Origin of the sequence: Acidovorax sp. 22279 (assembly GCF_052045435.1) — a bacterium.
Lineage (GTDB): Bacteria > Pseudomonadota > Gammaproteobacteria > Burkholderiales > Burkholderiaceae_C > Acidovorax > Acidovorax delafieldii.
In genome coordinates, this window is record NZ_JBQEOV010000004.1 from 1 (window position 1) to 55,113 (window position 55,113).

General features: G+C 67.0%; 52 protein-coding genes and 3 pseudogenes (1 of these 55 only partly in view). 29 read left to right on the top strand and 26 right to left on the bottom strand.

Features of this window, described 5'->3' with window-relative positions:
• The 4 genes and pseudogenes from ACTJKQ_RS06240 to ACTJKQ_RS06255 all read right to left on the bottom strand — a co-directional run.
• Window positions 1-251 (bottom strand): annotated as a pseudogene (locus tag ACTJKQ_RS06240) (6-aminohexanoate hydrolase); the annotation flags it as partial.
• 71 nt (window positions 252-322) lie between these two features.
• Window positions 323-895: a thioredoxin family protein gene (locus ACTJKQ_RS06245; RefSeq protein ID WP_440596339.1), complete on the bottom strand. Its 573-nt coding sequence runs from the start codon at window positions 893-895 to the stop codon at window positions 323-325.
• 36 nt (window positions 896-931) lie between these two features.
• A complete protein-coding gene (locus tag ACTJKQ_RS06250) occupies window positions 932-1,654 on the bottom strand; it encodes a cytochrome c biogenesis CcdA family protein (RefSeq protein WP_440596340.1) in 723 nt (240 codons plus the stop codon).
• A complete protein-coding gene (locus ACTJKQ_RS06255) occupies window positions 1,651-2,163 on the bottom strand; it encodes a DUF2147 domain-containing protein (RefSeq protein WP_440596341.1) in 513 nt (170 codons plus the stop codon). Before ACTJKQ_RS06255 ends, ACTJKQ_RS06250 begins: the two co-directional genes overlap by 4 nt.
• A 179-nt stretch (window positions 2,164-2,342) precedes the next feature.
• Between ACTJKQ_RS06255 and ACTJKQ_RS06260 the strand changes: the two genes are divergently transcribed.
• The 3 genes from ACTJKQ_RS06260 to ACTJKQ_RS06270 all read left to right on the top strand — a co-directional run bounded on the left by ACTJKQ_RS06260 (window position 2,343) and on the right by ACTJKQ_RS06270 (window position 5,294).
• The gene (locus ACTJKQ_RS06260; RefSeq protein WP_099732290.1) at window positions 2,343-3,104 is read left to right on the top strand and encodes a response regulator; all 762 of its coding nucleotides are present in this window, start codon (window positions 2,343-2,345) and stop codon (window positions 3,102-3,104) included.
• Window positions 3,101-4,420 carry an ATP-binding protein gene (locus ACTJKQ_RS06265; RefSeq protein ID WP_440596342.1) on the top strand — a complete coding sequence of 440 codons (1,320 nt, stop codon included), beginning with the start codon at window positions 3,101-3,103 and terminating at the stop codon, window positions 4,418-4,420. The genes ACTJKQ_RS06260 and ACTJKQ_RS06265 overlap by 4 nt, the downstream gene beginning before the upstream one ends.
• Before the next feature lie 61 nt (window positions 4,421-4,481).
• Window positions 4,482-5,294: a DUF72 domain-containing protein gene (locus ACTJKQ_RS06270; protein WP_440596343.1), complete on the top strand. Its 813-nt coding sequence runs from the start codon at window positions 4,482-4,484 to the stop codon at window positions 5,292-5,294.
• Here the strand turns inward: ACTJKQ_RS06270 and ACTJKQ_RS06275 are convergent.
• Entirely contained in the window at window positions 5,272-5,574 is a 303-nt protein-coding gene (locus tag ACTJKQ_RS06275; protein WP_015011840.1) for an acylphosphatase, read from the bottom strand. The genes ACTJKQ_RS06270 and ACTJKQ_RS06275 overlap by 23 nt on opposite strands.
• Before the next feature lie 70 nt (window positions 5,575-5,644).
• On the opposite strand from ACTJKQ_RS06275, the gene ACTJKQ_RS06280 reads away from it, so the two are divergent.
• The 3 genes from ACTJKQ_RS06280 to ACTJKQ_RS06290 all read left to right on the top strand — a co-directional run bounded on the left by ACTJKQ_RS06280 (window position 5,645) and on the right by ACTJKQ_RS06290 (window position 7,656).
• Window positions 5,645-5,890 carry an ATP-binding protein gene (locus ACTJKQ_RS06280; RefSeq protein WP_056056843.1) on the top strand — a complete coding sequence of 82 codons (246 nt, stop codon included), beginning with the start codon at window positions 5,645-5,647 and terminating at the stop codon, window positions 5,888-5,890.
• A 90-nt stretch (window positions 5,891-5,980) separates the two neighbouring features.
• On the top strand, window positions 5,981-6,130 hold the full coding sequence (locus tag ACTJKQ_RS06285; protein ID WP_158641480.1) for a hypothetical protein: 150 nt from the start codon (window positions 5,981-5,983) through the stop codon (window positions 6,128-6,130).
• 122 nt (window positions 6,131-6,252) lie between these two features.
• Window positions 6,253-7,656, top strand: coding sequence for a homoserine dehydrogenase (locus tag ACTJKQ_RS06290; RefSeq protein WP_440596344.1), 1,404 nt, complete (start codon window positions 6,253-6,255; stop codon window positions 7,654-7,656).
• Window positions 7,657-7,768: 112 nt separating this feature from the next.
• Here ACTJKQ_RS06290 and ACTJKQ_RS06295 read toward each other — a convergent pair whose 3' ends face one another.
• On the bottom strand, window positions 7,769-8,404 hold the full coding sequence (locus ACTJKQ_RS06295) for an FMN-binding negative transcriptional regulator (RefSeq protein ID WP_440596345.1): 636 nt from the start codon (window positions 8,402-8,404) through the stop codon (window positions 7,769-7,771).
• A gap of 1 nt (window position 8,405) precedes the next feature.
• A complete protein-coding gene (locus ACTJKQ_RS06300; protein ID WP_108498470.1) occupies window positions 8,406-8,885 on the bottom strand; it encodes an OsmC family protein in 480 nt (159 codons plus the stop codon).
• Window positions 8,886-8,982: 97 nt separating this feature from the next.
• Here ACTJKQ_RS06300 and pdxR point away from each other — a divergent pair, with 97 nt between their 5' ends.
• The gene (gene pdxR / locus ACTJKQ_RS06305) at window positions 8,983-10,434 is read left to right on the top strand and encodes a MocR-like pyridoxine biosynthesis transcription factor PdxR (protein WP_108498471.1); all 1,452 of its coding nucleotides are present in this window, start codon (window positions 8,983-8,985) and stop codon (window positions 10,432-10,434) included.
• A 16-nt stretch (window positions 10,435-10,450) separates the two neighbouring features.
• Here pdxR and ACTJKQ_RS06310 read toward each other — a convergent pair whose 3' ends face one another.
• Complete coding sequence (locus ACTJKQ_RS06310) at window positions 10,451-11,560, bottom strand: MBL fold metallo-hydrolase (RefSeq protein WP_108498472.1); 1,110 nt, start codon at window positions 11,558-11,560, stop codon at window positions 10,451-10,453.
• A gap of 152 nt (window positions 11,561-11,712) precedes the next feature.
• Between ACTJKQ_RS06310 and ACTJKQ_RS06315 the strand changes: the two are divergent.
• The 3 genes and pseudogenes from ACTJKQ_RS06315 to ACTJKQ_RS06325 all read left to right on the top strand — a co-directional run.
• Window positions 11,713-12,327, top strand: a pseudogene (locus tag ACTJKQ_RS06315) (TetR/AcrR family transcriptional regulator); the annotation flags it as partial.
• A gap of 210 nt (window positions 12,328-12,537) precedes the next feature.
• The gene (locus ACTJKQ_RS06320; RefSeq protein WP_108498474.1) at window positions 12,538-13,065 is read left to right on the top strand and encodes a gamma carbonic anhydrase family protein; all 528 of its coding nucleotides are present in this window, start codon (window positions 12,538-12,540) and stop codon (window positions 13,063-13,065) included.
• Window positions 13,066-13,409: 344 nt separating this feature from the next.
• Window positions 13,410-15,278 carry a B12-binding domain-containing radical SAM protein gene (locus ACTJKQ_RS06325; protein ID WP_440596522.1) on the top strand — a complete coding sequence of 623 codons (1,869 nt, stop codon included), beginning with the start codon at window positions 13,410-13,412 and terminating at the stop codon, window positions 15,276-15,278.
• A 15-nt stretch (window positions 15,279-15,293) separates the two neighbouring features.
• Here ACTJKQ_RS06325 and ACTJKQ_RS06330 read toward each other — a convergent pair whose 3' ends face one another.
• Complete coding sequence (locus ACTJKQ_RS06330) at window positions 15,294-16,373, bottom strand: ankyrin repeat domain-containing protein (protein WP_440596346.1); 1,080 nt, start codon at window positions 16,371-16,373, stop codon at window positions 15,294-15,296.
• Window positions 16,374-16,422: 49 nt separating this feature from the next.
• Here ACTJKQ_RS06330 and ACTJKQ_RS06335 point away from each other — a divergent pair, with 49 nt between their 5' ends.
• Window positions 16,423-17,112 carry an HAD family hydrolase gene (locus ACTJKQ_RS06335; protein ID WP_440596347.1) on the top strand — a complete coding sequence of 230 codons (690 nt, stop codon included), beginning with the start codon at window positions 16,423-16,425 and terminating at the stop codon, window positions 17,110-17,112.
• A gap of 64 nt (window positions 17,113-17,176) precedes the next feature.
• Here ACTJKQ_RS06335 and ACTJKQ_RS06340 read toward each other — a convergent pair whose 3' ends face one another.
• Window positions 17,177-17,476, bottom strand: coding sequence for a hypothetical protein (locus ACTJKQ_RS06340; RefSeq protein ID WP_440596348.1), 300 nt, complete (start codon window positions 17,474-17,476; stop codon window positions 17,177-17,179).
• Between the two features lie 104 nt (window positions 17,477-17,580).
• Window positions 17,581-18,939: a hypothetical protein gene (locus tag ACTJKQ_RS06345; protein ID WP_440596349.1), complete on the bottom strand. Its 1,359-nt coding sequence runs from the start codon at window positions 18,937-18,939 to the stop codon at window positions 17,581-17,583.
• A gap of 190 nt (window positions 18,940-19,129) precedes the next feature.
• On the opposite strand from ACTJKQ_RS06345, the gene dinG reads away from it, so the two are divergent.
• The 5 genes from dinG (at window position 19,130) to ACTJKQ_RS06370 (ending at window position 24,413) form a co-directional block, all read left to right on the top strand.
• On the top strand, window positions 19,130-21,292 hold the full coding sequence (gene dinG, locus ACTJKQ_RS06350; protein ID WP_440596350.1) for an ATP-dependent DNA helicase DinG: 2,163 nt from the start codon (window positions 19,130-19,132) through the stop codon (window positions 21,290-21,292).
• A gap of 62 nt (window positions 21,293-21,354) precedes the next feature.
• Entirely contained in the window at window positions 21,355-21,711 is a 357-nt protein-coding gene (locus ACTJKQ_RS06355; protein ID WP_056057649.1) for a zinc ribbon domain-containing protein YjdM, read from the top strand.
• A gap of 148 nt (window positions 21,712-21,859) precedes the next feature.
• Window positions 21,860-22,363 carry a pyridoxamine 5'-phosphate oxidase family protein gene (locus ACTJKQ_RS06360; RefSeq protein WP_440596351.1) on the top strand — a complete coding sequence of 168 codons (504 nt, stop codon included), beginning with the start codon at window positions 21,860-21,862 and terminating at the stop codon, window positions 22,361-22,363.
• Window positions 22,364-22,660: 297 nt separating this feature from the next.
• A complete protein-coding gene (locus ACTJKQ_RS06365; RefSeq protein ID WP_056057652.1) occupies window positions 22,661-23,086 on the top strand; it encodes a hypothetical protein in 426 nt (141 codons plus the stop codon).
• 58 nt (window positions 23,087-23,144) lie between these two features.
• A complete protein-coding gene (locus ACTJKQ_RS06370; RefSeq protein ID WP_440596352.1) occupies window positions 23,145-24,413 on the top strand; it encodes an extracellular catalytic domain type 1 short-chain-length polyhydroxyalkanoate depolymerase in 1,269 nt (422 codons plus the stop codon).
• A gap of 17 nt (window positions 24,414-24,430) precedes the next feature.
• Here ACTJKQ_RS06370 and ACTJKQ_RS06375 read toward each other — a convergent pair whose 3' ends face one another.
• Window positions 24,431-25,840 (bottom strand): serine hydrolase domain-containing protein, encoded by a 1,410-nt coding sequence (locus ACTJKQ_RS06375; RefSeq protein WP_440596353.1) that lies wholly within the window; start codon window positions 25,838-25,840, stop codon window positions 24,431-24,433.
• A gap of 146 nt (window positions 25,841-25,986) precedes the next feature.
• On the opposite strand from ACTJKQ_RS06375, the gene ACTJKQ_RS06380 reads away from it, so the two are divergent.
• From ACTJKQ_RS06380 to ACTJKQ_RS06395, 4 genes are all read left to right on the top strand, one after another.
• Entirely contained in the window at window positions 25,987-26,598 is a 612-nt protein-coding gene (locus ACTJKQ_RS06380; protein WP_440596354.1) for a 3'-5' exonuclease, read from the top strand.
• A gap of 281 nt (window positions 26,599-26,879) precedes the next feature.
• On the top strand, window positions 26,880-27,461 hold the full coding sequence (locus ACTJKQ_RS06385) for an NnrU family protein (RefSeq protein ID WP_440596523.1): 582 nt from the start codon (window positions 26,880-26,882) through the stop codon (window positions 27,459-27,461).
• A 78-nt stretch (window positions 27,462-27,539) separates the two neighbouring features.
• Window positions 27,540-27,803 carry a DUF3297 family protein gene (locus ACTJKQ_RS06390; protein WP_440596355.1) on the top strand — a complete coding sequence of 88 codons (264 nt, stop codon included), beginning with the start codon at window positions 27,540-27,542 and terminating at the stop codon, window positions 27,801-27,803.
• Window positions 27,800-28,297, top strand: coding sequence for a ribonuclease HI family protein (locus tag ACTJKQ_RS06395; protein ID WP_440596356.1), 498 nt, complete (start codon window positions 27,800-27,802; stop codon window positions 28,295-28,297). The genes ACTJKQ_RS06390 and ACTJKQ_RS06395 overlap by 4 nt, the downstream gene beginning before the upstream one ends.
• A 22-nt stretch (window positions 28,298-28,319) precedes the next feature.
• Here ACTJKQ_RS06395 and ACTJKQ_RS06400 read toward each other — a convergent pair whose 3' ends face one another.
• The 5 genes from ACTJKQ_RS06400 to ACTJKQ_RS06420 form a co-directional block, all read right to left on the bottom strand.
• Window positions 28,320-28,847: a GFA family protein gene (locus tag ACTJKQ_RS06400; RefSeq protein WP_440596357.1), complete on the bottom strand. Its 528-nt coding sequence runs from the start codon at window positions 28,845-28,847 to the stop codon at window positions 28,320-28,322.
• Between the two features lie 48 nt (window positions 28,848-28,895).
• Window positions 28,896-30,188 (bottom strand): RNA polymerase sigma factor, encoded by a 1,293-nt coding sequence (locus ACTJKQ_RS06405; RefSeq protein ID WP_440596358.1) that lies wholly within the window; start codon window positions 30,186-30,188, stop codon window positions 28,896-28,898.
• Window positions 30,189-30,234: 46 nt separating this feature from the next.
• Window positions 30,235-30,642, bottom strand: coding sequence for a VOC family protein (locus ACTJKQ_RS06410; RefSeq protein WP_440596359.1), 408 nt, complete (start codon window positions 30,640-30,642; stop codon window positions 30,235-30,237).
• A gap of 75 nt (window positions 30,643-30,717) precedes the next feature.
• Complete coding sequence (locus tag ACTJKQ_RS06415) at window positions 30,718-31,254, bottom strand: SRPBCC family protein (protein ID WP_440596360.1); 537 nt, start codon at window positions 31,252-31,254, stop codon at window positions 30,718-30,720.
• A gap of 26 nt (window positions 31,255-31,280) precedes the next feature.
• Entirely contained in the window at window positions 31,281-31,697 is a 417-nt protein-coding gene (locus ACTJKQ_RS06420; protein ID WP_056742540.1) for a YciI family protein, read from the bottom strand.
• A 339-nt stretch (window positions 31,698-32,036) separates the two neighbouring features.
• Between ACTJKQ_RS06420 and ACTJKQ_RS06425 the strand changes: the two genes are divergently transcribed.
• From ACTJKQ_RS06425 to ACTJKQ_RS06435, 3 genes are read left to right on the top strand one after another with little or no spacing between them, the layout of a single operon-like run.
• Window positions 32,037-34,058 (top strand): TonB-dependent receptor plug domain-containing protein, encoded by a 2,022-nt coding sequence (locus tag ACTJKQ_RS06425; RefSeq protein WP_440596361.1) that lies wholly within the window; start codon window positions 32,037-32,039, stop codon window positions 34,056-34,058.
• Window positions 34,059-34,061: 3 nt separating this feature from the next.
• Entirely contained in the window at window positions 34,062-34,610 is a 549-nt protein-coding gene (locus tag ACTJKQ_RS06430; protein WP_440596362.1) for a YfiR family protein, read from the top strand.
• On the top strand, window positions 34,607-36,520 hold the full coding sequence (locus ACTJKQ_RS06435) for a putative bifunctional diguanylate cyclase/phosphodiesterase (RefSeq protein ID WP_440596363.1): 1,914 nt from the start codon (window positions 34,607-34,609) through the stop codon (window positions 36,518-36,520). The genes ACTJKQ_RS06430 and ACTJKQ_RS06435 overlap by 4 nt, the downstream gene beginning before the upstream one ends.
• A 1-nt stretch (window position 36,521) precedes the next feature.
• Here ACTJKQ_RS06435 and ACTJKQ_RS06440 read toward each other — a convergent pair whose 3' ends face one another.
• Window positions 36,522-36,887: a YciI family protein gene (locus ACTJKQ_RS06440; RefSeq protein WP_056056900.1), complete on the bottom strand. Its 366-nt coding sequence runs from the start codon at window positions 36,885-36,887 to the stop codon at window positions 36,522-36,524.
• A gap of 441 nt (window positions 36,888-37,328) precedes the next feature.
• On the opposite strand from ACTJKQ_RS06440, the gene leuA reads away from it, so the two are divergent.
• The 4 genes from leuA (at window position 37,329) to ACTJKQ_RS06460 (ending at window position 41,463) form a co-directional block, all read left to right on the top strand.
• Window positions 37,329-39,029 (top strand): 2-isopropylmalate synthase, encoded by a 1,701-nt coding sequence (gene leuA / locus ACTJKQ_RS06445; RefSeq protein WP_440596364.1) that lies wholly within the window; start codon window positions 37,329-37,331, stop codon window positions 39,027-39,029.
• Window positions 39,030-39,040: 11 nt separating this feature from the next.
• Complete coding sequence (locus tag ACTJKQ_RS06450) at window positions 39,041-39,544, top strand: GNAT family N-acetyltransferase (protein WP_440596365.1); 504 nt, start codon at window positions 39,041-39,043, stop codon at window positions 39,542-39,544.
• 122 nt (window positions 39,545-39,666) lie between these two features.
• Window positions 39,667-40,173 carry a C40 family peptidase gene (locus tag ACTJKQ_RS06455; RefSeq protein WP_056056907.1) on the top strand — a complete coding sequence of 169 codons (507 nt, stop codon included), beginning with the start codon at window positions 39,667-39,669 and terminating at the stop codon, window positions 40,171-40,173.
• Between the two features lie 189 nt (window positions 40,174-40,362).
• On the top strand, window positions 40,363-41,463 hold the full coding sequence (locus tag ACTJKQ_RS06460; protein WP_440596366.1) for a 3-deoxy-7-phosphoheptulonate synthase: 1,101 nt from the start codon (window positions 40,363-40,365) through the stop codon (window positions 41,461-41,463).
• A gap of 53 nt (window positions 41,464-41,516) precedes the next feature.
• Here the strand turns inward: ACTJKQ_RS06460 and ACTJKQ_RS06465 are convergent, their stop codons facing one another.
• Both ACTJKQ_RS06465 and ACTJKQ_RS06470 read right to left on the bottom strand, forming a co-directional pair.
• The gene (locus ACTJKQ_RS06465; RefSeq protein WP_440596524.1) at window positions 41,517-41,918 is read right to left on the bottom strand and encodes a PaaI family thioesterase; all 402 of its coding nucleotides are present in this window, start codon (window positions 41,916-41,918) and stop codon (window positions 41,517-41,519) included.
• A gap of 131 nt (window positions 41,919-42,049) precedes the next feature.
• A complete protein-coding gene (locus ACTJKQ_RS06470; protein ID WP_440596367.1) occupies window positions 42,050-42,505 on the bottom strand; it encodes a MerR family DNA-binding transcriptional regulator in 456 nt (151 codons plus the stop codon).
• 309 nt (window positions 42,506-42,814) lie between these two features.
• Here ACTJKQ_RS06470 and ACTJKQ_RS06475 point away from each other — a divergent pair, with 309 nt between their 5' ends.
• Complete coding sequence (locus tag ACTJKQ_RS06475; protein ID WP_440596368.1) at window positions 42,815-47,707, top strand: EAL domain-containing protein; 4,893 nt, start codon at window positions 42,815-42,817, stop codon at window positions 47,705-47,707.
• Window positions 47,708-48,942: 1,235 nt separating this feature from the next.
• Here the strand turns inward: ACTJKQ_RS06475 and ACTJKQ_RS06480 are convergent.
• Window positions 48,943-49,515, bottom strand: a complete 573-nt coding sequence (locus ACTJKQ_RS06480) for a Spy/CpxP family protein refolding chaperone (RefSeq protein ID WP_060987148.1) — start codon at window positions 49,513-49,515, stop codon at window positions 48,943-48,945.
• A gap of 334 nt (window positions 49,516-49,849) precedes the next feature.
• On the opposite strand from ACTJKQ_RS06480, the gene ACTJKQ_RS06485 reads away from it, so the two are divergent.
• Window positions 49,850-50,920, top strand: coding sequence for a recombination-associated protein RdgC (locus tag ACTJKQ_RS06485; protein ID WP_440596369.1), 1,071 nt, complete (start codon window positions 49,850-49,852; stop codon window positions 50,918-50,920).
• 30 nt (window positions 50,921-50,950) lie between these two features.
• Here the strand turns inward: ACTJKQ_RS06485 and ACTJKQ_RS06490 are convergent.
• From ACTJKQ_RS06490 to ACTJKQ_RS06510, 5 genes and pseudogenes are all read right to left on the bottom strand, one after another.
• Window positions 50,951-51,708, bottom strand: a pseudogene (locus tag ACTJKQ_RS06490) (gamma-glutamylcyclotransferase).
• Between the two features lie 39 nt (window positions 51,709-51,747).
• Window positions 51,748-52,521, bottom strand: a complete 774-nt coding sequence (locus ACTJKQ_RS06495) for a pirin family protein (protein WP_436074192.1) — start codon at window positions 52,519-52,521, stop codon at window positions 51,748-51,750.
• Window positions 52,522-52,753: 232 nt separating this feature from the next.
• Window positions 52,754-53,161: a hypothetical protein gene (locus ACTJKQ_RS06500; RefSeq protein ID WP_395457320.1), complete on the bottom strand. Its 408-nt coding sequence runs from the start codon at window positions 53,159-53,161 to the stop codon at window positions 52,754-52,756.
• An 86-nt stretch (window positions 53,162-53,247) separates the two neighbouring features.
• Window positions 53,248-54,081 (bottom strand): enoyl-CoA hydratase/isomerase family protein, encoded by an 834-nt coding sequence (locus ACTJKQ_RS06505; protein WP_440596370.1) that lies wholly within the window; start codon window positions 54,079-54,081, stop codon window positions 53,248-53,250.
• An 86-nt stretch (window positions 54,082-54,167) separates the two neighbouring features.
• A protein-coding gene (locus ACTJKQ_RS06510) for an AMP-dependent synthetase/ligase (protein WP_440596371.1) crosses the window boundary here: on the bottom strand, window positions 54,168-55,113 show its 3' portion. The gene runs 857 nt beyond the window's last position; the window shows 946 of its 1,803 coding nt (coding positions 858-1,803); its start codon lies beyond the right edge, outside the window — the gene reads right to left on this strand; its stop codon occupies window positions 54,168-54,170.

The window sequence follows — 55,113 nt, forward strand, 5'->3', positions numbered from 1 at the left end:
GTGGGCCCCAGTTCGCGCAGGTGCTGCGCAGCCCAGCGCACGTTAGGGTACTTGAGGATGTTGGCCAGGCGCACGACCTTGTCAGGCGCCGGAGGGAAGCCCTGCATCAACTGCAGGGTCACAGGGTTGGTGGCGTCCGGCGGCGGCAGCTGCGGAGCCTGGGCCTGGCTGGCAGGCGCGGCCCCCAGCAGGGTGCAGGCCAAGGCGACGGCGGTGAAGGAAGGGGTGAGGTGGCGATGAAAAGAGCGCATGGTGAGAAGGCCTCGGTCAAGAAACGTGGGATGGGGAAGAACAAAAAAGAAAACGGAATCGGTCGGGCCGATCAGCCCCGCGCGGCCAGCAAGGTGCGGATCACGCCCTCGGTGCGCTCGTACTCGCCTTCGCCAAAGTGCTTGTAGCGGATGCGGCCTTGCGCATCGATCAGGTAGGTGGCGGGCCAGTACTGGTTGCTGTAGGCCTTCCAGGTGCCGTAGCGGTTGTCCTGTGCCACGGGGTGCTTCACGCCATGGCGGCGCATGGCGGCTTCCACGTTGGCGGTCGGGCGCTCGAACGGAAACTCTGGCGTGTGCACGCCCACCACGGTGAGCCCCTGGGGCGTGTACTGCTCGGCCCAGCGGTTCACATGGGGCAGGGTGCGGATACAGTTGATGCAGGCGTACGTCCAGAAGTCCACCAGCACCACGCGGCCCCGCAACTGCGCCAGGCTCAGCGGTTCGGAGTTGAGCCAGCGCTCGATGCCGGTGAACTCGGGCGCAGCGCCCAGGTCGGGCAACGCTGCGGCGGGGCTGGCGGGGCCCGCCGCGTACGCCAGGCCAGGGGCCGCCAGTGCAGCGGCCATCGACGCCAGGAAAGCGCGGCGATCGGAAAAGCGCGATGAAGAGGGGTGCAATGTCATGGTGAAAGCTCCTTGCAATCGGTGGGGTGTCGCCCCTTACAGGCCGCCCCAGCCCGAGGGATAAAACTGCGTAAGCCAGACGGTGATCTGCCCATCCACCTCCCACAGCATGGCCAGCGCGATGGCAATGACCACCACGCCAAACACCTGCTGCACGCGGTGTGCGTGGCGCGCGATGCGGCGCACATGGGTGGCAGCAGCCTGGCCGCCGTAGGCAATGGCCAGCATGGGCAGCGCGGCGCCGGTGGAATACGCGAGCAGCAGTACGGCGGTGCCCACACCCGGTGGCTCGGTAGCGATGAGGGTGAGGATGGAGGCGAGCACCGGCCCGGCGCAGGGTGTCCAGACCGCGCCCAGGCTCAGGCCCAGCAGCAGTCCGCCCCAGTTGCCACCCCCGCTGCCCATGCCCAGGCCGGACATGCGGTTGAGCACGCCGCCTGCATGTTGACTGAGCCACTGGAACGGCCGGGGCCACACCGTGAGCACGCCAAACACCAGCAGCATCACAGCGGCAAACCGGCGCAGGCCTTCCTGAGACACACCCAGCACCTGCGTGAAGCTGCTGAACAGCAGGGCCACGGCCGCGAACGACAGCGCAAAGCCCAGGGCAATGAACAGTGGGCGTGTGCGCTGCGCTGAGTCGGCGCCGCTCACCGAGGCCCCCAGCACCACTGGCAGCATGGGCAATACGCACGGCGCCCCCACCGTGAGCATGCCGGCGGCCACGGCCAGCCATGGCGAGGTGGTGGCCATGGTCATTGCCCGCCCTCTTGCTCGGCCGCCGGACGGCGCCACACCTGGGTTTTGCCGAACAGCGGAATGCCCACGTACGCGTGCACCAGCAGTTGTTCCGGCTCGGCCGGCGTCAGGTTGACGCGGTAGGTCTTGGCGTTCTCGCGGTTGTAGATTTCGCCCTGGTACTCGCTGCTACCGCCCTCCGCCGGGCGCAGGCCCGACAGCAGGGTCATGCCCAGCGCAGGCCGCGCGTCGGCCGCCGCCATGTCGGCGCCCGGCGCGCCCATGGAGCGGTTGGCCAGCACGCGCACCACCTTGCCACACAGGGCGTTGCCGCCAGCGGGGTTGCAAGGAGCGATGTTCACTTCCAGATTGCCGCTCTCGGTGATCCAGCGGCCCAGGGGGGCTTTGGGGTGAGCGGCGCCCGGCGCTGGTGCCACAGCGGCTGGCGGCGCTGCCGCAGCCTCTTGCGCGCTGACTGCCTGCGCCAGGCCCAGGGTCAGCAGGGCGGTCACGGCGATGGATGGTTTCATGGCAAGGTCCTCATGAAGTTCAGGAAGACCTCATTGAAGCCAGCGCAGGTATCGGCGATTTGTCTGGCCAGGGGCTTTTGGTATGCGCGCTTGTCGATGCACCGGGCAGACAAGTTGAGATACATATCTGCCCACCCAGCCCGTACCGCGGCACCACCAAAGCCCGGACAATGGCCGCCATGACGACGACGCCCGCTCCCGACCACATCCTGATCGTCGATGACGACGCCGGCATCCGCGAACTGGCTGCCGAGTACCTGCAGCGCCAGGGCCTGCAGGTGAGCGTGGCCGCCGACGGGCGGCAAATGCGCGAGGTGCTGGCCACGCAGCGCATCGACCTGCTGGTGCTGGACCTGATGCTGCCAGGCACCGACGGCATCGCACTGTGCCGCGAGCTGCGCAGCCCGGGCGCCCCGCCGCTGCCCATCATCATGCTCACCGCACGCAGCGACGAGGCGGACCGCATCCTGGGCCTGGAGCTGGGTGCGGACGACTACCTGACCAAACCCTTCGCCGCGCGCGAGCTGCTGGCACGCATCCACGCGGTGCTGCGGCGCACGCGCATGCTGCCGCCGAATCTGGCCAAGGCCGAGCCCGCGCGCCACCTCACGTTTGGGGACTGGCGGCTGGACACCACCGCACGCCACCTGCTCGATGCCACGGGCGCAGTGGTGGCGCTGTCGGGCGCCGAATACCGCCTGCTGCGTGTGCTGCTGGACCACCCGCAGCGCATCCTCACACGCGACCAGCTGCTGCAGCTCACACAGGGGCGCGATGCCGATGTGTTCGACCGCTCCATCGACCTGCTGGTAAGCCGTGTGCGCCAGCGGCTGGGCGATGGCGCGCGCGGCTCGCGCTACATCAAGACCGTGCGCAACGAGGGCTATGTGTTCTGCGCCGATGTGCAAACTGCGGCAGCCGCCGCAGGAGCTGCGCCATGACGTCGCGCTGGTGGCCACGCTCTTTGTTCGGGCGCATTCTGCTGGTGATGGCACTGGGCCTGGCGTTGGCGCATGCGCTGACGTTTGTGCTGGCGTTCACCGAGCGCAGCATGACCATGCGGCGGGCCATGGTGTCGTATTTCGCCAGCGACGTGGCCAGCTCGGTCGCCATGCTAGAACGCCTGCCTGCCACCGAGCGCGCGCAGTGGGTGGACCGGCTGGCGCGCCGCAACTACCGCTTTGCACTGGCCGAACCGCTGGACGCCCCCGCAGATACATCCCAACTCGCACGTCTGGTCGCCAGCGCCGTGGCAGCCACACTGCCTGCCGACCGGGCCGTGCAGGTGATCGACCCCCATGTGCCGGGCACCGAGCTGCGGCTGCAGCTGCGCCTGACCGACGGTACGCCCCTGGCCGTGGACATGGACGAGCCCCGGCTGCAGATATCGCCCTGGGTGCTGGGCGCGCTGGCACTGCAGCTGGCGCTGCTGGTGGGCCTGTGCGCGTGGGCCGTGCGTGCAGCCACGCGGCCCCTGAGCACGCTGGCCGATGCGGCCGATGCGCTGGGCGCCGACCGCCCCACCGTGCCGCTGGCTGAAGACGGCCCGCGCGAAGTGGTGCGCGCCGCCGTTGCCTTCAACCACATGCAGCAGCGCATCCAGGCGCATCTTCAGGAACGCATGCAGATCCTGGCCGCCGTCTCGCACGACCTGCAAACACCCATCACCCGGCTGCGCCTGCGCGCGGATCTGCTGGACGACACCACGCTGCGCGACAAGCTGCACGCCGACTTGGCCGAAATGCAGTCGCTGGTGGAAGAGGGCATTGCCTACGCGCGCTCATCGCAGGCCGTGCGCGAGCCCCCGCAGCGCGTGGACCTGCGCGCGCTGGTGGAGAGCATTGCGCGCGACTACGCCGATGCCGGCCTGCCGGTACAAGTGCTGCAGGCAGTGGATGTGACCTGCGACACCCGCCCCCAGGCCCTGCGCCGCCTGCTGTGCAACCTGGTGGACAACGCGCTCAAGTTTGCGGGTGCCGCCGAGCTGACGCTGGAGGCAGAAAGGCCAGGCCAGTGCCTGGTGCGCGTCATCGATCATGGGCCTGGCATCCCCCCGGCAGACCTCGCCGCCGTGCTGCAGCCCTATGTGCGGCTGGAAGATTCGCGCAACCGGGGCACCGGTGGCACCGGTCTGGGCCTGGCCATTGCCAGCGAGCTGGCCAAGGCCCTGGGCGGCCGCCTGATACTGGGTCCACGCGCGGACGGCGCGCAGGGGCTGGAGGCGCGGGTAGATCTGCCAGAAGCGCTCCCGGCATAGGCATGCGCACCAGCGCCGCTGCTACAGTGGCCGCTCCGTGGACTCTCAAAAGGGCAACGCCGTGGACACAACTGTCAGCACCCCGCAGAGCGAGATCAGCGCCAGCAACCCACGCATCCGCGTCGGCATCGGCGGCTGGACCTTCGAGCCCTGGCGCGGCAACTTCTACCCCGCAGGGCTTGCGCACAGCAGGGAGCTGCAATACGCCAGCCGACAGCTCACCGCGATTGAGGTCAACGGCACCTACTACAGCACCTTCAAACCACCCACCTTTGCCAAATGGCGCGATGAAACGCCCGAAGGCTTTGTGTTCTCACTCAAGGCCAACCGCTTTGCCACGCACCGGCGCGTGCTGGCGGACGCGGGCGATTCGATCGCGCGGTTTGTCGACAGTGGCATCTCGGAACTGAAGGGCAAGCTCGGGCCCATCGTGTGGCAGTTCATGCCTACCAAGGTCTTTGAGCCGGGGGATTTCGAGGCTTTTCTGGCGCTGCTGCCACAGCAGGTGGAGGGCCTGCAGCTGCGCCACGCGCTGGATGTGCGCCACCCGAGTTTCGCGACGCCAGCGTTTGTGGCGCTGGCGCGCCGGTATGGCTGCGTGCCTGTGTACACCGACTCCGACCAATTTCCCGCCATCGCGGATGCAGAGGCCGACTTTGCCTACCTGCGGCTGATGCGCAGCCAGGCCGATGTGCCCACGGGCTACACCGCCGATGCGATTGCGCAATGGGCACAGGGCGTGCGCACCTGGACCAGCGGCGACCGGCCACGCGATGTGTTTGTGTACTTCATCAACGGCGCCAAAGAGCGGGCGCCGGCAGGGGCGATGGAGTTGCTCAGGCAGCTGGGCGCTACACCGTCTCGCGCTGCGTGAAGCCCTGCGGGGCCTCGCCGCCATCGGGCACATTGCCTACCACCACGCGGTCCACCCGCGCATGTGCTGGCCCCTGGTGCGCCCAGTCGATCAGCGCCAGCACGGCGGGCTCCGGGCCCCAGGCGCAGGCCTCCACGCGGCCATCCTGGCGGTTGCGCACCCAGCCCGTCACGCCCAGTCGATTGGCGGCCTGCGCCATGGACCAGCGGTAGCCCACGCCCTGCACCTGGCCGGTGATCAACAGATGGCGGGTGATGGTGGAGTGGGGTTCTGCGTTCATGGGGGGCACTGTAGCGCGCTCCTTGTGGGGAGGCCCCTCCAGGGGCACACTGCCAGCACCACCGCACCCCATGACCACCACCACCCCCAAGGCCCTGCCCACCATCGACCCCCAGCGCTGCACCGGCTGCGGCTGGTGCATTGCGGTGTGCCCGCCGCATGTGCTGTCGCTGCAGGTGTTGGGCGCGGGGCCTTGGGGCCCCAAGTGCTCCACCCTGCACGATGCGCCCGGCTGCACCGGGTGCGCGCTGTGTGCGGTGCGCTGCCCATTCGATGCGATCCGCATGGTGCGGGTGGCGGCCACCCAGGCCCGGTGAGGCCGTTGCCCACAGGCGCACACAGGTGCGCATAGGCGCGGACAGGCGGGTTGACAGGCCCCGGCCTGCATCCGGTACACTGCGCCCTTCATGTCGTTCACCTCTCTCCCCATCACCACCGCACGCGCCGCTGCCTTCCAAGGCATGGGCATGATGCCGCCCGCACTCACGCGGGCCAGTGGTGAACAGCGGGCACTGGGTGCACGAATGATTACCACCATTACCACCGCGGCCACCTGAGCACGCGCAGGTGGCCGTTTCGGCAGCCACCTGGTGATCGCTCTCTTCTCCCCCAAGACGAATGCACGAAACCCAGCTCTGGCAGCTGGGTTTTTTTGTTTGTTCGTTAGCCGGAGAAGTCCATGTACCGCGATCCCGTCCAGTCCCTCGAAGCCCCGTTGTTGCCGTCGTCCGCCACGGCCATGCGCCCCCTGCGCGTGGGCATGATTGGCATTGGCACTGTGGGCGCAGGCACCTTCCGCGTGCTGGCGCGCAACCAGGCGCTGATTGCGGGCCGTGCGGGCCGCGGCATCAAGCTGGTGGTGGTCTGCGCCCGCAGCCTGGCCCGCGCCATGGGCGTGGTGGGCAAGGACGTGGCGCTGACCAACGACCCCATGCAGGTCGCCACCCACCCCGACGTGGATGTGCTGGTGGAGGCCGCTGGCGGCACCGGCCCCGCTCGCGACTGGGTGCTGGCCGCCATCCGTGCGGGCAAACATGTGGTCACGGCCAATAAGGCGCTGCTGGCCGAGCATGGCAACGAGATCTTTGCCGCAGCACGCCAGCACGGCGTGGCCGTGGCCTACGAAGGCGCGGTGGCCGTGAGCATTCCCATCGTGAAGGCACTGCGCGAGGGCCTCACGGCCAACCGCATCGAGTGGGTGGCGGGCATCATCAACGGCACCACCAACTTCATCCTGAGCAAGATGCGCGACGAGGGTGTGGGCTTTGCCGAAGCGCTTTCGCAAGCCCAGGCGCTGGGCTATGCCGAGGCCGATCCGACGTTTGACATCGAGGGCATCGACGCAGCGCACAAGATCTCGCTGCTGGCGGCCAATGCGTTTGGCATGCCGGTGCGGTTTACCGATGCGCAGGTGGAGGGCATCACCGCACTGCAGGGCCTGGACGTGGCCTGTGCCGAGCAACTGGGCTTTCGCATCAAGCTGCTGGGCGTGGCCAAGCGGCGCAAGGCGGGTGACGCGGAAGGCAATGTGGAAGGGGTAGAGCTGCGCGTGCAGCCCGCGCTGGTGCCCGCCACACATTTGCTGGCGCATGTGAACGGGTCGATGAACGCCGTGATGGTCAAGGGCGATGCGTCGGGCGTGACGATGTACTACGGCGCGGGCGCGGGGTCGGAGCAGACCGCATCGGCCGTGATTGCCGACCTGGTGGATGTGGCGCGGCTCGATGGCACCCACGCGGCGCAGCGCGTGCCACACCTGGGCTTCCACCCCCAGGCCGTGGACGAGCAACTGGCGGTACTGCCCCGCGCGGCCGTCCACACCCGCCACTATCTGCGCGTGCCGGTGCACAGCGCCCAGCAGATCGAGGCCGTGGGCGCCTGGCTGGCTGCGCAGCACGTGCCGGTGCTGCAGGTGGCACTGGCACATGACAAGGCCTTGCCCCCCGGCAGCGGCCCCCAGGTACTGGTGCTGACCGATGCCGTGGCGCAGTCCACCGTGGACCTGGCCGTGTTTGCACTGGCGGCGCACCCTGCAGTGGCGGGGCCGGTGGTCACGCTGCAGGTGGAGACGCTGGAAGGGTGAAGGGCGCCTGAGAATGTGTTAGCACGAGGTTTTGGCGCCAAAACGGGCGGTAGCGCTAGTGCATCATGCCTGGGGCGCTATCAATTTTGATAGCCCCTGCCGATCGCATCCCTCACGCCATCAACCGGCCCAGCACCAGCGCGGCCATGTCCTCGGCCGCGCTGGTGCCCTCCGCCATCAGGCCCTGCACCACGCCGGCGCGGTCGGTATCGGTGCGGTTCTGGCTCACCTTCCAGATGCCCTCCCAGCGCTCCACCGCCAGCTCGATGCCCACGATGGCGCGCAGCAGTTTGTCGATGTAGTCGGGCGGCGCGTCGTCGATGCGCCAGGGGTCGGGGCGGTGGGCCTCGTGCTGCTCGCTCAGGGTGTGCAGGATGCCGCGCAGGCGTGTGGGGTCGTCAAACGCGCTCAGTGCGCCGTGGGCGTGCACGGTGGCGTAGTTCCAGGTGGGCACCTGCTTGCCGTCGATGGCCTTGGACGGATACCACGAGGGCGACACATAGGCCTGCGGGCCGTGGAACACCGCCACCGCCTGCTGGGGCAACAGCGGCCACAGCGCGTTGGCGCGCGCCACATGGCCGATGAGCGTGCCCTGCGGGCCGCGCGCCGGGTCCAGGTACAGCGGGATGTGATTGACGTGTTGCGCGCCTTCGTGCGCAATGACCAGTGTGGCCAAAGGCTGGGCACGTACCAGGGCTTGCTGGGCAGCGGCATCGGCCACCTGAAACTGCCGGTGGGGGTTGGCCATGTCAGCCCCCTTCCACTTCAAGCACCGGGGCGCAGTCGATCTGCGTCTTGACCGAGTTGGCCAGAAAACACGATGTGTGGGCGCGGTGGTGCAGGTCTTCCAGCTGGGCAGCGCTGGGCGCGTGCGCTGCGTCAAAGCGCGTGACGGGCCTCAGCTGCACGTGGGTGACGACCAGCTGGCCCTCTGCGTTCTTGGCCATGGTGCCCACGGCCGCGTCGGTGTAGCGGTTGAGCCGATAGCCCGCGCGGCTGGCGAAGTCCATGAACCACAGCATGTGGCAGCTCGACAGCGCGGCGACATAGGCTTCTTCCGGGTCCACCGCCGCCGCGTCGGAGTACGGCAGCGGCACCACATGGGGCGACGACGACGCGGCCACGGTGGCGCCGCCGTCAAACTGCCACGTGTGGGCACGGTGGTAGCGCTTGTCCAGAAAGTCGTCGGTGCCACGGGACCAGGTGATGGTGGCGGTGTGCTCGGCCATGGGGTGCTTTCAAGAGGATCGGACCCGTTAGGGGGCCCGGGTTTCTACAATGGTTCTTCAGTTTATGAGTACATCCCCATATTGAAAGAGCCAATTTGTGCCCAGCCCCGGAGCCAATCGAACCACTGCCACCCTGCGCCAGCAGGTGTATGCGCAACTGCGCCGCGCCATCGAGCAGGGCAGCCTGCGCGCGGGCATCCGCCTGCCACCCTCGCGCGAGCACGCGGCCAGCCTGGGCGTGTCGCGCAACACCGTGCTGTGGGCCGTGCAACGCCTGCAGGCCGAGGGTTATGTGGAAGCCCGCGTGGGCGACGGCACCTATGTGTCGCAGGCCGTGGCCGCCACATTGCCTGCCCCGCAAGGCCTGGTGGCGCCACCCCGGGGCCTGTCGCGCCGGGGGCAGCTGATAGCCGACACAGCGGCGCGCTGGCGCCCGCCCCTGGCGGCGGCCAAGGCGTTTCGCATTGGCGCGCCAGAAGTCGCCACCTTTCCGTTTGCGCTGTGGGACCGCCTGACACGCCAGGCCAGTTCAGGCCAGCGCAGTAACCGCGCGCAGTACCTGGACCCGGCTGGCGACCCCGACCTGCGCCAGGCCGTGGCGCAATGGCTATGGGCTTCGCGCGGCATCCGCTGCGATGCGGCGCAGGTGGTGGTGTGCTCGGGCTCGCAGCAGGGCATTGACCTGATTGCGCGGCTGCTGCTGGACGTAGGCGACGAGGTGCTCGTGGAAGACCCCGGCTACCCCGGCATCCGCGCCAGCCTGCTGGGCCACGGCGCGCTGGCGCGGCCGGTGGACATGGATGGAGACGGCCTGCGCATCGACACCGCTGCGGCGCAATGGCCGAACGCGCGCATGGCCGTCGTCACACCCACGCACCAGTTCCCCACCGGCGTGTGCATGGGCCTGGCGCGAAGGCAGGCGCTGCTGCAGTGGGCACGCACGCATGACGCCTGGGTGGTCGAGGACGACTACGACGGCGAGTTCCAGTACGGCAAGAACGATGGCAAGGCCCAGCGCGTGCCTGCCCTGTGCAGCCTGCCGGGCTCGGAGCGCGTGCTGTACGTGGGCACCTTCAGCAAGACGCTGCACCCGGGCCTGCGCCTGGGCTTTGTGGTGGTGCCGCCCGCGCTGGTGGAGGCCTTTGCCATGGCCCGCGCCATCACCGACCGGCATGCACCGGGCGACACCCAGGCGGTGCTGGCACGCTTCATTGCCGAAGGTCACCTGCTGCGCCACCTGCGGCAGATGCGCGAGCTGTACCTGCAGCGGCAACACACGCTGCGCGCCGCACTGGCCGAGGCCAGCAACGGCGCCTGGCAACTGGCCACCAGCGATCGTGGCATGCACCTGCTGCACGAGGTAGCACCCGGCACCGACGACGAAACCCTGAGCCGCCAGGCGCTGGCGGCGGGCGTGATGCTGGCGCCGCTGTCGCGCTATGCGATGCAGTCGGCGCGCCGGGGCTGGCTGCTGGGCTATGCGGGGTTTGACGATGCAGAGATCCGCGCGGCCGCTCGCGTGGTGGGCGGCCTCGTGCGTCAGCGGTGATGCGGGCGCTGGTGCTTCACCACGCGCCGGGCTGCGGGGCCAGGGCCGTGCCAAGGCCCTCCGTCTGAACCACAGCCTGCGGCTCCACCTTGCGCCACCAGTGCGTGGACAGCGCGGGCGCGCGGATGTCCAGCCGCTCGCCCATGATGGGCGCCACCAGCGGCACCTGCGCTGCCGCCGCGAGGGCGGTGATGCGCTCGAACGGCTCCACCCACGGGTGCAGCGACAGGTCGAACGTGCCGTTGTGGATGGGGAACAGATGGCGCCCCTTCACGTCCAGATGGGCCTGCAGGCTCTCCTCGGGGTGCATGTGGATGTCGGGCCAGTCGGCGTTGTAGGCGCCCGTTTCGATCAGGGTCAGATCGAACGGGCCGAACCGCTCACCAATGGCCTTGAAGCCGTCGAAGTAGCCCGTGTCGCCACTGAAGAAGACGCGGACTTGGTCAGCGCCTTGACCCGCGATCAGCACCCACGAGGCCCACAGCGTGCTGTTGCCGTCCGACAGGCCACGGCCCGAGAAATGCTGCGCAGGCGTGGCCACCAGCTGCAGCCCGCCGATGGTGGTGCCCTGCCACCAGTCCAACTGCTGCACCTTGGCCGCCGGCACGCCCCAGGCGATGAGCCGGTCGCCCACGCCCAGCGGCGTGATGAAGTGCTCCACCTTGGGCGCAAGCTTCTGGATGGCTGCGTAGTCCAGGTGGTCGTAGTGGTCGTGCGACAGGATCACGCCGGTGATGGGCGGCAGCTCGTCAATCGTGATGGGCGGCGCGTGAAAGCGCTTGGGCCCCAGGAACTGGAACGGCGAGGCGCGCTCGGAAAACACCGGGTCGGTCAGCCAGAACTGGCCGTTGATCTTGAAGAGCAGGGTGGAGTGCCCCAGGCGCCACAGGCTCAGGTCGGGCGCGGCCAGCAGGTCTGACCGCATCACCGCGTACACCGGCACGGGCTGGCGCGGCACCGAGTCGTCGGGCTTGCCGGTGGCAAAGCGCCACATCACCTGCAGCGTCTTGAGGGCGCCCAGCGCATGGCGGGGTGCCACGTTGCGAAACTTGCCACCCGCAAACTGCGGCGACTGTTCATAGGCGGCCACCGGCTGGGCGGCGCGGGAAAAGAGGCTGTAGGCCATGGCGATCAGTACAACGAAGGCGACACAAAGTGCCGGGAGCAGACGGCGGCGGCGGGCGATGGAGAGTGACACCGGATCTGCGACATAGAAATTACACTGCACAGTGTAGTGCACTTTTTAGAAAAGTAAACTACCCGGTGTAAAATTTGCGCATGATCGCCTCCCAGCCCACCCCTCGCCTGACCGACCGCAAGCGCGATGCCATCGTGCAGGCCGCCATCGGCGAGTTCCGCGAACACGGCTTCAACGGCACCAGCATGGACCGCGTGGCCGCAGCGGCGGATGTGTCCAAACGCACGGTGTACAACCACTTCCCAAGCAAGGAAGAACTGTTCGAAGCCATTCTGCTGCTGATGTGGGAGCGCAGCCAGTCACCCGACGAACTGGCCTACACCCCCACGCGCCCGCTGCGCGACCAACTGCTGGAGCTGCTGGCGCAAAAGATGCGCCTGCTCAACGACGCGAGCTTCATCGACCTGAGCCGCGTGGCCATGGCCGACATGATGCACACCCCCGAGCGCGCGCGCGGCATCACCGCCAAGCTCTCGGCCAAGGAAGAGGGCCTGCCGCGCTGGCTGCGCGCGGCCCAGCAGGATGGCCGCCTGCGCGCCACCATGGACGTGCCCTATGCCGCGCAGCAACTGCAGGGCATGGTCAAGGCATTTGCGTTCTGGCCCCAGCTGGCCATGGGCCAGCCACCCTTGAGCGCCGCACAGCAAGCGCAAGTGGTAGGGGATGCGGTGGATATGTTCCTGGGGTTCTACGCCGCGCCCACCCAGGAGGCCAAGTCCCCCGTAAAAAAGGCCCCGGCTGGAAGCACGGGCAAGGCAGCGGCAGCCCCTGTTGCCACCGCTGCGAAACCTGCCCCTCGCCGCGCCCCAGCGCGCTGACCCACGCCACCACCCTGGCCAGCAAGCCAGCGTGAGGTGCGATTTGCACTACGCTCGCCCGTTCTTTCCACGCAGCCTGACACCAAGATGCCCCTCGCTCCCTACCTCGACACCGCCCCGGTCCTGGACACCGGCGTTTTCATCCACGACTCTGCCCAGGTCATCGGCGACGTCACGCTGGGCCGCGACAGCTCGGTGTGGTGCAACGCCGTGCTGCGCGGCGATGTGAACCGCATCACCGTGGGTGTGTGCAGCAACGTGCAGGACCTGACCATGGGCCATGTGTCGCACCGCAACGCCAGCAAGCCCGAAGGCTCGCCGCTGGTCATCGGCAACTACGTCACGGTGGGCCACTCGGTGATCCTGCACGGCTGCTGCATCGGCAACGAATGCCTCATCGGCATGGGCTCCATCGTGATGGATGACGCCATCATCGAAGACCGCGTGATGCTGGGCGCGGGCAGCCTGGTCTCGCCCGGCAAGGTGCTGGAGAGCGGGTACCTCTACATCGGCCGCCCCGCAGTGCGCCAACGCGCGCTGACCGAGGCGGAGATTGCGTATCTGAAGTACTCGGCAGAGCACTACGTGCGGGTGAAGAACAACTACCAGGGATGACCTGCATCACTCCCTGCGGTCTGTGATAGCGCGGTCTCAGGCAGTCCGCTGCGTTGCTTTTCTTGCCAATAGCCCGCTATTGGCTGCAAAAAGACGCCTGGCGGCCTGTCCTGATCCGCACTACCACCGACTCGCGAGGGTGATGCAGGACATCCCTAGCGGCACACCCCACGCGGCTGCGGTGCCCCCGGCGCCCCCCGCCCACCAGGGATAAAGCCGGGCCGGGATAATCGGGGGTTCCACGACCCCTGCGGCGGCACCGCATCGCCCCATTGCCTGTTTCCACCATGTCTGCCGTCGCCCCCGCCTCACCCGCCCAGCGCGTCCTCTCCGTCATCCCCCCGATGACGCAGCTGAACACGCCATACCCCTCCACCGCCTACCTCACGGGATTCCTGCGCTCGCGCGGCGTGACGGCGTTCCAGGAAGACCTGGCATTGGCGCTGGTGCTGCGCCTGCTCTCGCCCGAAGGCCTGAAGGCCGTGGTCGACAAGGTGGACGCACTGCCCGCCAAAAAGCAGAGCCCCGCCGTGCAAAGTTTTGCGGCGCAAAAGGACCGCTACCTCGCCACCATCGGCCCCGCCATTGCCTTCTTGCAAGGCCGCGACAGCACGCTGGCGCACCGCATCGTGGGACGGAACTACCTGCCCGAGGGCCCGCGCTTTGCCACACTGGATGTGTATGTGGATGACGAAGGCGGCGACCCGCTGGGCTGGGCCTTTGGCGCGCTCGGCCTGACGGACAAGGCCAAGCACCTGGCCACGCTGTACCTGAACGACCTGGCCGATGTGCTGCGCGACGCGGTGGACGAGCGCTTTGAGTTTGTGCGCTATGCCGAATCGCTGGCCGGCAGCCAGCCCACGTTTGACCCGCTGGCCCAAGCACTCGCTGCGCCGCCCACGCTGGTGGACGAGTTGCTGGAGCAGCTCACGCACGAAGCGATTGCCCAGCACCAGCCCAGCGTGGTGCTGCTGTCCGTGCCGTTCCCGGGGTCCGTGTATGCGGCGTTCCGCATCGCCCAGGCCATCAAGGCGCACTACCCACACATCGCCACCGTGCTGGGCGGCGGCTTTGTGAACACCGAACTGCGCGAGCTGGCCGACCCGCGCGTGTTTGACCACTTTGACTACGTGACGCTGGACGCGGGCGAGCGCCCGCTGCTGGCGCTGCTGGAACACCTGCGCGGCGAGCGCGGCCGCCAGCGCTTGGTGCGTACCTTCGTGCGCGGTGAGGATGGCGCGGTGCAGTACATCAACATGATGGAAGCCGACATCGCCTTTGCCGAGGTGGGCACACCCACCTGGGACGGCCTGCCGCTGGACCGGTATCTGTCGCTCCTGGACATGCTCAACCCCATGCACCGCCTGTGGAGCGACGGGCGCTGGAACAAGCTCACCGTGGCGCATGGCTGCTACTGGAAGAAGTGCAGCTTTTGCGACGTGAGCCTGGACTACATCAGCCGCTACGAAGGCGCCAGCGCCGCCGTGCTGGCCGACCGCATCGAGCAGATCGTGCACGAGACGGGGCAGACCGGCTTTCATTTTGTGGACGAGGCCGCACCGCCCAAGGCGCTCAAGGCACTGGCCACCGAACTCATCGCGCGCAACGCAGGCATCAGCTGGTGGGGCAATGTGCGGTTCGAGAAAACCTTCACCCCCGACCTGGCCGAAATGCTTGCCGACAGCGGCTGTATCGCCATCTCGGGCGGGCTGGAAGTCGCGTCAGACCGGCTGCTCAACCTGATGAAAAAAGGTGTGTCGGTGGACCAGGTGGCCCGCGTTACCAAGGCGTTCACCGACGCCGGCATCCTGGTGCATGCGTACCTGATGTACGGCTTTCCCACCCAGACCGTGCAGGACACGGTGGACGCGCTGGAGTACGTGCGCCAGTTGTTCGCCAACGGCTGCATCCAGAGCGGTTTCTTCCACCGCTTTGCCTGCACCGTGCACTCGCCCGTCGGCAAAAACCCCGAGGAATACGGCGTCACGCTGGCACCGCTGCCGCCCGGTGACTTTGCCAAGAACGACGTGGCCTTCATCGACCCCACGGGCGTCGACCACGACGCGCTGGGCGGCGCGCTCAAGAAGGCCATCTACAACTACATGCACGGCATCGGTCTGGAAGAAGACGTGCGTACGTGGTTCCCGTTCAAGGTGCCCAAGGCGACGGTGCGGCGCGACCGGATCGAGCGGGCGCTGCAGCAGCGCGGCTGAGCCAGCAGTATTTCTTCAAGCAGCCGCCATGAAAGCCAGGATGTCGTCGAAGTCCTTGCGGTCCTTGGGCGTCTGATACTTGTAGACAGCGAACGACTGCTGGAGCATTTCGGTCAGCCGGTCACGGCGTTGCACGAGCTCGGCCTTCCACGCCGGGTCGCGCACCAGCAGTTTCAGGATAGCGAGCTTGCCGTCCAGGTTCTCGTACATGGCGTCGAACGAGCGGGCCGTGAGCTCCAGCAAATTGGCCAGCTTGGGCAGGCCGCGGGTTGTGGCGCCCTTGTCCAGCAGCGACTGCACGATCTTGGCTTGGTGGTAGTAGATGGCGATCTCGATGGGGTAGCTGGTTTCCGATGCGCCCTGAGCGCGCCCATCGGGGTCGGCACCGTGCTGCAGCAGCAGGTCCACGATCTTGGGTGCAGAGAACCGACAGGCCTCGTACAGGTTGGGATAGCCCTTGTGCGGCAGGTTGGGGTCGGCGCCATGCTCCAGCATGAGCTGCACGACCTTCACGCGCTTGTCGGTGATGGCCTTGTTCAGGCAGGCGTAGCCGGAAGAGAATGTGCTGTTGGGGTCGGCCCCCTTCTCCAGCAAGGCCTGCACGGTGGCCTGGTTCTTGGAGAACCCGATGGCGCGGATGAAGGCATAGGTCGGGTCGTTCTGCTCGCGCTCGGCAGCCTCGATGATCTTTCCCACACGGCCGAGCTGGGCGGTCGGGGCCAGGGTCTTCATCAAGGCCACGACATCTACGGGCGGCTTTTTCTTGCCGTCGATGAAGCCGTATTCAAGCTTGCGGGCGACCTCATCATCGACCAGTTCGGCATGCAGCGCATGGCAGACCTTGGACAAGGGCTTGATGAAATCACCAACATCGGCAGAGCCAGAGATAAAGGCCGCGTCGATCACCGGGCCCGAACGCTCGTAGCGGTCAAAGCCCAGGTAGTCCGTGGGGTGGATGCTGATCTTGCGGGCCGCGAAGAAGGCCCTGACCGCCGCTTCAAGCCCGGCACCACCGGGAGTGCTGAAAACCGCATGCAGTGCGTCGGCGTCGGTATCGTTCTTGCAGACCAGCGTGAATCGCGTCGTGGTTTCCATGTTTTCTCGGATGGACTGAAGCAGTGGTTTTTGCAGGCATCATATTTCGATGCAGACACCTCGCCCGCCCTTCACCGCCGCCATCTTCGACATGGACGGACTGCTGGTCGACTCCGAGCGCGTGACCCTGCGCGCCTGGCTTGACGCCGCACGGACGCGGGGCATTGCACTGGCAGAGGCCGACTACCTGCAGGTGGTGGGGCGCGCGTCCACCGACTCCGACGCCATGCTCACGGCTTTGCTGGGTGGCCCGCAGGTGTTTGAACAGCTGCAGTCCGATGTGGCTGCGCGCCTGAGGGACCCAGGGCCAGAGCCCCTGTTTCCCCTCAAACCCGGCGCCGCATCGCTGCTGCACGCCTTGGGGCAAGCAGGCGTGCCCTGCGCGGTGGCCTCATCGTCGCGGCGCGACGAGATCGAGCACCGCCTGGGCAGGGTGGGCGTGCTGCAGCACTTTCACGCCTGGGCTGGCGGCAACGAGGTGCCGCGTGGCAAACCCGACCCCGCCCTGTACCAGCTGGCGGCTGTGCGCCTGGGCGTGGACCCCGCACGGTGCCTGGCGTTTGAAGACAGCGAGAACGGCGCACGCGCGGCGCAAGCCGCAGGGGTCGCGGTAGTGATCGTGCCGGACCTCAAAGCGCCGGGCACTGAGGCGGTGGAGCGCAGCCACGGCGTGCTCGAATCGCTGGTGCATGCCCATGACCACCTGCCGCGCTGGTTCAGGGCGGCGCGGGTGCCGTAAAACTGATAAGAATTGACCTCTAGCGCTTATCCATCAAGCGCAAATAGCTATCAAATTTGCAGCACTACCGTTTCTGCTTCTGGTACGCCTTGTCGGCCGGTGGCCCCCGGTCCGTGTCCTGCAGTCCACGTTTCACATCACGGTAGGCCTGCTCCATCTTGGCGTCGGGTTCGCCGTCGGTCATGCTGACCGCCTCGTCGCGCTCGTGGGGCAGGAGGGGTTCGGGCCCGCTCAGGTCTTCGGGTCCGCTGCCGGGGTGCGGCTGGTGCTGGGTGGTGTTCACGCGCCGCTCGGTGCGGGCGGGCGCAGGAGCGGAGGGGATGATCTTCTCTTCCTTGCGGGGGGCTGTGGGGGTCGTTTTCATGCGGGCCTTGGTATGCAACGTGGAGTCCCTTCACCCTAGCGCCGCTGGCCGCCCCGCGTTGTAGGCCCAGGCCCTGCGCATCTGCGGGCGCGCGGAGCCTGCTGTCACCAGAACAGCCAACGCTCCAGCGCATGGAGCAGGAGGAATACGACCACGCCGAGCAAGAAAAGGATCGCCTTGCGGCGCGCCCGCTCGCTCACCACCAGCTTGTAGACCGTGTACGCAGCGAGCGTGCCAACAAAAGGCGCCACGATGGCGGCCCCGGACATGATGATCGCTGCGAGCTTGCCCCAGCCATCCGTCCCGCCCATGGCCCAGATCGACCGCAAGAACATCGCGCTCGGAATGGCCAGGCCCAACCACAGCACCCCGGACGCCACCGCCACACTGAAGTGGTGCGCGAGCAGACCATAAAGAACCAATGCACCCGCCACGCCACCCAAAAAGGCCAGGCGCTTGAGCCAGAGCGGCAGCGACTCGCCAGAGCGGCGCCCTGGCGTGGCTTCACGGGCCTTCTTGGCCGCTGCAGCCTCCGCCTGGGCCCGTTCTTTTTGCAGCTGTTCACGCTTCTCGGTGGATTCACGGGCGCCGCGCAGGAAATTGTCCACCGCCGGGTTGTCCACCTGCACAAGGATGCGGGCGGTGCGCGACAGGGCCTGGTCGTGCTGGGGAATGACGGTCTGCAGCGCCGCACCCTGGCTGAACCAGTGCCCCATCTGCGCCAGCCAGCTGACGCCAGCGGGTGGTAGCCCGTAGCCGCCCTCGACCGCACTGCACAGGTACTGCTGGGTGGTTTGCGGCGGCACCAGCTGCCGCGTGGTGTAGCGGGGCAGCGCGCATTGCATCCGCGGCGCCGCTGGCTGCATGCCAGGGCGGCCCAGCTGCAGCGCGAACTCCGGCAGGGGCAGGGGCTCAGCCAGCATGTTGCGCACGCCCACCCACAGGTACAGCCCCCGAAGCCCACCGTCCTGCGCCCGCCGCACCCACAAGCCCGGCCCCTCCCGCACCAGCTCGGCCCCCAGCGCGTCCAACTCGGGCGGGCGGGGCACCTCGGGGCCATCACGATCCCACTCAGCCCGCAACTGCTGCGCCTTCAGTAGGGTGGTCCACATGGCCTGGGCGCGGCGCTCCAGAAAATAGGGGTCCAGCTCCCGGCCATGGGCGATGGCGGCTTCGATGCTGCTCGCAGCGGGCGCCGGCGCACCTTCCAGCGCCCGCAACCAATCGTCCGCCAGGGCCAGCCGCAGATAAATCGCATCCGCCTCCTGGCCTACGGCCTCGGCCGCGCGCCCCCAGGCAAACCGCCCCGGGTCGGTGGGCAGCACTTGCTGCGCGAGCAAGCGCTGGCGCTCCTGGGTTTTGTCTGCCTGCGCCCCCGCTGGCGACGTTTTGGTTTGCGCCCTGGCGCCCCCGCCGGCCACCAGGCAGATCACCAGTACCGCCCAGCCCAGCCATTGCGTCAAGGCTTGGTGCCACGCAAAGGCCCCGTGCAGGCCAAGGCCTGCAGCCTGCGCTGTTCTCCCTCGCATCGCATACCCCTTTTTTTAGTGTCATTGTTCGCGGATTGTGCGGCCAAGGGCTTGCTACAAGGCCAGAATTCGGGCCCACCGCACGGTCGGCGGCCACGCCGTCTGGAGCATGCGACACTACTGTATGTCTCAACAGGTGTGGGCCGCACAGGCCCTTGAATCTTTCGATGCGGTGGTGTCGGCCACCGAGGGTTTTCGCAGCCGCGCTGGCCAGCGGCTGATGGCGCAGCAGGTGGCACGCACGTTCAGCAGCGCCACGCTGGGCAAGGTGGATGAAGAAAGTGGCGAGGCCGCGCCCACGCGCTCCATTGCCGTCATCCAGGCGGGTACGGGCGTGGGCAAGTCGCTGGCGTATTGCGCACCCGCCATTGCGCTGGCGCTGTCGCGCGGCACGCGGGTGTTGATCTCCACGGCCACGGTGGCGTTGCAAGAGCAGCTGGTCAACAAGGACTTGCCCGCGCTGGCCGCGCTGCTGCCGCAGCCCTTCAAGTTTGCGCTGGCCAAGGGGCGCGGGCGCTATGTGTGCAAGCTCAAGCTCGACCGCCTGGCGGGCACGGGCGAGGCCGAGGAAGAGGCCGACGACGACCTGTTTGCCGAAGAAGAAGCCGCCGCCCGCGCCAAGCGCCCCCGGCATGAGACCGAGGCGCGCATCCAGTTCTATTCGACGATGGCGCAGACGCTGTCGAAAGGTGCGTGGGATGGCGACCGCGACAGCCTGGACACACCGCCCGAGCCCGAGGTGTGGAGCCCCGTGGCGGCCGAGGGCGCCTCGTGCACCGGCAAGCACTGCCCGGCCTTCAGCCAGTGCACCTACTACGACAAGCGCAAGGAGCTGGTGGGCGCGCAGGTGATCGTGGCCAACCATGATCTGCTGCTGTCGTCACTGGGCGCGCGCGTGCTGCCCGAGCTGGACAACTGCCTCCTGGTGCTGGACGAAGCCCACCACCTGCCCGCCACGGCGCTCGACCAGTTTGCGTGCAGCATGGACCTGTCGCGCATCACCTGGATCGAGCGCCTGTCCAGCCGGGGCCTGCGCATTGGGGCACTGCTGGAGGTCGAAGAGATTGCCGACATCCCCAAACATTCGGCCCAGCTGCGGCAGACGCTGCAGGACCTGGCGCGCATCGTGATGGATGTGTACGGCGCCCAGCTCAAGAGCCAGCCCAGCGCCTGGGGCCCGGCGCGCGTGCGCGTGCCACGCGGCGAATTGCCCGAACAGCTCATTGCGCCGCTGGGCCTGCTGGCCGCCAGCGCTGAGGGCTTCCTCGACGCCCTGCGCGCCATCAGCAAAGCCCTGCGCGCCGAGATGCGCGACAAGCCCGACGAGGCCAAGCGGCTGTCCACGCTGTATGCACAGATCGGCATGCTGGCCCCGCGCCTGGAGGCGCTACACGCCACGGCCCAGTTGCTGCTGCAGGATGCGCCCGAAGGCGCGGTGCCCGCCGCCAAGTGGTTCACGCTGGAGGTGGATGGCGACTTCATCGTGGTCAAGGCGCATGCCAGCCCCATCCTGCCCGGCACCACGCTGCGCAACCACCTGTGGAGCGCCGTGCGCGGTGCGGTGCTGACCTCGGCCACGCTCACCAGCTGCGGGCACTTTGATTTCTTCCTGCGCGAGGCGGGCCTGCATGGCGACGAGGCCACCACCACGCTGGAGGTGCCCAGCCCCTTCAACTACGCCGCGCAGGGCACGCTGATTGCCGCCGAGACCCGTGCCGACCCCAAGAACGCCGCCCAATTCACCACCGAGATGGTGGACGCGCTGCTGCACGACATTGCCCGCGTGGAATACGGCGCGCTGGTGCTGTTCACCTCGCGCGAGCAGATGCGCCAGGCCGTGGATGCATTGCCCACCGCCATGCGCAGCGTGGTGCTGGTGCAGAACGCGCTGCCGCGCACGCAGCTGCTGCGCCGCCACCGCGAGCGGGTGGAAAACGGCGAGCCCTCGGTCATCTTCGGCATGCAGTCGTTTGGCGAGGGGCTGGATTTGCCGGGACGGCTGTGCGAATCGGTCTTCATCACCAAGCTGCCCTTTGCCCCGCCCGACGACCCGGTGGGCGAAGCCCGCGCCGAATGGCTGCGCGCCGTGGGGCGCGACCCCTTCAGCGAACTGGTGGTGCCCGCCACCGCCATCCGCTTGGCGCAGTGGGTGGGCCGCGCGATCCGGACCGAAGAAGACATGGCGCATGTGTACTGCTACGACAAGCGCCTGACGCGCACCAGCTACGGCCAGCGGCTGCTCAAAGGGCTGCCACCGTTTGCGCTGGAGCAACGCGCGCCGCTGTGAAGCGGCGACACTTTGCGCACCCATTTCACAACCACTACAACAACGACAGAGAGGACCCCACCATGCCCCACACCGTTCCCGCCTGCCCCCAGTGCGGCCAGGAGAACACCTACCCGGATGGCGGCAACTATGTGTGCCCCGACTGCGCCTTTGAATGGCCGCAGGTGGCCGATGCAGCGGACGCCGACGCCGATGCAGGCGACGGAATCGTCCGGGATGCCAATGGCAATCCACTCGCCGACGGCGACGCAGTGATCCTGGTGAAAGACCTCAAGGTCAAGGGTTCGTCGTCCACACTCAAGAAGGGCACCAAGATCAAGAGCATCCGCCTGGTGGATGGTGCCGATGGCCACAACGTGGACTGCAAGACGGACCTAGGCAGCATGCTGCTGAAGTCGGAGTTCTTGAAGAAGGCCTGATGGAGGAGGGCGGCGCCCCTGTGTCAGACAACCGCCCACAGGCATCGGCGTTCCCCGCCGACGCCCTGGCCGCCCCATGGTGCCTAGAGTCAATCGATTGCAGTGCCTGCACTCTTCGATTGATTCCCTACCACCTGCTGGAGGCCCCATGCACCCCAACTCCCCCGCCCACGACACCTTGTGGAAGCTCATCAAGGACATCCGTTTTGGCATGCTCACGCACCGCACGTCCACAGGCATGCTGCACGCGCACCCGCTCACCACACAAAACCGGCAGCTCGATGAACAGGCCGAGCTGTACTTCTTCATCTCCCAGTCGGGCGAACTGTACGAACGCCTTTTGACCGATGGGGAGGTGAATGTGTCGTACGCCGACCCGGGCGAGGACCGCTATGTGTCCGTGTCAGGCCAGGCGCGTTTTGTGGACGACCGCGCGCTCAAGGAAGCCCTGTGGTCGCCCATAGCCAAGGCGTGGTTCCCCGGCGGAGCGACCGACCCGGACCTGGCACTGCTGGTGGTGCGCGTTCGCCACGCCGAATACTGGAACGTGGACGAGAGCAAGATGGTGCAGCTGTTCCAGATGGCCAAGGCGGCCTTCACTGGCGAGCCGCCGCGCAGCCTGGGCGAACACAAGGAACTCACGCTGTTCTGAGCGCCTGTGGACGATCCCTCGGGATCGGCCTGCAGGGTGTGAGTTGAGCCCCTTTCCCCAGGGCGCTGCAGCATTTGCACCGCCATCCTGCGGGTCCCCGGGGCAAATTTCAGGCAAAACCGGGCGCTAGCGCTACGGAAACATGGCTTGTTTGCTACTATTTTGGTAGTAAACGCATGCAGTACCTCCTGGGGCCCGTAGGCCCCATTCTTTTTGGGCAGGTCTTGCAAAGCAGCCAACCACCATCCATATTCCATCCATGCACCATCTGTCTGGATGTTTTTTGGAGTGCGCTCGATGAGCAACCTGGTTCCCACCGCCCCCGCACGCAGCAAGGTGCCCGAGTCCGAGAAGGTCACCATCAACCTCGGTTTTGTGGACCTGGGCCACATTGACCTGCTGGTGTCCGAAGGCTTTTACGCCAACCGCACCGACTTCATCCGCACCGCCATCCGCAACCAGCTGACCGCCCAGAACGACGCGGTGCGCCAGGTGGTGGCCCGCAAGATGCTTGTGCTGGGACTGCAGCGTTTTGGCCGGGCCGAGCTGGAGGCCGTGTTGGCGGCAGGCCAGGCGCTGGAGATCCGTGTGCTGGGCCTGGCCAGCATCGACGACGACGTGCCGCCCGCACTGGCGCAGGCCACGATCGCCTCGGTGACGGTCTTGGGCGCGTTCCACGCCAGTGCGGCCGTCAAGGCCGCGCTGGCCGGACGCATGCATTGAATCCGTACACAGACCGCAGCGCGTCGCCCGTGCCCCCACCCACCACCAAGGAGTCCCCATGGACTGGAACCTGAACCTCAAGCGCCTGATGGGCGAAGCCACCCAGCTGGTGCGCAGCGGCCAACTGGCCGACGCCACGCGGGCCATCCAGCAAACCCTGGGCGAGGCCGTGGCGCGCCATGGCCCCCCTCCCGCACCCGCCAGCACAAGCGCCCCCCCGCTGCACGCGCCCGAGCCCGAACCCACGGCAGGGAACGCCCCCCGCTGGCGCAGTGCCCACACCGCGCAAGAGGTGGAAGACGCCGTGGTCATCGACCGCAGCACCCACGCTCCGCCCGCAGAGGCACAGCCCACGACCACACCACGCCCCGCCGCCAGCCACCACCCGCTGGCGGAGCCCCCTGGGGGCTTCACCCGCGTGGCCTTCACCCACCCGGGCGCTCGGCACAACCCGCACCACTACCACCTGTACGTGCCCCCGGGCGCCACGGCAGACACCCCCATGCCCCTGGTGCTGATGCTGCACGGCTGCACGCAGAACCCGGTGGACTTTGCGACGGGCACGGGCATGAACGACGCAGCCGCGCCCGCCAACGCCCTGGTGCTGTACCCCGAGCAACCCCACAGCGCCAACCCCAACGGCTGCTGGAACTGGTTTCGCCCCGGCGACCAGCACCGGGGCGGCGGCGAGCCCGCGCTGATCGTGGCCATGCTGCGGGATGTGATGGCGCGCCACCCGGTGGATGCGCAACGCGTCTACGTGGCAGGCCTGTCCGCCGGCGGCGCCATGGCCGCACTGCTGGGCCGCGAATACCCCGACCTGTTTGCGGCCGTGGGCGTGCACTCCGGCCTGCAGGCGGGTGCCGCGCACAACGTGATGGGCGCACTGTCGGCGATGAAGAACGGAGCCAAACCCGGTGCGGCGACCCACCATGCCGCTGACGCCCCAGCCCTGCCACCCCCACCGGTGATCGTGTTCCACGGCGACGCCGACACCACCGTACATGCACACAACGGTGAACAGCTCATCGAGGCAACGCTGTCAACACTGGCCACAGCCCCAGATGACGGCCAGACGACGGTGGAGACCGTGCACCAGGGCCAGTCCCGTGGTGGCCAGAGCTACACCCGCAAGGTGTACACCGTGGCGGGTGGCGCCCCGTCGGCCAGCGCACTGACTGGCACGGTGGTGGCAGAACACTGGGTGCTGCACGGCGCAGGGCACGCGTGGGCCGGTGGGCACGCGGGCGGCAGCCATACCGACCCTGCCGGGGTCGATGCCACGGCGGAGATGCTGCGGTTCTTTCTAGCGCACCCCAAGGGCTGAGGCCCGGGCCGCCGGGATCAGCGCGGAGTACGGCGCGCCTTGCGATAGCGACGGGTGGCCTCGGCCACCATGGCGTTCTTGGGCAACAGCTGGGTGCCGCCCACCCACAGCTCGGTGGCGGTGCCGCTGGCATCGCGCACGCGGCGCACCGGCTGGCCGGGGCTGGCATAGGCCGAGGCTTTATGGACCACCCCGGTGTCGCGCCCGGTGATGGCCAGCTCCGTGGTGGCGGCGTTGAAGGGCACGAACATGGCGGGCACCACCTGGCACACCACCTTGCCCATGGGCACCAGGTCGCTGGCGCCCCACAGGCTCCACCAGCGCCCCGCCCAGGCGGCTTCCTTTTTGCCCGGCGCACCATGCTGCTGGAACGCAAACAGGATGCTGGCAATGCCTTCCACCCACTCGGTGGACAGGCCGTCCTGCGCGTTGGTGAGCACCGTCACCGTCAAATCCAGCGCGGGGTAGCGCGCGGTGCGTGACAGGAACCCTTGCAGGCTGCCGGTGTGGCCCATCCATTCGCGCGGGCCCGGCGCGCTGAGCATGGTGCCCAGGCCGTAGTGGGACTCGAACAGGTTGCAGGGGTCGCGCCAGCGGCGCTGCGCCATCTCGCGGCGGCTGGCGGGCGACAGGATGCTGCGCTGGCTGTCTGGCGCCAGCTGCGAAAAGAAGCGGGCCACATCCGACGCGGTGGACACAAACCCGGCCGCCGGGGCCATGGCGTCGCACCGGTTGTCGCCCGGCACGATGAGGCGCTGGCCGAACGGAAACTCGCTGCTGTGGCCCACGGCCATCGGGGCGCCCCGGGCCAGGCGCGGCATGTCGGGCACGGTTTCCTGCAGGCCCGCAACATCGATCACGTGGCGCACCATCCAGCTGGCGTACTCCGTGCCGGTGACCTGCTCCATCATCAGCCCCAGCAGGCCGTAGCCGTGGTTCGAGTACTTGAGCTGCACCCCCGTCTCCAGCGGCGGCTTGTGGCGCAGATCCGCCAGCAGCTCTGCGCGGGAGAGATACGGCCGCCGGTCGAGGAACTGGCCGGCATCGGGCCCGTCGCGCGTCACGCCCGCGCTGTGCGAGAGCAGCTCGCCAATGCGCGCCCGGGCCAGGTCCTTGTGCAGGCCATCGACATAGCGGCCAATGGGGTCGTCCAGCCCGACCTTTCCCTGCTCGCGCAGCAGCATGACGCCCGCTGCCGTAAAGCTCTTGGAGTGCGACGCAATGCGCAGGCGGTGCCGGGGCGTGAGGGGTTGGTGGGTGCGCATGTCGGCCACGCCCAGGGCCAGCTCGGCCACGGTCTCGCCGCCGCGTGCAATGGCCACGGAACACCCGGGCTGGCGGTAGCGCTCCAGTTGCAGGTCCAGCCACTGCGGCAGGTAGTCCAGGGCGGCGTGGAGCCAGGCGGGTTGGGTGGTGCGGTTCTTCATGGGTTGCTCGGCTCCATGCATCCAGAAACTGGGTGGGGCAGTGTAGGCCACACTCCTGGATAGGCAGTTGGACACACAGGCCCGCAGGACGCACAGGATGGCGGGCAGGTGCGGCGGCACAATCCTTCCTTTTCGCACGCAAGCCCATGCCCCCCATCGCCGTCATCGACTTTGAAACCACCGGCGTCTCGCCCGGCCAGGGCGCGCGCGCGACCGAGGTGGCCATCGTGCTGCTGGAAGGCGGCCAGGTGGTGGACCGGTTCCAGAGCCTGATGAAAACCGGGGTGTGGATTCCGTCCTTCATCACCCAGCTCACCGGCATCACCAACGCGATGGTGAACGCCGCGCCCGACGCGGCGCAGGTGATGCAGGATGCCGCGCGTTTTGTGGGCGATGCGCCCATGGTGGCGCACAACGCATCGTTCGACAGCAAGTTCTGGCAGGCCGAACTGGCCCTGGCCGGGATGCCCGCGCCGCAGCCGTTTGCGTGCACGGTGCTGCTGTCGCGGCGCCTGTACCCCGAGGCGCCCAGCCACAAGCTGGGCACGCTGGTGGACTACCACGGCCTGCCGCGCACAGGCCAGGCCCACCGGGCGCTGGCCGATGCCGAGATGGCCGCTGCGCTGCTGGCCCGCATGCAGCACGACCTGCGCACCCTCTGGCGGGTGGCCGAGCCCAGCTACGCCTTGCTGCAAACGCTGCAGCGCTGCGCCAAGCCCAAGGTGGGGGCGCTGCTGGCGCAGCATGCGGGGATCTGACCCCACCTTCCTGCTGGCGATACAGCAGTATGTTTACTATCAAATTAATAGCTATCAGGGCATGATTCACTAGCGCTTGCGGCACTTTTGACTTGAAACCAGAGCTGGCGACCGCTCTTCAGGGCGTGCGGCCGTGGGGGCCGCTCAAGCACCGGCGCGGCAAGTGCAGGGCCTGCTCTGCCGATAATCGACCAAGACCTGCATGACGGGGCTGGGCCACCGACAGCGCGGCCCCGCCTTCGTCCTCACAACCTGTTCACGACGACATGAAAGGCTTGGCCATGGGGTATCTGGTACTGGGACTGGTGTTGTTTCTGGGCGTGCACTCGGTGCGCATCATGGCCGATGGCTGGCGCACGCAGACGCGGGCGCGCCTGGGCGAGATGCCGTGGAAAGGGCTGTATTCGCTGGTGTCGGCCGTGGGCCTGGCATTCATCGTCTGGGGCTACGGCCTGGCGCGGCAGCAGCCGGTGGTGCTGTGGGTGCCGCCCATCGGCATGCGGCACGCCGCAGCCCTGCTGACGCTGATCGCCTTTGTGCTGCTGGCCGCCACCTATGTGCCGCGCAATGCCCTCAAGGCCCGGCTGCACCACCCCATGGTGCTGGGCGTGAAGGTGTGGGCGCTGGCGCATTTGCTGTCCAACGGCAACCTGGCCGACGTGCTGCTGTTTGGCAGCTTCTTGCTGTGGGCGGTTCTGAGCTTTCGCGCCGCGCGCCAGCGCGACCGGGCGCAGGGCACCGTGTACGCGGCAGGCAGCGCTGCAGGCACGGCGGCGGCTGTGGTGGTGGGTGCAGTGGCCTGGGTGGGCTTTGCGTTCTGGGGCCATGCGTGGCTGATCGGCGTGGCGCCGCTGGGGCGATGATCGAGCGCTGGGAAGGCCAGCACCCCAAATGCCGGAGAATCCGCGCTTTGCGTTTTCTCCTTTCTCGCTGAGACCTCTATGACCGAAGCCACCACCCCCAACGCCCCCGCCCAGCCGCCCCTGCCCGACCACCTGTCGGTCAACCCCCGCAGCCCGCACCACGTGGCCGCCGTGTTCGAGCACGACATCGGCATCCGCCTGAACGGCAAGGAACGTTTTGACGTGGAGGAATACTGCATCAGCGAAGGCTGGGTGAAGGTACCCGCCGGCAAGACGGTGGACCGCAAGGGCCAGCCGCTGCTCATCAAGATCAAGGGCACGGTCGAAGCTTTTTACAAGTGACCGCTGCACGGGCGGCCGCGCCGCTCGCCCCTGGTGCCTGGGTGATCCACTGCGACGGCAGTGCCTGGCCCAACCCGGGGCGCATGGGCCTGGGGGCCGTGCTGACGGGCCCCGACGGGACCGTGCGGCACCAGATCTCCGAAGCCACCACCTTCACCGGCTGCAACAACGAGGCCGAGTTGCGCGCGCTGATGTTGGCGCTGCAGTGGCTCGCGCAGCAGGGCATTGCCACATCAACCCAAGTGCACGTGTTCAGCGACAACAGTGTGCTGGTGGAACAGTTGGGCAGCCACACCAAGGCACCGATTGAGCGGCTGGCAGCGCTGTTTGACGAAGCACACCAGGCACTGCGGCAGTTCCCACAAGCCCAGGTCCAGTGGATTCCCCGCCACCGCAATGGCGCGGCCGATACGCTGGCCCGCGCCGCCCTGGGGCTGGCACCCAAGGCCGCCACGCCGCAAAGCCAGACCATCAAAAAGCGCCGCCGGCGCTGAGCCCCCCGCCCGGCACACGCCGTCAGGCCGGGTCGAGCCCTGCAGCCGCACGGTAGGCCTGGATGCGCGGCAGCACCGCCTGGCGACGGGCGATGCTTTGCGCAGGCCACAACCCCTCGCGTTCGTAATATTCCGCCACGGCGGGTATCCCCGGCGGCAACACCACCCAGGGCTGTTTCGAGGCCGTGAAGATATGGATGTCGGGCGGCAGGTGGTCGGGCGCATCCAGCGTGCCCACGCGCACAAACGCCATGACGGGCCCCGCGCCTGCGTAGTGGCTCCACACAGCCACCTGGCAGCGCGGGCAACGCGCGATCTGCTGGCCCAGGCCACTTTCTGACGGGGTGTGCACCATCGCCGGGGTGCCTGCGAGCAGTTCCACACGGTCGGCCTCGATCATCGCGTTCAGCGCAAAGGCCGCGCCACCTTCGCGCTGGCACCAGCGGCAGTGGCAGCAGTGCACAAACAGTGGGGGCGCCAACAGGCGGTAGCGCACATGGCGGCAAGTGCAGCCGCCTTCCAGCGGGTATTCAGGGGCAGGGTGGGGCATGAGGGGGGTGTCCTTGCAGCGGGGTGAGGGTGGGCACAACACCGGCCTTCAGCCACAGGCGCGGGCCAGCAGCAGCGCCTTTTCCTGCGCGTTGCGGGTGAGGCTGGCTGCGCGCTCGAACTCCGCCCGCGCTTCAGCCCCCCGGCCCAGCTTGGCCAACAGGTCGCCGCGCACGCTGGGTAGCCAGTGGTAATGGCGCAGCAGAGGGTCGCCCGCCAGGGCATCGACCAGCGCCAGCGCGGCCTCCGGCCCCTCGGCCATGCCCACGGCCACGGCGCGGTTCAATGCCACCACGGGCGAGGGCGCCACCTGCAGCAGGGCGTCGTACAGCGCCACGATGTGGGGCCAGTCGGTGTCTTGCGCCTGCCGGGCGCGTGCGTGGCAGGCCGCGATGGCGCCCTGCAATGCATACGGCCCCCAGGGTTTGCCGGTGCGCGCGAGCTGCTCGGCCTTGTCCAGGGCGGCCAAGCCCCGGCGCACCAGGAGGTGGTCCCAGCGCGCGCGGTCCTGGTCCATGAGCAGCACGGGCTGGCCTTGTGCATCAGTGCGTGCGGGCAGGCGCGAGGCCTGGATTTCGAGCAGGGCCCCCAGGCCTTGCACCTCGGGCTCGTCGGGCGCCAGGCTGGCCAGCACCCGCACCAGGCGCTGGGCTTCGCCACACAGCGCGGGGCGCATCCAGTCGTCGCCCGCGGTGGCGGCATAACCTTCGTTGAAGATGAGGTAGATCACCTCCAGCACCGAGGCCAGGCGCGGCGCGCGCTCGGCCGCCCCGGGCACTTCAAACGGCACCTGCGCGGCCGTGAGGCTGCGCTTGGCACGCACGATGCGCTGGGCCACGGTGGGTTCGGGCACCAGAAAGGCGCGCGCGATCTCGGCCGTGGTGAGGCCGCCCAGCAGCCGCAGCGTGAGCGCCACCCGCGCCTCGGTGGGCAGCACGGGGTGGCAGGCGGTGAAGATGAGGCGCAGCAGGTCGTCGCCAATGTCGTCCTGCTCGGCGTGCATCAGGGTGTCCACCACATCGGGCGCGTACTGGGCTTCAAGCGCTTCGAGGTCGTGGCCCAGGGCCTCGTGCTCGCGCTGGTGCAGCGCCTGCTGGCGCAGGTGGTCAATGGCGCGGCGCTTGGCCGTGGTCATGAGCCACGCGGCCGGGTTGGCGGGCAGGCCGTCTTTGGGCCAATGCTCCAGCGCGGCCACCAGGGCGTCTTGCGCCAGCTCCTCGGCCCGGCCCACGTCGCGGGTCATGCGCGCCACGCTGGCAATGATGCGCGCGGCCTCGATGCGCCACACCGAGTCGATGCTGCGGTGCAGGGCATCGCGGTCGGGCAGGGCAGAGGGGTTCACGCGATCAAGAGGTGTGAATGAATCCGGCGTATTCATTCACACGTTCTCAGCCCAGCGCCTTGCTGGCATCCACCATGTGCACAAATTCCCAGGTGTGGCCGTCCAGGTCGTCAAAGCTGCGCGAGTACATGAAGCCCAGGTCTTGCGCCGGGCGCGGTGTGGTGCCGCCTGCGGCCACGGCCTTGTCCACCAGCGCATCGACCTCTTCGCGACTGCTGCACGAGAAGCACACCAGCACCTCTGACGTGGTGCGTGCGTCGGCAATCGTTTTGTCGGTGAAGGTTTGATAAAAGCTCTCGACCAGCAGCATCACGAAGAGGTTCCCGCCCACCACCAGACAGGCGCCCTGGTCGTTGGTGAACTGGGGGTTGAACTCGTAGCCCAGCGCGCGGAAAAACGCCTGGGAGCGGGCCATGTTCTCGATGGGCAGGTTCACAAAAATCTGTTGGTGCATGACGGACTCCTGAAGGGTGAGGACGGTAATGGGAAACGAAGGGTTTGGCAAAGGTGGAGGGGCGGTGAACGGCATTCACATTGCGGGCTTTTGCGCCACCGCCTGCAGGTTGGCCAGGCCATCCTCAAAGTCCTGCCCTACCATGCGGTCCATGTTGAACACCAGGTGGGCGATCTTGGCCAGGTAGGGCACGGGGCCCTGCATGGCCCAGGTGACGCGGGTGGCGCCGGTGCCTTCGGGCAACAGCGTGAACTCGACCTGGTTGTGGGCTTCGAAGGGTTTCACGAAGTCGAGCTTCATGCCCACGCGGCGTGGCGCAGTGGCCTCGACGATCTCCATGCTGCCCACGCCCACCTTGTCGCTCTGCCAGGCGTAGCGAGCGCCGGGGCCGCTGGTGGCGGCGCTGTACTGGCCCTGGATGGCCGGGTCTTTGCGTTCATACGGGTTCCAGGTGTTGAACTGGCGCAGGTCGTGGATGAGCCCGTACACCCGCTCGGGCGGTGCCGCAATCACGCGGCTGCGCTCCACGCGGAAGGTGTCGGGGCGGGTGGCGGCAAACGCCAGCAGCAGCGCCAGGGCCGCCAGCAGCACGAGGGCGATGGTCTTGATCATGGGGATGTTGTCCTTCACGCTGGGCATCAGCCGCGCAGGGCTTCGAGGTCGCGGAACTGTTCGACGCCATCCACCCCGGCAAAGTCTTCCATTTCGTAGAGCTGGCGCACTTCGATCTCGGCATCCAGGCCCTCGCCGCGTGGATTGGGAAAACGGCGGGTCCATTCCAGCGCCTCGTCGCGGCTGCGCACCTGGATGAGTGTGTAGCCCGCGATCAGCTCCTTGGTCTCGGTGAACGGGCCGTCGGTGACGGTGCGAGTGCCACTGGCGCCGTAGCCCACGCGCCAGCCTTTGGAGGAGGGCTGCAGGCCACTGGCGTCCAGCAGCACGCCGGCCCGCGCGAGTTCTTCGTGGTAGCGGGCCATCGCGGTCATCAGGGCTGCGGTCGGCTGGCAGCCCTGTTCGGATTCGGCGGTGGCCTGGATGATGATCATGAAGCGCATGGGGTTCTCCTCAAGGTAATAAAAAATGCGGAAGCGCCGACAGTCCTTGCCAGGTGCTTCACAGTGACGACGAATGGGAGCGCCCGAAATCGACATCTGGATGTGCAGCCCGGGCGGAACCAGGGTTAACACCAATCCTGGCCGGTTAGCGCGCGGGGCGGGTGAGGGGCCGCCATAGGGAGACTACTGAGCGCCCACACTGGGTTTTGCAACCCCTGGTCGATACAATTTGTAAAGACTGATTCATCGATCCCGGGACTTCGCCCCGCATCCTTCCGCCCGCCCGCCAGCGAGGTCCCCACGGGGGGACAACCGCCAGCCACACGCAGTGCCTTTGCCATGAAACGAGGATCGACCTATCGACAGCGGCCACACCACCCATGGGTGGTATTGGGGCTGTGCGCTGGCATGGCGGCAGCCCACGCGCAGTCCGACATCGCCGCCATGGCCGACCTGCCGCTGGAGCAGCTCATGCAGATGCAGGTCACCACGGCCAGCCGGTATGCACAGACGGCCCTGGAGGCCCCGGCGGCCGTGAGCGTGGTGACCGCCGATGACATCCAGCTGTTTGGCTACCGCACGCTGGCCGATGTGCTGGCCAGCATGCGCGGGCTGTATGTGTCCTACGACCGCAGCTACCACTATCTGGGCACACGGGGTTTTGCCACGCCGGGCGACTACAACACGCGGGTGCTGCTGCTGGTCAACGGAGTGCGCTTCAACGACAACCTCTACGACCAGGCGAGCATCGGCACGGACTTTCCCATCGACCTGGACCTGGTGGAACGGGTGGAATTTGTGCCTGGCCCCGGGTCGGCGGTGTATGGGGCCAATGCGTTTTTTGGCGTGGTCAATGTCATCACCCGCGACGGTCGCCAGAAGGGCGGGCCCCAGGTGAGCACCGAGGCCGGCAGCCATGGCTACGCCAAGCTGCGGTTTTCTGTAGGCGCCGTCGATGCGCAGGGAGGCGACTGGCTGATCGCGGCCACGCGCTCCACCGCACGCGGGGCCGACCAGTACTACCCCGCGTTCGATGCGCCCGCCAGCCACCAGGGCGTGGCGCACGGCCTGGACTATGACCGCAGCACCCAGCTGTTCGCCCGCATGCGACGCGATGGGCTGACGCTGACCCTGGCCCACGGCGAGCGCACCAAGGGCATCCCGACTGCAGCGTTCTCGCAGGTTTTCAACGACCCGCGCTCGCGGTACATCGACACCAGCACGCGCGTGGCCGCCGAATACACCGCGCAATGGCAGCCCACGCTGGCCTTCACTGCACGCCTGCACGCAGGGCGCTACCAGTACGTGGGCGACTACGTGTACGACTACCCGCCCGTGACGGTGAACCGCGACGTCGGCACCGGCCAGTGGTGGGGCACCGAATGGCAATGGGTGAGCACGGCCTTGGCGCGGCACAAGCTGTCGTGGGGGCTGGACTACCGGCGCGACACCCGCATCGCTCAGCGCAATGACGACCTGGATCCGCCCGCGCAGTACCTTGACACACGCCGCAACGGCAATGTGCTGGGCGTCTATGTGCAGGATGAGTTTGCACTGCGCCCCGACCTCACGCTGCACACCGGCTTGCGATGGGGGCAGCAGTCGGGCAGCGCAGGCGCCTTGCACCCCCGCCTGGGGCTGGTGTACTGGTGGGACGCTGCCACCGCTGTCAAGCTGCTGCATGGCACGGCCTACCGTCCGGCCAATGCCTACGAGCGCGACTACCGCGTGAACCTGCCTGGCGGCGTGGTGGACACCACCAGCATCCGGTCCGAGCGTGTGCGCACCACCGAACTGGCCGTGGAGCATGCCCCGACCGGGGCCACGCGCCTGCTGTTGACGGCGTTCCGGTCGGGGGTGAGCGACCTGATCTCGCTGGACAGCCTGGGCCACTCGGACCGGCTCACCTTCAACAACACCCGCACCGTCAAAGTGCATGGCCTGGAGGCCGAGGCCGAACAACGCTGGGCGGGCGGGCGGCGCCTGCGCGTGGCCTATGGGTGGCAAAAGGCGCGGGACCCGTCAACGGACGGAGCGCTGACCAACTCGCCCCGGCACCTGCTCAAGCTCCAGTGGTCCGACGTGCTGCACACGCCTGCGAACTGGGGCTGGAACCCGGGCCGCTATGCCATCGAGGCCATCGGCATCGGCCCGCGCAACACCGTGCTCAACGCCCGCCTGCCCGGGCATGTGCTGACCCATCTGACCTATTCCACGCGCATCGCGGATGTGGATGTATCGCTGGGGGTGTACAACCTGTTCAACCGCCGCTACGCAGACCCCGCTTCGTTCGAGGTGCGGGAAGATGCGATCCGGCAGGACGGGCGTACCTACCGCATCAAGCTGACGTACGCGTTCTGAGCCATGGCCTATTTCCTGCGATTGCGCACGCTGCTGGCGATCTGCCTGTGGACGGTGTGTGGCGCGGGCACCAGTGCAGCCCGTGCCAACGAGCCGGTGGCTGACCTAGACCTCAAGGCCGCCTACATCTTCAACTTCATCCAGTTCATCGACTGGCCCGACAGCGATGGCGCGCCCGGCAATGAGGTCACGGTGTGCGTGTCTGCCTTCAGCCCGCTCAAGCGCGCCCTGACTGCGCTCGATGGCAAACCGGCCACCAAGGGCCGCACCGTGCGCGTGCGGTTGCTGGATCTGCCGGCGATTCGTGGCTGCCGCGTGCTGATCATCCACAACGCCGAAGTGGAGCCTGTTCTGCGACTGCTGCGTACCCTGCCGCCGTCCCACGGCATCCTCACCGTGTCGGATGAAATCACCTTTGTGAATCCAGAAATCGTCATCGCCCTGGCCCAGCAGGAAGGGCGCGTGGTGTTCGGCATCAGCCCCGACGCCGCCAGCAAGGCCGGCCTCATCATCAGCTCACGGCTGCTGCGGCTGGCCAGGGGAGGCCGGTGAAAACACGCCCCGCTGAAGCCGACACCGCAGCGCCCGCAAGCCCGGCGACGCATGCCCTGCTGTCATCGCGCCTGGTGGTAACGGGCATCCTGGCCGCAGGCCTGGCGCTGCTGACCGTGGTGCTGGCGCTCACCGGCGTGGACTACTGGAGCACCCGCGCGTCCATGCTGCAAGACAGCCGGGTGGAAGCCGCCATCGTGGCCGACAACATCTCTGCGGCCGTGGTGTTCCGCGACACCAGCACCGCCAATGAAATGCTGGGCGCGCTGCGGTCGTCGTCCATGGTGATCAGCGCCACGGTGTACGACAAGGATGGCGTGCTGTTTGCGCATTACGCGCGCGACCGCGACCCGGACTTTCCCACCACGCTGCGTGCCACGAGACTGGACGGCGCCGCAGAGCGCGCTGGCTGGCGCATGCTTGAGATCGCCCGGCCCATCGAGGCGTCTGGCACCACCTGGGGCACGCTGTACATCCGCAAGTCGATGGCGGCGGTGTACATGCGGCTGGGCATCCGGTTTGGCACCGCCTTGTTGATCGCCATTTGCGTGATGGCCATGGCCACCGCCATGGTGCTGCGCAGCCGCGCTGCTGTGCGCGAGGCCGAGAACCGCTTGCACGCGCTCGCCCACACCGACGCCGTCACCGGCACGGGCAACCGGCACGCGTTCAACGAGCGGCTGGCCGCCGAGCTGCAGGGCGCACGCAGTGCGGGCTACCGGGTGGCACTGGTGTACATCGACCTGGACAACTTCAAGACACTCAACGACACCTTCGGCCATGCGGCGGGGGACGGCCTGTTGCGCCAGGTGGCCCAGCGCCTGCAATCCGTGGTGCGCAGCACCGACACCATCTCGCGCCTGGGGGGCGACGAGTTTGCGCTGATCCTGCGGTTGGACATGGATGACGCGGCGCTGGAGAACTACGCGCAGCGCATCGTCAGCGTCTTCCAGGCTGCTTACACCGAGGTCGGCCAGCAGGTCAACGTGACCTGCAGCGCAGGCATTGCCACGTTTCCCGACGATGCGATGGACATGGACGCGCTGGTGAGCAACGCCGACACCGCCATGTACCGCGCCAAGGAGATGGGCAAGAACCGCTGCGTACGGTTTGATGCGTCGATGAACCAGGCCGTGGTGCGGCGCCAGGCCATTGAACAGGCGCTGCGTGCGGAGCTGGAGCAGGGCACCGGTTTGGCGCTGCACTACCAGCCCCTGTTTGCCGCCAGCGACCGGGCCCTGGTCGGCGCCGAGGCCTTGCTGCGGTGGACGCATGCGGAGCTGGGCTCCGTGTCGCCGCTCGAGGCCGTGTCGGTGGCCGAGGACTGCGGACTCATTGCCCCGCTGGGCTACTGGGTGATGCGCACCGCCTGCCGCGACGCCGCCCAGTGGAAAGGGGGCCCGCCCCTGCGCGTGGCCGTGAACATCTCGGCACGGCAGCTGGGTGACCCACAGTTTCTGGAACGCGTGATGGACATCCTGCGCGAAGAGGGCCTGCCCGCGCACCTGCTGGAAATCGAGCTGACCGAAACCGTGCTGATGGAAAACATGGAGGCCGGCGCCCACACGCTGCACCGGTTGAGCCAGCTGGGCATTCACCTGGCCATCGATGACTTTGGTACCGGCTACTCGTCACTGGCATATCTGCGCCAGTTGCCCATGCGGCGCCTGAAGATCGACCGCAGCTTTGTCAAAGACCTGCCGGGGCAGGAGCACAGCCGTGCCATCGTCACCGCCATTGTGGCGCTGGCGCACGGCCTGGGGCTGCAGGTGACCGCCGAGGGCGTGGAAACCCAGGAGCAGGCCGACTACCTGGTGCGGCAAGGCTGCGATGTGCTGCAGGGCTATGTGTTTGCACGCCCCATGCCAGCGCCGCAGTTCCTGGCGCTGCAGGCAGGCGCTTCGGCTTGATTCAATCCACCGCGCCGTGGTAGCAGGGCGCCAGTTCGCGCACCTCCACGGTGGCCCACTCGGCGGCCGGGCATTCGCGGGCAATGGCAACGGCCTCGTCGCGCGTGGCGCAGTCGATGAGAAAGAAGCCGCCCACCATTTCCTTGGTCTCGGCAAACGGCCCATCGGTCAGGCGGGTCTGCCCTTCGCGCACCTGCAGCCGCACCGCCTGCTCGGTCGAGGCCAGCGACTCGCTGGCGCGCAACAGGCCGCGGGCCTGCAGACCGGCACCAAAACGCTGCATGCGGGCATAGGCCTCCTGGCCACCGGCCAGGCCCCGCTCGGCACGCTGGCCGTGGGGTTCCATGATGAGCAACAGATAAGGCATGGGATCTCCTGAAGCGGGGCCAATCGTGCCAGCCGCCATGGGCAGTGGCAGAGCTGGGGGCGTTCAAGGGCGTCATGCTACCAGCCTCATTTGCTACATATTTAATAGCTAATTAGGCATATACAACCAGCGCCATAGGCAGATTTCATGCAAATGGTTGCGCACCGCAGCATCGCTGTGCTATCTTTGGTTCCCTATGCAACGCAGCATGCTCCTATCCACCCTATCGCTAGGCCTAGTGCCTGGCCGGGGTCTGCCTGCGTTCGCCACCGTTGCCGTTTTGCGCAACACCTGATCTCCCCCTGACCCCGGCCCGCGAACCAGCCTTTGCACACGCAAAGGGCTGCAGGGGATGTCATTCGTTTTGATTTCTTTCGATTCCGATTGACCCGTGCACCGTGCCTGATTGGCACACCGCACACACCGTTCGTGGAGCCCCTCATGATTGCCAAGCCCGCCACCAAATACCAACCCATCGCCCCCATTGCGCTCGCCGACCGCCAATGGCCCAACCGCAGCATCACCCACGCGCCCGTGTGGCTCTCCACCGACCTGCGCGATGGCAACCAGGCCTTGTTCGAGCCCATGAACGGCGAGCGCAAGATGAAGCTCTTTCACGAGCTGGTGCGCATCGGCTTCAAGGAGATCGAAGTCGGCTTTCCCGCCGCGTCGCAAATCGATTTCGACTTTGTGCGCCGCCTCATCGACGAAAACCTCATCCCCGACGACGTGACCATCATGGTCATGACCCAGTCGCGCGAGGACCTGATCACACGCACCGTGGAGGCCGTGAAAGGCGCACCCCGCGCCATCGTCCACTTGTACAACGCCACCGCGCCCGCGTGGCGCCGCATCGTTTTTGGCATGAACGTGACGCAGGTGATGCAGCTCATCGCGCACCATGTGGGCTACCTCAAGCAGCTCACCGACGCACAGCCCGAAACGCAGTGGACCCTGCAGTACTCGCCAGAAACCTTCAGCGCCACCGAGCTCAGCGTGTCGCTCAAGGCTTGTCAGACCGCCATCGCCACCTGGGGCGCAGGCCCCGGCCGCCCCATCATCATCAACCTGCCCACCACGGTGGAAAACGCCACCCCCAACGTATTTGCAGACCAGATCGAGTGGATGGACCGCCAGCTCAGCCCGCGCGAGCACATCGTGCTGTCGGTGCACCCGCACAACGACCGGGGCACGGGCGTGGCGGCAGCAGAACTTGCAATGATGGCCGGTGCCGACCGTGTGGAAGGCTGCCTCTTTGGCAACGGTGAGCGCTGCGGCAACGTGGACATCGTGACCTTGGCGCTCAACATGTACACGCAGGGCGTGCACCCGAACCTTGACTTCTCGGACATCACCTCGGTCGCGCGCATTGCCGAAGAATGCACCTCGCTGCCCGTGCATCCACGCCACCCGTATGCGGGCGACCTGGTGTTCACCGCGTTCTCGGGCTCGCACCAGGACGCGATCAAGAAGGGTTTTGCTGCGCAAGACCCGAACGCCTTGTGGGAAGTGCCCTACCTGCCCATCGACCCGGCCGACCTCGGCCGCACGTATGACAGCGTGATCCGGGTGAACAGCCAGTCGGGCAAGGGCGGCATCGCGTTCTTGCTCGAACGTGAACATGGCGTGGTGATGCCGCGCCGCATGCAGGTGGAGTTCAGCGCCGTGGTGCAGCGCCAGACGGACGCGAGCGAAAGCGAGATGACGGGCGACGCGTTGTGGAGCCTGTTCCAGGCCACTTACCTGCAGGCACCCGTACACGCCACAGTACAGGCCGCCATCACCTGCCACGGCCACCGCATCGATGAAGACGGCCAGGGCATCGAGCTGGACGTGACCATCGACGGCACGCGCCAGACCCTGCGCGGCCAGGGCAACGGGCCGATTGCAGCTACGGTGGACGCGCTCGGTCTGCCACTGCGGGTGGACCACTACGAGGAACGCGCCACCGGCACGGGCGCCAACGCGCAGGCGATGGCCATTGTGGAAGCAGCCATGGACGGCGTGGCAGGTTCCACCTTTGGGGCAGGCGCCAGCCACAACATCGTGACTGCCTCGGTGCAAGCGATTGTGAGCGTGGCCAACCGGTTGATGGCGCGGCGGCCTGCGTTGCATCCAGAAGCAACTTCCCTGGCCGAGTGACCGAAACCCGCATGGAAATTCTTACCGCATCGACCCGGGATGCGCCCGCCATCAGCGCGCTTGCGTTGTCGGTGGCGCACTTCTTCACGCTGGACAAAGACGGGCGTGGTGCGGAGGCGTTTTTACAGACCCTGCAGCCCGAGGCGGTGGCGCTACGGCTGCAGAGTCCATCGTTCAAGACCTGGGTGGGGTGGACACGCAACAACACCTTGGCGGGCGTCGTGGTGGTGCGGGAGGACAGCCACCTGTTCCATCTGTTTGTGGCCGAGGCTTTCCAGGGACTTGGCTACGGGCAGCAACTGTGGCAACACGCCCTGTCCCATATCGCTACCAGCCCTGCACCGGGCATCACAGTCAACGCGACACCCCATGCCCGGGGCTTCTATGAGCGCATGGGGTTTTTGGCAACGGGTCCCAGGGTGGAGACCCGCGGGGTTGCATTCATTCCGATGCAGCGCGCCAGCGATGCATCCAGCATGGCGTACAAACAGGCCGCAGGGAATACCCCGTTCTGACGGGGATCGACAGGGGGTTTTCTCAGGCACTGCCAACGGCCTGCGCAAGGCTTGGCGCGCAAAGACCTTGGGGAGCCTGGGTAAAGTGCAGGGAGCCGCGTAAGTCCAGTAACCTCGGGCCCATGCGCGCCTTTCACAGTCTGAGCCTTGCCGCCTGCACCGCCGCCCTGCTGGTGCTGGCCGGTTGCAGTACATCGCGGCCTCCGTCCCCCTCGTCGCCACCGCAGGCTTCCACACGCACGGCGCCGCCGCTCACGCCGGAGCAGGCACACGACATTGCCATCCACGCGCTGGGCCTGGTGGGCACGCCGTATCGCTACGGCGGCAACACCCCGGACTCGGGCTTTGATTGCAGCGGCCTGATCGGCTATGTGTACCGCAACCAGGTGGGTACACCACCGCCGCGCACGGTGGCCCAGCTCAACACCTGGGGCTATCCCATCGACGGCAGCGAGCTGCGCGCCGGCGACCTGGTAGTGTTCGGCACCGGCCGCCAGCCCAACCATGCGGGCATCTATGTGGGCGAAGGGCGGTTTGTGCATGCGCCGTCCACCGGCGGCACGGTGCGGCTGGACCACCTGCAGTCGCGCCACTGGGCGCGGCAGAATGCGGCGTTCCGCAGGCCTTGAATTCGGACACCCCCCTGTGCGGCTTCGCCGCGTCCCCCAGCTCTCGCGTCGCTACGCGCTGCGGGCAGGGGGACGACGCACTCGCTGCGGGGCGGCCCTTGCTCTGCGTCTCGCGCGGGGGCCGCGCCGGTATCTAGCAACGTGCCTCGATTCGGCCTGTGATCGGGCTCCGCGACAATCGGGGCCACCATGACCCACGCACACCGCTCCGCCACCCCCATCTCCACCCACGACACCACCCGCATTGATGACACGCGCATCAAGGCCGTGCGCCCACTGATCACACCGGCGCTGCTGCAGGAATGGCTACCCACGCCCGATGCGGCGCTGACCCTGGTCGAATCCAGCCGCGCTGCCATTTCGCGCATCCTGCATGGGCAGGACGACCGGCTGATCGTGGTGGTGGGGCCTTGCTCTATCCACGACCATGGCCAGGCCATGGACTATGCGCACCAGCTGAAAGCACAGGCCGATGCACTGCAGGACGACCTGCTCATCGTGATGCGGGTGTACTTTGAAAAGCCGCGCACCACCGTGGGCTGGAAGGGCTACATCAACGATCCGCATCTGGACGGCAGCTTTGCCATCAACGAGGGGCTGGAGCTGGCCCGCCAGCTGCTGCTGGACGTGCTGTCGCTGGGCCTGCCCGTGGGCACCGAATTCCTGGACCTGCTCTCGCCGCAGTTCATCAGCGACCTGGTGAGCTGGGGCGCCATCGGCGCGCGCACGACCGAGAGCCAGAGCCACCGGCAGCTGGCCAGCGGACTGTCGTGCCCCGTGGGTTTCAAGAACGGCACCGATGGTGGCGTGAAGGTGGCGAGCGACGCCATCCTGGCGGCCAGCGCCGCGCACGCCTTCATGGGCATGACCAAGATGGGCCAGGCTGCGATCTTTGAAACGCGCGGCAACCAGGACTGCCACGTGATCCTGCGCGGTGGCAAGCAGCCCAACTACAGCGCTGCCGATGTGGATGCGACCTGCGCCGTGCTCAAGGCCGCCGGCCTGCGCGAGCAGGTGATGATCGACGTGAGCCATGCCAACAGCAGCAAGCAGCACCAGCGCCAGATCACCGTGGCGGCAGAAGTGGCGCAGCAGATTGCCGCGGGCGACACACGCATCACCGGCCTGATGATCGAGAGCCACCTGCAGGAAGGCCGCCAGGACATCGTGCCCGGTCAGCCGCTGGCGCAAGGCGTGTCGGTGACGGATGCCTGCATCAGCATGGCGCAAACCGTGCCGGTCCTTGAAGGACTGGCAGCAGCAGTGCGGGCGCGGCGCCAGAAGGCCTGACACACCCGACGCACCTTGTGCTCGGCTGGCACGCCTGGCGTCAGGCTGCGCTATCAGCCCTGGGGCGGCCTCGCGGCCCCCATGTCGATGTTGCGCGCCGTGGCCAGCAGCGTAGCGCACAGCCGCTGCTGGCCGGCGGCATCCACTGCCCACACGTCGGCGGCACAGACGGTGAGCAGGCGCCCGGCATCCACCACGCGGCCCCGCGCCCGCAGGCACTCGCCCTGGGCAGGGGCCACAATTTTCAAGGTGGTGTCCACTGTGGCGTTGGTCCAGCCGGGTGGCAACACGCTGCCTGCTGCCGCCACCGCCGCAAAGTCGGCCACCGCAAACACGGCCGTGGCCTGCAACTGGCCCGGGCGAAAGCTGAAGGACTCGCTCACCGGTATCTCCACCTCCACCCGGCCGGGCTCGGCATGGACAAAGCGCAGCCCCAGCGTGCGGGCCATCGGCATGGCCAGCACCACGGCCTGCAGAGTTTCGATGGTGCTACGGGGTGCGCTGGACAAAGCATCGCGGGGCGCGGGTGTGAGTGGGGCTGTCATGGTGGGGATCTCCAGGGAGGTGTTTGGGTGCTGCGAGGGGTCTAGGGTTTGCGGGCCGACGGGGCACGCACACGCGGCCAGGACTTGGTAGATGCAGTGGCTGCGCCCGAGGGTGTTTGCCGACCCTGGGTTTTTGATCGCTGCTTCGTGAGCAACTGGCCACGCAACCAGGCCTGGTGCGCCTGCACGGTGGATTTTTGGGACTGCAGCGCAGCGATCTGCTGGTCGATCGCGTCCACACGCGCCTGCAAGGCCTGCACCATGTCGTCAATGCCGAGGGTGCCGGCGCGGTATTCATCCAGGCGAAGGGCAATCTGCGGCAGGCTGAAGCCCAGCTGGCGGGACATGGCGATGAACACCACCTCGCGCCGCATGCGGGCCGGATAGTTGCGGTAGCCGTTGGCCCGGCGATCGGGGTGGATGAGCCCCAGCCGCTCGTAGTGGCGCAGCGCGTGGACGGACACCGAGGCCTGTTGCGCGAGTTCGGAAATCTGCATGGGGCCACGTTAGCAAGCCTCGTGCTGCGCGAAGGTTGCCTGGGTGACTGCCCGAGGTCAAAACACTGTGTTTTTTGGGACAAACCCCCATGGGCGCACGTCGCCAGCGAGGACTGTGCGGTGTAGCATTCACACTCTTTGCCACAGTGCCTGTGGCGCTGTGAACCTGAGCGCGCGGTGCGGCCGCATTGCACGCTCCCTCTACTGCCCGATTGCCTTGCCGACGCTACTCCGCCCCGCCACCCATGGCTTGGTCGCACCGACCAGGCTGGGCAGCTGCGTGCGCAGCGGCGCCACGGTGGACTGACCATGCCACCAGCGCAAGCCACCGCAGAGGCCGCCCGGCTCCAGGCACTGCAGTCTTACGCGATCCTCGACACCCCGGCGGAAGACAGCTTTGACCAGCTGGCCACGCTGGCTGCGCGTGTATGCCAGTGCCCCATGGCGGTGGTCAACTTCGTGGACAGCGACCGGCAGTGGTTCAAGGCCGCAGTGGGTGTACCGTTCAAGGAGACCGAGCGCGCAATTGCGTTCTGCGCGCATGCACTGAGCGGCAGCCGCGAGCCCATGGTGGTCAACGACACCCACAAGCACCCGGTTTTTGCCCACAACCCGCTGGTCACGCAGGCCCCCCATGTGCGCTTTTACGCCTGTGTGCCGCTGGTCACCCCCGAGGGGCAGGCGCTGGGCACGCTGGCGGTGCTGGACTCCATCCCCCGGCACATCGAGGCCGAGCAGCTGGAGGGCCTGCGCATACTGGCCGAGCAGGCCATGGTGCAGCTGGAGCTGCGCCGCCAAAAGCAGGTGCTGGCCGACCTGGTGCAGCAGCGCGACAAGATGCATGCCGAACTGCTGGCCCAGAGCGAGACCCTGCGCGTGGCCGGGCAGATGGCCCGCATTGGCGGGTGGATCGTGGAGCTGCCCAGCCTGCAGCTGAACTGGTCGCAGGAGATCGCCGCAGCCTTCGGCATTGCGGGACGCATGGGCTCGGTGGAACAGATCATGGAGCTGTACCTGCCCCCGCACCGGCAGGCCATGTTGGCAGCGTTTGAGAGCTGCATCCGCCAAGGCACACCGTTTGACCTGGAGGCCGAACTTGTCACACTGGCGGGTCGGCACTTCTGGGTGCGCACCACCGGGCAGGCGGTGCGCGACGCCGACGGCCGCATCGTGCGGATTCAGGGGGCGTTTCAGGACATCTCGGCCCAGCACCAGGCCCGGCAGGCCCGCCGTGAGAGCGAAGAGCGCTTTCATCTGGTCTCGCGCGCCACGGCCGACGCGGTGTGGGACTGGAACCTGCACACCGATGCCATGTGGTGGAACGAAGGCATGCAGACCCTGTTCGGTGTGCCACTCGACCAGTTGCCGCCCGACAGCACCTCGTGGACCTTACGACTGCACCCCGATGACAGCGAAGAAGTGCTCGAAGGCATCCATGCCGCCATTGACGGCACGGCCAACCACTGGTCGGACGAATACCGCTTTCGCCGCCAGGACGGCAGCTATGCCTGGGTGCTGGACCGGGGCTTCCTGATCCGCGACCTGCAGGGCAAGGCCGTGCGCATGGTGGGCGGCATGACGGACATCAGCGCACAAAAGCTGGCCGACCTGGACGCCCAGCGCGACGCACAGAACCATGCCGAGCTGCTGCAGGTGCAGCAGCGCATTTCGTCGCTGGACATGCCGCTGCCCGAGGTGCTGCAGCTGGTGGCCAGCACCGTGCTGCGCCAGACCGAAGCGCGCGGCGCCATGGTGGAGCTGCTGCAAGGCCGCCAGCTGGTGGCGCAAGCCTCGGCCGGTGACCACGTGCGCCCGGTGGGCAACCTGCTGCCAGTGGACCAGAGCCTGCTCTGGCCTGCGCTCAGCAAGGGCCAGACCGTGGTGTGCAACGACACCGAGGCCGAGGGCTGGGACATGGCTTCGATGCCCCACCGCCACGGCGTACGGTCGGTCATGGCGGTTCCGCTGCGCAGTGGCGACGCCATCGTCGGGTCGCTCAAGGTCACATCGGACAAGGTCAATGCATTTTCGCGCCGCGATGTGGCGCACCTGGAGATCCTGACCGAGTCGCTGGGTGCCATGGTGCAGTTGCGGCATGTGGCGGGGCAGCTGCATGCGTCCGAGCAGCAATACCGCATGCTGTTTGACGAGCACCCGCACCCCATGTGGGTGTACGACCGTGAAACCCTGCAGCTGCAGGCCGTGAACCGGTCGATGGAACGCCACTATGGCTACACCGAGTCCGAGCTGCTGACCATGTCGATGCTGGACCTGTGGCCCGCCGACCGGCGCCCCAACGTCGAGGCCAACATCCGCGCCGTTCCGATGGAACAGCGCAACGCGCCGGTCATCAGCCGCCACATCAAGAAGGATGGCAGCTTCATGGATGTGGAGATCACGGCAGGCAGCATCAGCTTCAACGGGCGCCCGGCCCGCCAGGTGCTGGCCACCGACGTGACCGAACGCCTGCGCACCGAGCGCGAGCTGGCGCGCATGGGCCGTGCCCAGCGCCTGCTGAGCGCATGCAACGAAACCCTGGTGCGCGCCACGTCCGAGACCGCACTGCTGCAGGCCATCTGCCAGATTGCGGTGGACATCGGTGGCTACCGCATGGGCTGGGTGGGGTTTGCCATGGACGACGAGCGCAAGTCCATCCGCCCGGTGGCCCATGCGGGCTACAACCAGAACTACCTGGAAAACCTGCAACTGAGCTGGTCGGCCGACGACCCCTATGGCCGGGGCCCGGCGGGCATTGCGGTGCGCACCGGCCAGCCGGTGATCGTGCAGGACATCCGCACCGAAGGGGACTTTGCCGACTGGACCGAGCGCATGCTGGAGCATGGCTTTCACGGCGTGATCTGCCTGCCGCTGCGCGAGCATGCGCGCGACCACGCGCAGGACCGCAGTTTTGGCCTGTTGTACCTGTATGCACCCGACGTGTTGCAGATCAGCCCCGAAGAAGCCGCACTGCTGCAGGAGCTGTCCAACGACCTGGCCATCGGCATCACCAGCCTGCGCGCGCACAAGGCGCAGCAGCGGCTGCAGGCCTCGGTGCTCAAGGTGGCGGCGGCCGTGTCGGCCAGCACCGGCACCGAATTTTTTGTGCAGCTGGTGCGCAACATGGCCGATGCGCTGGATGCCCAGGGCGGCTGCGTGGTGCGGTTGCTGCCGCATTCGCAAGACCACACGCCCCGGGTGGTCACGCTGGCCGCCGTGCTCGACGGCCAGATGCTGCCCAACGACGAATACAGCCTGGACGGCACACCGAGCCTGTTGCTGATGTCGCAGCGCACCCATGTGGTGACCGACAAGGTGCAGCAGCTGTACCCCGAAGCCCCCGTGCTGCGCGCGGTGGGGGCACAGGCCTATGTGGGCCAGCAGCTGTGCAATGCCGACGGCGAGGTGGTGGGCATCGTCTTCGTGCTGTTCCGCCACGCGATTGCCGACACGGACTTCATCACCTCCACGCTGCAGATCTTTGCCTCGCGTGCGTCGGCCGAGATCGAGCGGCAGCTGGCCGACATCCGCATCCGCCACCAGGCCTCGCTGCTGGACAAGGCCCAGGACGCCATCCTGGTGCGGGACCTGGACCACCGCATCATCTTCTGGAACAAGAGCGCGGAGCGCCTGTACGGCTGGTCGCAGCTGCAGGCGCTGGGGCAGTCCATCGAGACGCTGCTCTACGAAGACCCCACGCACTTCCGGCACGCCACGCAGACGGTGCTGGAGCAGGGCGAGTGGACCGGCGAGATCGTGCAGCGCCACCGCGATGGCAGCACCATCGAGGTGGAAGGCCGCTGGACGCTGGTGCGTGGCGATGACGGCCAGCCACAGTCCATCCTGGCCATCAACACCGATATCCGCCAGCGCAAGGCCAGCGAGCGCGAGATCCAGCGCCTGGCGTTCTACGATGCGCTCACCGGCCTGCCCAACCGCATGCTGCTCATGGACCGCATGCACCAGGCCCTGGCCACCGCGCAGCGGCGCCAGCAGGGCGGGGCGTTACTGTTCATTGACCTCGACAACTTCAAGACCCTGAACGACACTCTGGGCCACGACCAGGGCGACCTGCTGCTGCAACAGGTGGCGCAGCGCCTGAACACCTGCGTGCGCAGCGTGGACACGGTGGCCCGGCTGGGGGGTGACGAGTTTGTGGTCATGCTGGAAGAACTCAGCCCCAAGCCGCACGAGCTGGCGCTGCATGCCCGGGGCGTGGGTGAAAAGATCCTGGCCATGCTGGCCGTGCCCTATGCACTGCAGGGCTACCAGTACCGCAGCACCCCCAGTATCGGCATTGCGCCGTTCACCGGCGAACACACCACAGTGGGCGAGCTGCTCAAGCAGGCCGACCTGGCCATGTACCAGGCCAAGACGGCCGGCCGCAACACTTTGCGCTTTTTTGACCCCGACATGCAGGCCGTGGTCACGGCGCGCGCGGGGCTGGAAACCGACCTGCGCTCCGCGCTGATGCAGGAAGAGTTCCTGCTGCACTTTCAGCCGCAAATCCACCAGTCGGGCCGCTGTGTGGGGGTGGAGGCGCTGGTGCGCTGGGCCCACCCGCAGCGCGGCATGGTGTCGCCCGCCCAGTTCATCCCGCTGGCCGAAGAAACCGGCCTCATCCTGCCGCTGGGCCGTTGGGTGTTGCACACCGCGTGCAAGCTGCTGGCCAGCTGGCAGAGCGACCCGGCCCTGTCGCACCTGACCATGGCCGTCAACGTGAGTTCGCGCCAGTTCCGCCATGCCAGTTTTGTGGACGACGTGGCCCGCGTGCTCGCCATCACCGGCGCGCCCTCGGCCCAGCTCAAGCTGGAGCTGACCGAAAGCCTGCTGGTGGAAGACATGGAGACCACCATCGCCACCATGACCGCGCTGCGGTCCTACGGGGTGGGCTTCTCGCTGGACGACTTTGGCACCGGGTACTCCAGCCTGAGCTACTTGAAGCGCATGCCACTCGATCAGCTCAAGATCGACCAGAGCTTTGTGCGTGACCTGCTGACCGACCCCAACGACGCTGCGATCGTGGACACCATCATCGGCTTGTCGCGCAGCCTGGGGCTGGAAGTGATCGCCGAAGGCGTGGAGACCCCCGAGCAATGCGCTCTGCTGGCCCGCGCAGGTTGCCAGCTCTACCAGGGCTACCTGTTCAGCAAGGCGCTGTCGGTGGACGTTCTGGACAGCTTCCTGCGCACCTCGCAGGCATAGGCGGCGCCCGCCAGGTGTTCCTGGCTCTTGTCCACATCCAACGTCCCCTTAACCCCTGACTCCCTCCTGAGGGCCCTAGAAGCTCCGTGAGGAACCTGTGGGTCCGTTTCGGCCCCCTGGGCCTGCTTTTGCGCCCAAGGCCCTCCACGGCCTTCTGGACGGCTCCAGATCCCACCTTTCCTCCAGGGTGGGGCGGGTACACCACGGTATGTGGGTGCCCCTCCATCACCCCCGCCGTGTGCGTGGCCCCAGTTGTCCTCTGTCTTCTTCTTATGTCTTTTATAAATACATAGTCGTAGTAGTAGAGAGCGGCCTGGCGTGTGGACAACTGCATTTTTGCCAGCGCTGGCAAGCACTTAGCCCGCTGCCAACCCTGTGCACCCAGCCCTGCTCCCGTTGTCGCCCGAGCGGGGACAAAAGCGGCGCGTCGCCCTTTTCTGTGGATAAGCCCCCGGTTGTGCCAAAACTATCCCCAGTTTTACGCACCGGGCGCGTGGGCAGCAAGAATTTCAATCAAAACGACCCGTAGCGCTACGTTCGTATGCCTTGATTGCTCTCTAATTGATAGCACTAAGGAAGATGTGACGCTCCGCTTTCGCTACTGCAGGGCTTGGGGTGCGCCAGCGAGGCGGTCAGAACCTGCCCAGACGATGGTCGATGCGGCGCACAGGGCCTTGGCACAGCACATCCCTCGTACCAGGCCGCAAAGCCGTTTCGTGCAGTCAACGACCGCCTGTGGGTTCCCAAGAGGACCTGAATGATCCGCAGGGCAGGCCGAGCTGTCGCCACCACGGCCTGGTGGTGATGTCCGTCCAGTCAGGCCCTCACAAGCAGAACCGCACATCGCAGGTGTGTGATGGGTACCCCGGAGTTGGGGTTCTGGTTATTCTTTAATAGCTTTATATATAAATAGCAGTAGTAGTAGAGAACGCCTGTTTGTGTGGACAAGCGTCTTTTCTTCAATGCTGGCGCGTACTTGCGTCGCTGCAAAGTGTGTGGGGCGGCTTGCACAAAGTGCGGGGCTCACCGACAACAACTTTCGGGTGGCGGATTTTTGTGTGGATAACTGCCCGGTTGTGCCAGAACTGTGCCCAGAGTTATCCACAGCTGCGTCGCATGCTGCCGTTCGCTGCTCCCCATGGGCTGGCCGCCACAACAAAAAAACCCGGCGTTCTGTGAAGAACGCCGGGTTGGCGGGTGTGCGCCTTAGCGCCTGTCAGCCTGGCCGGGGGGCCTTATTTGGCCGGAGCGGGGGCCGGACGGCCTTCGCCCCCGCGCATGCCGCCGTGGTGGTCGCCGTGACCGTGGCGGCCCTCGCCACCCCGCATGCCACCCATGGGGTGGCCCCGGTGGGCCTGGGCGTCAAAGGTCTTTTGCTGCTCGGGCGTCAGCGTCGCATAGAAGGCCTTGGTGGCCTCGCCACGGCGGTCGGCTTCGGCAGCATGCTGAGCGCGCAGGGCCCGCATGCGGTCGATGCGTTCCGGCGTGGTCAGCTTGTCCATGTCCTGGCGGTCCAGGCGGGCGGGGCGTTCGCCGGGCTGCATGGCGGTGGTGAAGGTGGTCCAGGCGGATTCCTGTGCAGGCGTCAGCTTGAGCTGGGCCTTGAGGTCTGCCAGCCGCTTGGCATGGCGCTGGGCCATGTCGCCATGGTGGCGTTCATGGCGGCCCTCGGCGGCCTTGGCAGGGGCTGTGGGGGATGCCGCAGGCGCAGCTGGGGGCTGCTGGGCCAGCACAGGCAACGCCATGGCGGCGAGCAGGGCGGTGGCAGCAATGCGGTGAGAGATGGGGTGGGAGAAACGGGATGCCATGGTGGAAGTCCTTTCGCGGTGGTGAGCTCGCTGCAACGACCGTTTCAGCGATTGGAGTCCAGTGTCTGCCGCCCACGTATCGCCACCGTGCGCGTTGGGTGAGGCTGTGTAAAGTTGCAGCGAACGCTTGCAAAGTGGCCTCCGAGATAATTTTGGGCTAATAGTCGGCGATGCGCTAGTGGCATATGCCTTGTTTGCTATTGATTGTGTAGCGTTTTCAGTCCCTCAAGGGCTGCTTGTGCCCCAGCGGCCCGGCGCCTGGGTGGCGACCGCCGACAATGGCGGGTTCCGTGTCCGTGTCGTTGTCCGCAGCGACCCCAACCAAAGGTTTTCCGTGTTCAAGAACATGATCGTGTACCGCATTGCTCCGCAATGGCAGGTCGAGCTGACGCAAGTAGAGGATGCCCTGGCCAAGGCCCCGTTCCAGGAATGTGGCGCCACGCAAGAGAAGTCGCTGGGCTGGGTGCCCCCCCGGGGTGAACTACATGGCCCCTTGGTCGAATCGGTGGGCGGGCAATGGATCCTGCGTTTCATGGTCGAGACCAAGGTGTTGCCCGGCAGCGTGCTGGCGCGCAAGGTCAAGGAAAAGGCCGAACGCATCGAAAAGGAAACCGGCCGCAAGCCCGGCAAGAAGGAGAGCAAGGAGCTGAAAGACGAGGCCAAGCTGGACCTGCTGCCCATGGCCTTCACCAAGCAGGGCTCGATGTGGATCTGGATCGATACAGCCTCGCGCCTGCTGGTGCTGGACACATCCAGCCAGGGCCGTGCCGACGAAGTGGTGACTTTGCTGGTCGAATCGCTGCCCGGCCTGTCGGTGTCGCTGCTCGACACCCAGACCAGCCCGCAGGCCGCCATGGCCCACTGGCTCAAGGAGCAGGAGCCGCCCGTGGGCTTCACGGTGGACCGTGAGTGCGAACTCAAAAGCGCCAACGAGGAAAAAGCCGTGGTGCGCTACGCCCGCCACCCACTCGACATCGAGGAGGTGCAGGCCCACATCGACGCTGGCAAGCTGCCCACCAAGCTGGCCCTCACCTGGGACGACCGCGTGAGCTTCATGCTCACCGAAGGCCTGCAGATCAAGAAGGTGTCGTTCCTGGACACGGTGTTTGAAGGCACCAAGGCAGACGACGGCGGCTTTGACACTGACGTGGCGATTGCCACGGGCGAGCTGGTCAAGCTGATTCCGGACCTGATCGAGGCGCTGGGGGGAGAGACCGAGAGTGGAGTGTCAGGTGCGGCGCAGGCAGTGGCGAGTGACAGGGCTGAAACTGCTCCGGCAGCATCACGGTCACCCATGCCAGCAGCAGTACCCTCTGCCCCGGCACGCAAAGTGGCTGGGGGTGGGGTGGTGACCGGTCCTCGGGAAGTGCCCGTCGATACCGACCCGGAGTCGGCCCCGTTTTGAGATCGTGGCCGCAGCGGGGCCATGGCGGCTTCAGCGGTCGCTGCTATAGGCGGCGGCGTTCACCAACGCCGCCAGATCACGCACATAGGCGTCTTCAATGCCCAGCACCCCACACTGCCGCACCAGCTGCTCCAGGTAGTCCCGGTTGCTGCCAATGCGCCCGCAGGCGGTGGCAATCGTCGCGGCCGTGGCCTGCAGCGACAGATTGGCCCGGTAATGGGTATGGGCCGTGTTGGCGACCAGCACCAGCGCCTGCACTTCGCCCTGGGGCGTTGGCAGGGGCAGCAGTTGCGGGCAGTAGGCGCCGGTGATCATCTCGCGCCGCCACAGCATGCGGGACTCGTCCTCCACCAGCGGCGCCGGGATGCGGAATGCCAGGCCTTCGCAGCCCTGTGGGCCTTCGTCGCCCGTGCGCTGCAAGGTCAGCACCAGGCCAGGGCAATCGGGGTGCCCCGGCCGATGGTGGTGCTCAGGGCAAAGCGGCGCGCAAAGCCGGGCAGGCAGGCGCGGCGCACTTCGCCAAAGTGAAAGCCTGGGTTCCACATCAGCGAGCCATAGGCAAACACCCACAGATCCTGCTGCTGGGCGGTGATGGTGGAAAGCACCTCGCAGCGGGATTGTTCGACCTCGTAGTCCGGCAGGCGCCAGTGGGCGGGCAGACCCTGGCAGCGCGCCTGGGCGTCCCACTCGGCCAGCACCTCGTCGGTGAGGCGCAGACCCGAGGCATGGGCAGGGGTCAGCCGGCCTTGCAGCTCGGGCAGGTGAAGGAAGGCTTTGTCGGGGGTCATGGGGGCAGTTCCGCGCGCTGGTGTTGGGCGTCAGGTGTCTTAACGCCGCGCCAGGTCAAACACCAGCACCTCGGCGTGGTGGCCCTCGTGCAGGGTCAGTGTGTTTTCGCCGTCCAGCAAGGCGCCATCGCCACCAGACAGCGCGATGCCGTTGACCTGCACCGCCCCTCGCGCCACGTGCACGTAGGCCAGGCGTTCGGGGTTCAGCACTTGGGTGGCGGTTTCGCTGCCATCCAGCAAGCCTGCCCAGATGGAGGCGTCGGCGTTCATGGTCACCGAGCCGTCCTCTCCCCGGCGCGAGGCAATGCGCACCAGGCGGCCCCGGCGGTCTGCGGACGGGAAGTGTTTTTGTGCGTAGCTGGGGCGGATACCTGTGAACAGGGGCTTGATCCAGATCTGCAGGAAATGGGTGGGCTGGTCGGGCAGCGCATTGAATTCGCTGTGGCGCACGCCCCAGCCTGCGCTCATGCGCTGTACGTCGCCCGGGTGCAGGATGCCGGTGGGAGCCGCCACCGAATCAGCCCCTGGCGCCCCCGAGGCCGCTGGGGCCCCAGGTTGTTGGCCGGTGCGTTCGTGCAGGTTGTCCTGGTGGGCCAGGGCGCCGTCGAGGACATAGCTCACGATCTCCATGTCGCGGTGCCCATGCGTGCCAAAGCCTTTGCCGGGCGCCACCGTGTCGTCGTTGAGCACCAGCAGATTGCCATGGCCCTGGTGGCGCAGGTCGAAGTAGTCGCCAAACGAAAAGCTGTGGGCGCTGTGTAGCCAGCCGGTGGAGGACCGGCCCCGTTCGGAGGAGGGGCGGACGGTGATCATGGCTTTGTTGCGGGGGTATCCGGCCCGATGTTGCACCACAGGGGCAAGAGAGTGCGTGGAGCCGCGTAGGTTGTCGTCGCCATGGCCTGACTCTAAGGGCCGATGGGTTCGCCATCAATGGCTGGCGGCTCAACTCACTGTTCCGCGATTCAGTCCAATGCTCTGGGTTCAGGCGTTCACCCAGCCCCGCGCCTGGCACAAGGGCGCACGGTGCGGAAGGTCGAACCGTCGATCAGGCCAGCAGCAGGGCTGCCAGCATCAAAGCGGTGCCGACCGCCACCAGCGTCCATGAGGACTGCTGCTTCACAAACACAAAGCTGCTGGGGTCGTTGGGCATGTAGGCGATTTCGACCGGGCGATGGGCCTTGAATTCGGTCAGGATCTCTTCCGGGAAACTGTGCTTCACCACCATCTGCTGGCCGCTGTCGGTCTTGTAGTGGAACTCGGCGGTGTAGGTGGAAGAACCGCTTTTCTTGAACTCCGTGTACTGCGTGATGGGCTCGACCACGGCGTGTTTGCCGAGCTTGAGCGTTCTGGAAAGCTCGGACCGCTCCTGCATTCCAAAAGCAACGAACACGACTCCGGCGAGGACGCCCGCGATTTTGAACAGCAGCTTGCCTTGTTGGCGTGATGGTTTCATACCCTCTCTCCCTCCGTTTTGGCGGGAGTGTAAGGGCTCTGCTTGAAGACAAGAAAGAGGCTGCCGGCGATGCAGTTGCGCTTGCTTTACCGCCCCACAAACTGCGGGCTCTGGCGCTGGTGAAACGCTTCCACCCCCGCGCGGAAGTCCTCGGTGCCCGCGCAGTGCACAAAGGCGTCTTTTTCAGCGGCCAGTTGCTCGGGCAGCGTGTGGTCCATCGACGCGCGCATCAGGCGCTTCATCGCACCGTAGGCCAGTGTGGGGCCGCTGGCCAGGCGCTGGGCGAGGGCGGTGGTGGCAGTGTCCAGCTCGGCGCCGGGCACCACGCGGTTGACGAGGCCCAGGCGCAGCGCATCGTCCGCGGTGAAGGCCTCGCCCAGTAACGCAATCTCCAGCGCTTGGCGCACGCCCACGATGCGCGGCAGCGCCCACGATGCACCCACGTCGCAGCTGGTGCCGAGGTTGATGTAGGCCAGGTTGAAGCGTGTGCCTTCGGCAGCGATCACGTAGTCGGCCATCAGCACCAGGCTCAAGCCCGCACCGGCGGCCGCGCCGTGCACCTGCGCGATGACGGGCGCGTTCATCTGTGCCAGCAACTGAAGGGCGGCATTGAGTGGCGTGAGGATGTCGATGGCGCCCTGCACCGGGTTAGCGCGCAGCGTGGCCAGGTCGCCCCCGGCCATGAAGCCCCGGCCGTTGCCACGCAGCACCACGGCCCGCACACCGGGGTCGGCAGCGATGGACTGCACGGCGGCGAGGAAGGCATTGGCCATGGGCACGTCGATGGCGTTGAGTGCCTCGGGCCGGTTGAAGCGCAGCGTGGCGATGGCGCCGTGGCGCTCCAGCAGCAGGGGCGGCTGTGGGGCGGGTGCGGACGGTGCGTTAGCGGCCGCTGCAGGGTCTGTGGCGGTATTTTCCATGTCAAATCCGCTTCAAGCGCTAGTGGATATTGCGCTATCAGCTCCTGTTTTGATAGTAAGTGGATTCCAATGCGCCGAGCCCTGGGCTATTGGTACAGCGCCTCGATCTCGGCCGCATAGGTTTTGTAGATGCTTGCGCGGCGCACCTTCATCGTCGCGGTCACCTCGCCGTCGTCGTGGTCCAGCTCCTTGGTCAGCAGGTGGAACTTGCGGATCTGCGAGACCTGCGCGAGGCGCTGGTTGCCCTGGTTGATTTCGGCGTCGATGAGGACACGCACCTCGGGGTGTTCCACCAGCGAGCGAAAGTGTGTGAACGGAATGCGCCGTGCCTCGGCCCACTTGCCCACGGTCTCGTAGTCGATCATCACCAGCGCGCTGACAAACTTGCGCGCCTCGGCCACGATGATGCATTCCTTGATGAAGGGGCTGCCCTTCATGGTGTTCTCGATCTCGGACGGCGTGAGGTTCTTGCCACCGGCGGTGATCATGATGTCCTTGAGGCGGTCCACGATCTGGATCTGGCCTTGCGATTCACGCACCACATCGCCGGTGTGCAGCCAGCCGCCCACGATGCTGCTGGCCGTGGCCTCGGGGTTCTTGTAGTAACCCGCAAACACCATGTCGCCTCGCAATTGCAGCTCGCCGTTGTCCGCAATGCGGTGCTCCACACCCAGCGTGGGCACGCCCACGGTCCCCACCACCACATGATCCAGACGGTGGCCCGTGACCATGCCGGTGGATTCGGTCAGGCCATACACCTCGATGAGCGGCACGCCCAGCACGCGGAAGAAGCGCACCACGTCGGGCGGAATGGGCGCGGCGCCGGTGAGCGCCACATGGGTATTGCGCAGGCCGATGAAGTTTTGCAGCGCGCGGAAGACGAGCCAGTAGCTCGCGGCATAAGTGAGCTTGTCGCCCACGCTCCAGGCACTGCGCGGCTTGTCGGCCAACGGCTTGCAGGCGTTGTAGGCCTTGTGGAACAGCGCGCGGCGCAGGCCACTCGTTTCCTGCAGCTTGATGTGGATGGCCGCG

Excerpts from the sequence above, each read along its gene's own strand:
- ACTJKQ_RS06245 (WP_440596339.1), bottom strand. The coding sequence starts at position 895 with ATGACATTGCACCCCTCTTCATCGCGCTTTTCCGATCGCCGCGCTTTC.
- ACTJKQ_RS06250 (WP_440596340.1), bottom strand. The coding sequence starts at position 1,654 with ATGACCATGGCCACCACCTCGCCATGGCTGGCCGTGGCCGCCGGCATG.
- ACTJKQ_RS06255 (WP_440596341.1), bottom strand. The coding sequence starts at position 2,163 with ATGAAACCATCCATCGCCGTGACCGCCCTGCTGACCCTGGGCCTGGCG.
- ACTJKQ_RS06260 (WP_099732290.1), top strand. The coding sequence starts at position 2,343 with ATGACGACGACGCCCGCTCCCGACCACATCCTGATCGTCGATGACGAC.
- ACTJKQ_RS06265 (WP_440596342.1), top strand. The coding sequence starts at position 3,101 with ATGACGTCGCGCTGGTGGCCACGCTCTTTGTTCGGGCGCATTCTGCTG.
- ACTJKQ_RS06275 (WP_015011840.1), bottom strand. The coding sequence starts at position 5,574 with ATGAACGCAGAACCCCACTCCACCATCACCCGCCATCTGTTGATCACC.
- ACTJKQ_RS06280 (WP_056056843.1), top strand. The coding sequence starts at position 5,645 with ATGACCACCACCACCCCCAAGGCCCTGCCCACCATCGACCCCCAGCGC.
- ACTJKQ_RS06285 (WP_158641480.1), top strand. The coding sequence starts at position 5,981 with ATGTCGTTCACCTCTCTCCCCATCACCACCGCACGCGCCGCTGCCTTC.
- ACTJKQ_RS06290 (WP_440596344.1), top strand. The coding sequence starts at position 6,253 with ATGTACCGCGATCCCGTCCAGTCCCTCGAAGCCCCGTTGTTGCCGTCG.
- ACTJKQ_RS06295 (WP_440596345.1), bottom strand. The coding sequence starts at position 8,404 with ATGGCCAACCCCCACCGGCAGTTTCAGGTGGCCGATGCCGCTGCCCAG.
- ACTJKQ_RS06300 (WP_108498470.1), bottom strand. The coding sequence starts at position 8,885 with ATGGCCGAGCACACCGCCACCATCACCTGGTCCCGTGGCACCGACGAC.
- ACTJKQ_RS06310 (WP_108498472.1), bottom strand. The coding sequence starts at position 11,560 with ATGGCCTACAGCCTCTTTTCCCGCGCCGCCCAGCCGGTGGCCGCCTAT.
- ACTJKQ_RS06320 (WP_108498474.1), top strand. The coding sequence starts at position 12,538 with ATGCCCCTCGCTCCCTACCTCGACACCGCCCCGGTCCTGGACACCGGC.
- ACTJKQ_RS06325 (WP_440596522.1), top strand. The coding sequence starts at position 13,410 with ATGACGCAGCTGAACACGCCATACCCCTCCACCGCCTACCTCACGGGA.
- ACTJKQ_RS06330 (WP_440596346.1), bottom strand. The coding sequence starts at position 16,373 with ATGGAAACCACGACGCGATTCACGCTGGTCTGCAAGAACGATACCGAC.
- ACTJKQ_RS06335 (WP_440596347.1), top strand. The coding sequence starts at position 16,423 with ATGCAGACACCTCGCCCGCCCTTCACCGCCGCCATCTTCGACATGGAC.
- ACTJKQ_RS06340 (WP_440596348.1), bottom strand. The coding sequence starts at position 17,476 with ATGAAAACGACCCCCACAGCCCCCCGCAAGGAAGAGAAGATCATCCCC.
- dinG (WP_440596350.1), top strand. The coding sequence starts at position 19,130 with ATGTCTCAACAGGTGTGGGCCGCACAGGCCCTTGAATCTTTCGATGCG.
- ACTJKQ_RS06355 (WP_056057649.1), top strand. The coding sequence starts at position 21,355 with ATGCCCCACACCGTTCCCGCCTGCCCCCAGTGCGGCCAGGAGAACACC.
- ACTJKQ_RS06360 (WP_440596351.1), top strand. The coding sequence starts at position 21,860 with ATGCACCCCAACTCCCCCGCCCACGACACCTTGTGGAAGCTCATCAAG.
- ACTJKQ_RS06365 (WP_056057652.1), top strand. The coding sequence starts at position 22,661 with ATGAGCAACCTGGTTCCCACCGCCCCCGCACGCAGCAAGGTGCCCGAG.
- ACTJKQ_RS06370 (WP_440596352.1), top strand. The coding sequence starts at position 23,145 with ATGGACTGGAACCTGAACCTCAAGCGCCTGATGGGCGAAGCCACCCAG.
- ACTJKQ_RS06375 (WP_440596353.1), bottom strand. The coding sequence starts at position 25,840 with ATGAAGAACCGCACCACCCAACCCGCCTGGCTCCACGCCGCCCTGGAC.
- ACTJKQ_RS06380 (WP_440596354.1), top strand. The coding sequence starts at position 25,987 with ATGCCCCCCATCGCCGTCATCGACTTTGAAACCACCGGCGTCTCGCCC.
- ACTJKQ_RS06385 (WP_440596523.1), top strand. The coding sequence starts at position 26,880 with ATGGGGTATCTGGTACTGGGACTGGTGTTGTTTCTGGGCGTGCACTCG.
- ACTJKQ_RS06390 (WP_440596355.1), top strand. The coding sequence starts at position 27,540 with ATGACCGAAGCCACCACCCCCAACGCCCCCGCCCAGCCGCCCCTGCCC.
- ACTJKQ_RS06400 (WP_440596357.1), bottom strand. The coding sequence starts at position 28,847 with ATGCCCCACCCTGCCCCTGAATACCCGCTGGAAGGCGGCTGCACTTGC.
- ACTJKQ_RS06410 (WP_440596359.1), bottom strand. The coding sequence starts at position 30,642 with ATGCACCAACAGATTTTTGTGAACCTGCCCATCGAGAACATGGCCCGC.
- ACTJKQ_RS06415 (WP_440596360.1), bottom strand. The coding sequence starts at position 31,254 with ATGATCAAGACCATCGCCCTCGTGCTGCTGGCGGCCCTGGCGCTGCTG.
- ACTJKQ_RS06420 (WP_056742540.1), bottom strand. The coding sequence starts at position 31,697 with ATGCGCTTCATGATCATCATCCAGGCCACCGCCGAATCCGAACAGGGC.
- ACTJKQ_RS06425 (WP_440596361.1), top strand. The coding sequence starts at position 32,037 with ATGAAACGAGGATCGACCTATCGACAGCGGCCACACCACCCATGGGTG.
- ACTJKQ_RS06430 (WP_440596362.1), top strand. The coding sequence starts at position 34,062 with ATGGCCTATTTCCTGCGATTGCGCACGCTGCTGGCGATCTGCCTGTGG.
- ACTJKQ_RS06440 (WP_056056900.1), bottom strand. The coding sequence starts at position 36,887 with ATGCCTTATCTGTTGCTCATCATGGAACCCCACGGCCAGCGTGCCGAG.
- leuA (WP_440596364.1), top strand. The coding sequence starts at position 37,329 with ATGATTGCCAAGCCCGCCACCAAATACCAACCCATCGCCCCCATTGCG.
- ACTJKQ_RS06450 (WP_440596365.1), top strand. The coding sequence starts at position 39,041 with ATGGAAATTCTTACCGCATCGACCCGGGATGCGCCCGCCATCAGCGCG.
- ACTJKQ_RS06455 (WP_056056907.1), top strand. The coding sequence starts at position 39,667 with ATGCGCGCCTTTCACAGTCTGAGCCTTGCCGCCTGCACCGCCGCCCTG.
- ACTJKQ_RS06460 (WP_440596366.1), top strand. The coding sequence starts at position 40,363 with ATGACCCACGCACACCGCTCCGCCACCCCCATCTCCACCCACGACACC.
- ACTJKQ_RS06465 (WP_440596524.1), bottom strand. The coding sequence starts at position 41,918 with ATGCCGATGGCCCGCACGCTGGGGCTGCGCTTTGTCCATGCCGAGCCC.
- ACTJKQ_RS06470 (WP_440596367.1), bottom strand. The coding sequence starts at position 42,505 with ATGCAGATTTCCGAACTCGCGCAACAGGCCTCGGTGTCCGTCCACGCG.
- ACTJKQ_RS06475 (WP_440596368.1), top strand. The coding sequence starts at position 42,815 with ATGCCACCAGCGCAAGCCACCGCAGAGGCCGCCCGGCTCCAGGCACTG.
- ACTJKQ_RS06480 (WP_060987148.1), bottom strand. The coding sequence starts at position 49,515 with ATGGCATCCCGTTTCTCCCACCCCATCTCTCACCGCATTGCTGCCACC.
- ACTJKQ_RS06495 (WP_436074192.1), bottom strand. The coding sequence starts at position 52,521 with ATGATCACCGTCCGCCCCTCCTCCGAACGGGGCCGGTCCTCCACCGGC.
- ACTJKQ_RS06500 (WP_395457320.1), bottom strand. The coding sequence starts at position 53,161 with ATGAAACCATCACGCCAACAAGGCAAGCTGCTGTTCAAAATCGCGGGC.
- ACTJKQ_RS06505 (WP_440596370.1), bottom strand. The coding sequence starts at position 54,081 with ATGGAAAATACCGCCACAGACCCTGCAGCGGCCGCTAACGCACCGTCC.